This window comes from Caballeronia glebae, from assembly GCF_001545035.1.
Taxonomy (GTDB): Bacteria; Pseudomonadota; Gammaproteobacteria; order Burkholderiales; family Burkholderiaceae; genus Caballeronia; species Caballeronia glebae.
Genome location: NZ_FCOJ02000012.1, coordinates 1 through 55,896, shown reverse-complemented (window position 1 = coordinate 55,896; position 55,896 = coordinate 1). Strand labels below are relative to the sequence as shown.

The 55,896-nt window shown below is 65.0% G+C and carries 54 protein-coding genes (1 of these 54 only partly in view); 29 read left to right on the top strand and 25 right to left on the bottom strand.

Going from position 1 to position 55,896, the window contains the following annotated elements; genetic code table 11:
* The 3 genes from hpnK to AWB82_RS10790 form a co-directional block, all read right to left on the bottom strand.
* A protein-coding gene (gene hpnK / locus AWB82_RS10800) for a hopanoid biosynthesis-associated protein HpnK (RefSeq protein WP_086967128.1) crosses the window boundary here: on the bottom strand, window positions 1–507 show its 5' portion. It extends 327 nt beyond the left edge of the window; the window shows 507 of its 834 coding nt (coding positions 1–507); its start codon is at window positions 505–507; its stop codon lies off the left edge, out of view.
* Between the two features lie 85 nt (window positions 508–592).
* Window positions 593–1,795 carry a bacteriohopanetetrol glucosamine biosynthesis glycosyltransferase HpnI gene (hpnI, locus tag AWB82_RS10795; RefSeq protein WP_086967127.1) on the bottom strand — a complete coding sequence of 401 codons (1,203 nt, stop codon included), beginning with the start codon at window positions 1,793–1,795 and terminating at the stop codon, window positions 593–595.
* A 193-nt stretch (window positions 1,796–1,988) separates the two neighbouring features.
* Window positions 1,989–2,378 carry a hypothetical protein gene (locus AWB82_RS10790; protein ID WP_086967126.1) on the bottom strand — a complete coding sequence of 130 codons (390 nt, stop codon included), beginning with the start codon at window positions 2,376–2,378 and terminating at the stop codon, window positions 1,989–1,991.
* A 195-nt stretch (window positions 2,379–2,573) separates the two neighbouring features.
* On the opposite strand from AWB82_RS10790, the gene AWB82_RS10785 reads away from it, so the two are divergent.
* The 4 genes from AWB82_RS10785 (at window position 2,574) to AWB82_RS10770 (ending at window position 6,019) form a co-directional block, all read left to right on the top strand.
* Window positions 2,574–3,236 carry a response regulator gene (locus tag AWB82_RS10785; RefSeq protein ID WP_086967125.1) on the top strand — a complete coding sequence of 221 codons (663 nt, stop codon included), beginning with the start codon at window positions 2,574–2,576 and terminating at the stop codon, window positions 3,234–3,236.
* Window positions 3,233–4,612 (top strand): ATP-binding protein, encoded by a 1,380-nt coding sequence (locus AWB82_RS10780; protein WP_086967124.1) that lies wholly within the window; start codon window positions 3,233–3,235, stop codon window positions 4,610–4,612. Before AWB82_RS10785 ends, AWB82_RS10780 begins: the two co-directional genes overlap by 4 nt.
* An 80-nt stretch (window positions 4,613–4,692) precedes the next feature.
* Window positions 4,693–4,908, top strand: coding sequence for a hypothetical protein (locus tag AWB82_RS10775; RefSeq protein WP_086967123.1), 216 nt, complete (start codon window positions 4,693–4,695; stop codon window positions 4,906–4,908).
* Window positions 4,909–4,972: 64 nt separating this feature from the next.
* Window positions 4,973–6,019 carry a Gfo/Idh/MocA family protein gene (locus AWB82_RS10770; protein ID WP_086967122.1) on the top strand — a complete coding sequence of 349 codons (1,047 nt, stop codon included), beginning with the start codon at window positions 4,973–4,975 and terminating at the stop codon, window positions 6,017–6,019.
* Between the two features lie 42 nt (window positions 6,020–6,061).
* On the opposite strand, the gene AWB82_RS10765 is transcribed toward AWB82_RS10770, so the two are convergent.
* Entirely contained in the window at window positions 6,062–6,913 is an 852-nt protein-coding gene (locus AWB82_RS10765) for a class I SAM-dependent methyltransferase (RefSeq protein ID WP_086967121.1), read from the bottom strand.
* A 171-nt stretch (window positions 6,914–7,084) separates the two neighbouring features.
* On the opposite strand from AWB82_RS10765, the gene AWB82_RS10760 reads away from it, so the two are divergent.
* Window positions 7,085–8,113, top strand: coding sequence for an AraC family transcriptional regulator (locus AWB82_RS10760; protein ID WP_086967203.1), 1,029 nt, complete (start codon window positions 7,085–7,087; stop codon window positions 8,111–8,113).
* 32 nt (window positions 8,114–8,145) lie between these two features.
* Window positions 8,146–9,030: a bifunctional helix-turn-helix transcriptional regulator/GNAT family N-acetyltransferase gene (locus AWB82_RS10755; RefSeq protein ID WP_086967120.1), complete on the top strand. Its 885-nt coding sequence runs from the start codon at window positions 8,146–8,148 to the stop codon at window positions 9,028–9,030.
* A gap of 9 nt (window positions 9,031–9,039) precedes the next feature.
* On the opposite strand, the gene AWB82_RS10750 is transcribed toward AWB82_RS10755, so the two are convergent.
* Window positions 9,040–9,954 (bottom strand): LysR family transcriptional regulator, encoded by a 915-nt coding sequence (locus AWB82_RS10750; RefSeq protein ID WP_086967119.1) that lies wholly within the window; start codon window positions 9,952–9,954, stop codon window positions 9,040–9,042.
* Window positions 9,955–10,081: 127 nt separating this feature from the next.
* The gene (locus AWB82_RS10745; RefSeq protein WP_086967118.1) at window positions 10,082–11,491 is read right to left on the bottom strand and encodes an MFS transporter; all 1,410 of its coding nucleotides are present in this window, start codon (window positions 11,489–11,491) and stop codon (window positions 10,082–10,084) included.
* A 268-nt stretch (window positions 11,492–11,759) separates the two neighbouring features.
* On the opposite strand from AWB82_RS10745, the gene AWB82_RS10740 reads away from it, so the two are divergent.
* Together AWB82_RS10740 and AWB82_RS10735 are read left to right on the top strand one after the other, a co-directional pair.
* Window positions 11,760–12,527, top strand: coding sequence for an IclR family transcriptional regulator domain-containing protein (locus tag AWB82_RS10740; RefSeq protein WP_086967117.1), 768 nt, complete (start codon window positions 11,760–11,762; stop codon window positions 12,525–12,527).
* 246 nt (window positions 12,528–12,773) lie between these two features.
* Window positions 12,774–13,319: a Spy/CpxP family protein refolding chaperone gene (locus AWB82_RS10735; RefSeq protein ID WP_086967116.1), complete on the top strand. Its 546-nt coding sequence runs from the start codon at window positions 12,774–12,776 to the stop codon at window positions 13,317–13,319.
* Between the two features lie 43 nt (window positions 13,320–13,362).
* On the opposite strand, the gene AWB82_RS10730 is transcribed toward AWB82_RS10735, so the two are convergent.
* Together AWB82_RS10730 and AWB82_RS10725 are read right to left on the bottom strand one after the other, a co-directional pair.
* Window positions 13,363–14,052 (bottom strand): hypothetical protein, encoded by a 690-nt coding sequence (locus tag AWB82_RS10730; RefSeq protein ID WP_086967115.1) that lies wholly within the window; start codon window positions 14,050–14,052, stop codon window positions 13,363–13,365.
* Window positions 14,052–14,534 carry a glycoside hydrolase family 108 protein gene (locus AWB82_RS10725; RefSeq protein ID WP_086967202.1) on the bottom strand — a complete coding sequence of 161 codons (483 nt, stop codon included), beginning with the start codon at window positions 14,532–14,534 and terminating at the stop codon, window positions 14,052–14,054. Before AWB82_RS10725 ends, AWB82_RS10730 begins: the two co-directional genes overlap by 1 nt.
* A 401-nt stretch (window positions 14,535–14,935) precedes the next feature.
* On the opposite strand from AWB82_RS10725, the gene AWB82_RS10720 reads away from it, so the two are divergent.
* Genes AWB82_RS10720 through AWB82_RS10710 form a run of 3 tightly spaced genes read left to right on the top strand, consistent with a single transcriptional unit; the run spans window position 14,936 to window position 17,517 of the window.
* Window positions 14,936–15,322 (top strand): tellurite resistance TerB family protein, encoded by a 387-nt coding sequence (locus tag AWB82_RS10720; protein ID WP_086967114.1) that lies wholly within the window; start codon window positions 14,936–14,938, stop codon window positions 15,320–15,322.
* Between the two features lie 30 nt (window positions 15,323–15,352).
* Window positions 15,353–15,943, top strand: coding sequence for a universal stress protein (locus tag AWB82_RS10715; RefSeq protein ID WP_086967113.1), 591 nt, complete (start codon window positions 15,353–15,355; stop codon window positions 15,941–15,943).
* Window positions 15,901–17,517 carry an alkaline phosphatase D family protein gene (locus AWB82_RS10710; protein WP_086967112.1) on the top strand — a complete coding sequence of 539 codons (1,617 nt, stop codon included), beginning with the start codon at window positions 15,901–15,903 and terminating at the stop codon, window positions 17,515–17,517. Before AWB82_RS10715 ends, AWB82_RS10710 begins: the two co-directional genes overlap by 43 nt.
* 31 nt (window positions 17,518–17,548) lie before the next feature.
* Here the strand turns inward: AWB82_RS10710 and wrbA are convergent, their stop codons facing one another.
* A complete protein-coding gene (gene wrbA / locus AWB82_RS10705) occupies window positions 17,549–18,151 on the bottom strand; it encodes an NAD(P)H:quinone oxidoreductase (protein ID WP_086967111.1) in 603 nt (200 codons plus the stop codon).
* A gap of 181 nt (window positions 18,152–18,332) precedes the next feature.
* Between wrbA and AWB82_RS10700 the strand changes: the two genes are divergently transcribed.
* On the top strand, window positions 18,333–18,971 hold the full coding sequence (locus tag AWB82_RS10700) for a LysE family translocator (protein ID WP_086967110.1): 639 nt from the start codon (window positions 18,333–18,335) through the stop codon (window positions 18,969–18,971).
* An 88-nt stretch (window positions 18,972–19,059) separates the two neighbouring features.
* The gene (locus AWB82_RS10695; protein ID WP_086967109.1) at window positions 19,060–20,340 is read left to right on the top strand and encodes an FUSC family protein; all 1,281 of its coding nucleotides are present in this window, start codon (window positions 19,060–19,062) and stop codon (window positions 20,338–20,340) included.
* 39 nt (window positions 20,341–20,379) lie between these two features.
* On the opposite strand, the gene zwf is transcribed toward AWB82_RS10695, so the two are convergent.
* From zwf to AWB82_RS10670, 5 genes are all read right to left on the bottom strand, one after another.
* Entirely contained in the window at window positions 20,380–21,855 is a 1,476-nt protein-coding gene (gene zwf / locus AWB82_RS10690; RefSeq protein WP_086967108.1) for a glucose-6-phosphate dehydrogenase, read from the bottom strand.
* A gap of 165 nt (window positions 21,856–22,020) precedes the next feature.
* Window positions 22,021–22,929 carry a LysR family transcriptional regulator gene (locus tag AWB82_RS10685; RefSeq protein ID WP_086967107.1) on the bottom strand — a complete coding sequence of 303 codons (909 nt, stop codon included), beginning with the start codon at window positions 22,927–22,929 and terminating at the stop codon, window positions 22,021–22,023.
* Between the two features lie 71 nt (window positions 22,930–23,000).
* Entirely contained in the window at window positions 23,001–25,088 is a 2,088-nt protein-coding gene (locus tag AWB82_RS10680; protein ID WP_086967106.1) for a 2Fe-2S iron-sulfur cluster-binding protein, read from the bottom strand.
* A 54-nt stretch (window positions 25,089–25,142) separates the two neighbouring features.
* The gene (locus tag AWB82_RS10675) at window positions 25,143–25,763 is read right to left on the bottom strand and encodes a glutathione S-transferase family protein (RefSeq protein WP_086967105.1); all 621 of its coding nucleotides are present in this window, start codon (window positions 25,761–25,763) and stop codon (window positions 25,143–25,145) included.
* Window positions 25,764–25,921: 158 nt separating this feature from the next.
* A complete protein-coding gene (locus AWB82_RS10670; RefSeq protein ID WP_086967104.1) occupies window positions 25,922–26,224 on the bottom strand; it encodes a hypothetical protein in 303 nt (100 codons plus the stop codon).
* Between the two features lie 308 nt (window positions 26,225–26,532).
* Here AWB82_RS10670 and AWB82_RS10665 point away from each other — a divergent pair, with 308 nt between their 5' ends.
* Window positions 26,533–28,533: an AI-2E family transporter gene (locus tag AWB82_RS10665; RefSeq protein ID WP_086967103.1), complete on the top strand. Its 2,001-nt coding sequence runs from the start codon at window positions 26,533–26,535 to the stop codon at window positions 28,531–28,533.
* A 24-nt stretch (window positions 28,534–28,557) separates the two neighbouring features.
* Here AWB82_RS10665 and AWB82_RS10660 read toward each other — a convergent pair whose 3' ends face one another.
* The 4 genes from AWB82_RS10660 to AWB82_RS10645 form a co-directional block, all read right to left on the bottom strand.
* A complete protein-coding gene (locus AWB82_RS10660; RefSeq protein WP_086967102.1) occupies window positions 28,558–28,791 on the bottom strand; it encodes a hypothetical protein in 234 nt (77 codons plus the stop codon).
* Window positions 28,792–28,858: 67 nt separating this feature from the next.
* Window positions 28,859–30,418, bottom strand: coding sequence for a methyl-accepting chemotaxis protein (locus AWB82_RS10655; RefSeq protein ID WP_086967101.1), 1,560 nt, complete (start codon window positions 30,416–30,418; stop codon window positions 28,859–28,861).
* Between the two features lie 156 nt (window positions 30,419–30,574).
* A complete protein-coding gene (locus AWB82_RS10650; protein ID WP_086967100.1) occupies window positions 30,575–31,369 on the bottom strand; it encodes a 3-hydroxybutyrate dehydrogenase in 795 nt (264 codons plus the stop codon).
* 105 nt (window positions 31,370–31,474) lie between these two features.
* Entirely contained in the window at window positions 31,475–32,875 is a 1,401-nt protein-coding gene (locus tag AWB82_RS10645) for a GntP family permease (protein WP_086967099.1), read from the bottom strand.
* A 308-nt stretch (window positions 32,876–33,183) separates the two neighbouring features.
* Between AWB82_RS10645 and AWB82_RS10640 the strand changes: the two genes are divergently transcribed.
* Window positions 33,184–34,638: a sigma-54 interaction domain-containing protein gene (locus AWB82_RS10640; RefSeq protein WP_086967201.1), complete on the top strand. Its 1,455-nt coding sequence runs from the start codon at window positions 33,184–33,186 to the stop codon at window positions 34,636–34,638.
* 91 nt (window positions 34,639–34,729) lie between these two features.
* On the top strand, window positions 34,730–35,008 hold the full coding sequence (locus AWB82_RS10635; protein ID WP_235023256.1) for a hypothetical protein: 279 nt from the start codon (window positions 34,730–34,732) through the stop codon (window positions 35,006–35,008).
* A 4-nt stretch (window positions 35,009–35,012) separates the two neighbouring features.
* Here AWB82_RS10635 and AWB82_RS10630 read toward each other — a convergent pair whose 3' ends face one another.
* Window positions 35,013–35,582, bottom strand: coding sequence for a lipocalin family protein (locus AWB82_RS10630; RefSeq protein WP_086967098.1), 570 nt, complete (start codon window positions 35,580–35,582; stop codon window positions 35,013–35,015).
* Window positions 35,583–36,094: 512 nt separating this feature from the next.
* Between AWB82_RS10630 and AWB82_RS10625 the strand changes: the two genes are divergently transcribed.
* A complete protein-coding gene (locus tag AWB82_RS10625; RefSeq protein ID WP_235023255.1) occupies window positions 36,095–37,075 on the top strand; it encodes an AEC family transporter in 981 nt (326 codons plus the stop codon).
* A 110-nt stretch (window positions 37,076–37,185) separates the two neighbouring features.
* On the opposite strand, the gene AWB82_RS10620 is transcribed toward AWB82_RS10625, so the two are convergent.
* Complete coding sequence (locus AWB82_RS10620; RefSeq protein ID WP_086967097.1) at window positions 37,186–37,425, bottom strand: DUF4148 domain-containing protein; 240 nt, start codon at window positions 37,423–37,425, stop codon at window positions 37,186–37,188.
* A gap of 525 nt (window positions 37,426–37,950) precedes the next feature.
* Here AWB82_RS10620 and AWB82_RS10615 point away from each other — a divergent pair.
* Window positions 37,951–38,502 (top strand): NADPH-dependent FMN reductase, encoded by a 552-nt coding sequence (locus tag AWB82_RS10615; RefSeq protein WP_086967096.1) that lies wholly within the window; start codon window positions 37,951–37,953, stop codon window positions 38,500–38,502.
* 66 nt (window positions 38,503–38,568) lie between these two features.
* On the opposite strand, the gene AWB82_RS10610 is transcribed toward AWB82_RS10615, so the two are convergent.
* Entirely contained in the window at window positions 38,569–39,945 is a 1,377-nt protein-coding gene (locus AWB82_RS10610; RefSeq protein ID WP_086967198.1) for a hypothetical protein, read from the bottom strand.
* A 177-nt stretch (window positions 39,946–40,122) separates the two neighbouring features.
* Window positions 40,123–42,384, bottom strand: a complete 2,262-nt coding sequence (locus AWB82_RS10605) for a hybrid sensor histidine kinase/response regulator (RefSeq protein WP_086967095.1) — start codon at window positions 42,382–42,384, stop codon at window positions 40,123–40,125.
* Between the two features lie 517 nt (window positions 42,385–42,901).
* Here AWB82_RS10605 and AWB82_RS10600 point away from each other — a divergent pair.
* The 9 genes from AWB82_RS10600 to AWB82_RS10560 all read left to right on the top strand — a co-directional run bounded on the left by AWB82_RS10600 (window position 42,902) and on the right by AWB82_RS10560 (window position 50,767).
* Window positions 42,902–43,084, top strand: a complete 183-nt coding sequence (locus tag AWB82_RS10600) for a hypothetical protein (RefSeq protein WP_086967094.1) — start codon at window positions 42,902–42,904, stop codon at window positions 43,082–43,084.
* Window positions 43,085–43,193: 109 nt separating this feature from the next.
* Window positions 43,194–43,562 (top strand): response regulator, encoded by a 369-nt coding sequence (locus tag AWB82_RS10595; protein ID WP_086967093.1) that lies wholly within the window; start codon window positions 43,194–43,196, stop codon window positions 43,560–43,562.
* Complete coding sequence (locus AWB82_RS10590) at window positions 43,555–44,178, top strand: chemotaxis protein CheC (RefSeq protein WP_086967092.1); 624 nt, start codon at window positions 43,555–43,557, stop codon at window positions 44,176–44,178. Before AWB82_RS10595 ends, AWB82_RS10590 begins: the two co-directional genes overlap by 8 nt.
* A 26-nt stretch (window positions 44,179–44,204) precedes the next feature.
* Window positions 44,205–45,146, top strand: a complete 942-nt coding sequence (locus AWB82_RS10585; RefSeq protein WP_086967091.1) for a sensor domain-containing diguanylate cyclase — start codon at window positions 44,205–44,207, stop codon at window positions 45,144–45,146.
* Between the two features lie 236 nt (window positions 45,147–45,382).
* Complete coding sequence (gene hpnD / locus AWB82_RS10580) at window positions 45,383–46,231, top strand: presqualene diphosphate synthase HpnD (RefSeq protein ID WP_086967090.1); 849 nt, start codon at window positions 45,383–45,385, stop codon at window positions 46,229–46,231.
* Complete coding sequence (hpnE, locus tag AWB82_RS10575) at window positions 46,231–47,505, top strand: hydroxysqualene dehydroxylase HpnE (RefSeq protein ID WP_086967089.1); 1,275 nt, start codon at window positions 46,231–46,233, stop codon at window positions 47,503–47,505. Before hpnD ends, hpnE begins: the two co-directional genes overlap by 1 nt.
* On the top strand, window positions 47,505–49,484 hold the full coding sequence (gene shc, locus AWB82_RS10570; RefSeq protein ID WP_086967088.1) for a squalene--hopene cyclase: 1,980 nt from the start codon (window positions 47,505–47,507) through the stop codon (window positions 49,482–49,484). Before hpnE ends, shc begins: the two co-directional genes overlap by 1 nt.
* Window positions 49,481–50,167, top strand: a complete 687-nt coding sequence (locus tag AWB82_RS10565) for a phosphorylase (protein WP_086967087.1) — start codon at window positions 49,481–49,483, stop codon at window positions 50,165–50,167. Before shc ends, AWB82_RS10565 begins: the two co-directional genes overlap by 4 nt.
* Window positions 50,168–50,293: 126 nt before the next feature.
* Complete coding sequence (locus tag AWB82_RS10560) at window positions 50,294–50,767, top strand: acyl-CoA thioesterase (protein WP_086967086.1); 474 nt, start codon at window positions 50,294–50,296, stop codon at window positions 50,765–50,767.
* 53 nt (window positions 50,768–50,820) lie between these two features.
* Here AWB82_RS10560 and AWB82_RS10555 read toward each other — a convergent pair whose 3' ends face one another.
* Both AWB82_RS10555 and hpnN read right to left on the bottom strand, forming a co-directional pair.
* Window positions 50,821–51,798: an MlaA family lipoprotein gene (locus AWB82_RS10555; protein WP_086967085.1), complete on the bottom strand. Its 978-nt coding sequence runs from the start codon at window positions 51,796–51,798 to the stop codon at window positions 50,821–50,823.
* Window positions 51,795–54,455, bottom strand: a complete 2,661-nt coding sequence (hpnN, locus tag AWB82_RS10550; RefSeq protein WP_086967084.1) for a hopanoid transporter HpnN — start codon at window positions 54,453–54,455, stop codon at window positions 51,795–51,797. Before hpnN ends, AWB82_RS10555 begins: the two co-directional genes overlap by 4 nt.
* Before the next feature lie 54 nt (window positions 54,456–54,509).
* Between hpnN and AWB82_RS37025 the strand changes: the two genes are divergently transcribed.
* Window positions 54,510–54,701: a hypothetical protein gene (locus tag AWB82_RS37025; RefSeq protein WP_143756700.1), complete on the top strand. Its 192-nt coding sequence runs from the start codon at window positions 54,510–54,512 to the stop codon at window positions 54,699–54,701.
* A 12-nt stretch (window positions 54,702–54,713) separates the two neighbouring features.
* Window positions 54,714–55,331: an MlaC/ttg2D family ABC transporter substrate-binding protein gene (locus tag AWB82_RS10545; protein ID WP_086967083.1), complete on the top strand. Its 618-nt coding sequence runs from the start codon at window positions 54,714–54,716 to the stop codon at window positions 55,329–55,331.
* Between the two features lie 34 nt (window positions 55,332–55,365).
* Here AWB82_RS10545 and AWB82_RS10540 read toward each other — a convergent pair.
* On the bottom strand, window positions 55,366–55,896 hold a 531-nt coding region (locus tag AWB82_RS10540; protein WP_086967082.1), incomplete at its 5' end, for a response regulator.

Genomic DNA, 55,896 nt, shown 5'->3' with positions numbered 1-55,896 from the left:
CGGCATGAGAAAGAGCGAGCCGCGCACCTCGCGCGGCAGGCGCATCGCGCGCATGTCGAATTGCGCGCCGATTTCGAGAATCAGCGCAAGCACCGTCGGATGCAGATGAAAATGCTTGTGCACGTTGACGTGATCGAGCGCGAGGCCGGTCGCCGCGAATGCCTCGAATTGCGCACGGATCTCCATTGCGAGTTGCCGCCGCACGCTCGGCAGGAAGTAGAAGCGCACGCCGTTCTCGAACATCGAACCTTCGAAGTTGCCGCGCGCATCGACGAGATCGGGTATCGACCAATGCGGTAGCGAGGCGACGCCATCGGTCAGCACGAGATGCAGGCCGACGCGCAACGCAGGCAGATTGCGCGCGATTTTAACGGCGTCGTGAGCGGCGTTTGCGCCGACCATCAGGCTCGCGCACGTCAGCACGCCTTCGCGATGCGCGCACGCGACCGCCTCGTTCACGCGCTCGTGCAGGCCGAAGTCATCGGCGGTGACGATCAGGCCGCGCACGGCGTTATGTCTCGTGCGAGTGTTGTTTCAGCATGTCCCGACGCAAGCCGGCGTGCTTCACGATGCGAGAGCATGGCTGGATGCGTCATTGACTGTCGCGGGCGTTGGCGTCGTAGTGCTCGCGCGCGTCGTCGAGCGGGATGCGCACGCCGCGCCACACGACGCTCGATCCGAACGATGCGGCGAGCCATTGCAGGCACATCAGCACGTCGCGTAGCGGAATGAGCGGCAGGTCGCGGCAGAACGAGCGCCACGAGCGTGCGCTTCGTTTATGCAGCAGGAGCCGCGCCGAGAGGCCGAGCGACGTGCTCAGATCGACGATCATATCCGCGACGCCTTGCGCGGCGTCCGTTCCGTGCTCGAAGCCGAGTCCGAGCAACGCGCTCATCAGAAGCCACGGCGTGGTGAACGTGAGGCACAGCCACGCGAAGCCGAGCGGGTTGATCGAGCGGATCGTGCGCAGCCAGCGCGTTTCGCGGCTCCAGAGCGACGCGAGATCGTGCTCGATCACATCGGTGGCGACGACCACGTCGGAGAGCACCGTGCGCAGGCCGAGCGCGCGAACGTGTTCCGCGAGCCAGTAATCGTCCGCGAGACAATCGCGCACCGCTTCGAAACCGCCCGACTTCACGAGCGTGTCGCGCCTGAGCGCGAGCGTCGCGCCGAAGCCGAAGCGCCGCTGGCCGATGGCATTGCTCACGTGTACCGAAGGCGCAAACCATTCGTCGATGAACAGCGCGCCGATGCGCGACCAGAAGCCGCCCACGCGCCGCGCGCGATACAGACACGTGACGACGCCCACGTTCGCATCGGCGAGCGGCTCGGTCACGCGCACGAGATAGTCCGGCTCGACGGCGATATCGCTGTCCGCGATCACGATGAGATCGTGCTTCGCGCGCGCGGCGAGGTTGATCAGGTTGCCGACCTTGCGATTGCTGCCGTGCGCGGCGCCGTCGATCACGAGTTCGATGTCGCGCTTCGGATACGCGTGCGCGAGCCGCTCGACGACGCGCGCCGCGGGGTCCGACGCGCTCGCCACGCCGAACAACAATTGATATGACGGATGCGTCTGCCTACAGAAGGTTTCGAGATTCGAGTAAAGGCGCGGCTCGATGCCGCAAAGCGGCTTCAGCACGCTAATAGGTCCGGACACGTTGCCGCCGCGCCGCGCATGCGCCGTCCCGCGAAGGCCGGGAAAGAGCAGCGCCGCGAGCGTCGCGTGACAGGTCGCGGCGCAACACAGCGCAATGACGAGCCACATGAACAACGGCACCGAGTGTTCGGTCATGAGCGCTTCGTCCGCATGCGTGTCGAGAATTCGAAGCCTGCCTTCACAAGCCTTAAGACACGCTTAGGTAAGCGAACGAATGCACAATGAAATGCGCATGAAAGGGATGTGTATTGCCAGGCTAAGCGCGTGCTGAAGGCAAAAAAAACCCGGCTGATAGGCCGGGCGAATGAGATCGGGCGCGATTCCGAGGTCACGCCCGACCGCGTGGCACTCTGCAGGACGCCGTTGCGGGCACACACGCATGCGCGGCGCTCGACCGCGACCCGGCGGGATGAAGCTCGACATGAAGTTGCACGAGCCAGTCGCCCGGACAGGTTCCGTCGATCACGAACTTGTCCGCGGCCCAGGCGATGCGCCTTGCCGCCCTGGCCGCATCGAATTCGGCCTTCGCGACGCGCCGCACGACGAACACGATGCCCGCCGCGCTCGCGAGCGCCGCGACACGCGCCGTGGTGCTTTCGAACGCGTTCACGTGGCCCGTGAACGCGCAGACGGCGAGCCCCGCCGCATCCGACGCGGCGACGCACAATGCGATCAGCACTGCGTTCGCACGCAGGGAAACGAGAGTGGACGCTCGCATCGGCATCTCCGGGCCGCACGGCCGCGAATCGGCGCGCTGGACGGTATAGTGCGTGGGCGAAGCTTATGCCACGCTTAAGCCCCTCGCGCGCGAGCCGATAACAGGGACATAATGCGCGCCGCGCGAAGCTTAAGTAACGCTTAAGCATGCGGGCAGGAGAATCGGCGGCGACGTTTTCAAGCCTGGAGAAAGTGCATGCGCCTGTTATTGGTGGAGGACGACGAGATGATCGCGGAGACCGTGCTCGCCGCGTTGCGCCGCGCAGGTTACACCGTGGATTGGGCGCAGGACGGACGCGCCGCGGAGCTTTCGCTCGGCAACGGCGTGTACGACCTCGTGCTGCTGGACCTGAACCTGCCCAAACGCGACGGCTTCGACGTGCTCGCCACCTATCGCAAGAACGGCGGAAACGCGCCCGTGATGATCCTGACCGCGCGCGACGCCGTCGACGACCGCATTCGCGGGCTCGACGCCGGCGCGGACGATTACCTCATGAAGCCCTTCGATCTCGACGAACTCGCGGCCCGTGTACGCGCATTGCTGAGACGCCGCACGGGGCACAAGCATCCCGTCTATTCGCACGGCGAGCTGTCGCTCGATCCCGCCGCGCACGAGGCGACCAAGGGCGGTGTCGCGCTCAATCTCGTGCCGCGCGAATTCGCGCTGCTGCAGGCGCTGATCGAAGAGCCGTCGCGCGTGTTTCGCCGCCCGGAACTCGAAGAGAAACTGTACGGCTGGGGTGAGGAAGTCGGCAGCAACGCGATCGAAGTCCACGTGCACAGCTTGCGGCGCAAGATCGGCGCGGAAGAAATCGTGACCGTGCGCGGCGTCGGCTATCGATTGAAGAGGATCGGATGACATCGATTCGCCGATGGCTGCTCGGATGGCTCATCTGCGGCCTCGGCATCGCGTGCCTGGCCGCGGGCATCGGCATATTCAACGCGGCGCGCATCGAAGCGGGCGAGCTGTTCGATTACGAGCTGCGCACCGTCGCGCTCTCGCTGCCGCATAACATCACGGCGGACGACGTCGCGCAGGGCCGCAGTCCCGAACTGCACGGCATCGCGGACGACAGGCTCGTCATCGACATCTGGGATTTGACGGGACGTCTCATTTATCACTCGCCGCACGAGCCCGCGTTGCCGCGCTTTGGCGAAGGTTTCAAATCGGCGGAACGGGAAGGTTTTCGTTGGCGCGCGTTCGGCATCGCGCAGCCGGACCGCTTCGTGCAGGTCGCGCAGCCTTATTTCATTCGCGACGATCTCGCCATGTCGCTCGCCCTGCGCACGATCTGGCCGCTCGCCTTGCTGATTCCGGCGATCGTCGTGATCGTGCTTCTGGTCGTCGCGCGTGGGCTTTCGCCGGTGCGCTGGTTGTCGAAATCGCTCGTCGAGCGCTCGCCGGAATCGCTCGAATCCATTACCTTCGACAAGCCGATGCCCGTCGAACTACGTCCTCTCGTCGACGCGTTGAACGATCTGCTCGCGCGTCTGGGCGAAGCATCGCAGGCGCAGCGCACGTTCGTCGCGGATGCGGCGCACGAGTTGCGCACGCCGCTCACCGCGCTCAAGCTGCAAATCCAGGGTGCGATCGGCGATGGCTCGCTGCAAGTCGATGCCGCGACGATCGCCAGAATCGACGGCCGATTGAATCGCCTCATTCATCTCGCGCAGCAACTGCTCAGCATGGCGCGCGAAGACGCCGCGCGTGAAGCGGCCATCGCGCCGATGAGCCTGCGCATGCTCTGCGAAATCCGCGTGAGCGATTTCTCGCTGCTGGCCGAAGCACGATCGATCGACCTCGGTCTCGAACTCGAACACGCGCTGGACGATCACGATGCGTTCACGATCATGGGCGACACGCACGCGCTCGCCGTGCTCGTGAACAACCTGCTCGACAACGCGATTCGTCACACGCCGCACGGCGGCCGCGTCGACGTCACCTTGCGCCGCGAACCGGAAGGCATCGCGCTGACCGTGCTCGACTCCGGCACCGGTATTGCGCAAAGCGAGATCGAGCGGGTGTGCGACCGCTTCTATCGATGCGTCGGCACGACGGGACATGGCAGCGGGCTAGGGCTCGCGATTGCGCTGCGCGTCGCGCAAAGGCATCACGCGACGCTCGAAGTCGCGAATCGCGATGACGCGAGCGGGCTGATCGTGTCGGTGCGCGGCCTGCGCCCGGTTGCATCGGCGTCGCATGCGAACGATATCGTCAGCGGAATGCATGCCTGAATGAAAACGCAAGAAGCGGGGCGTCGTGCGGTTGCCGCGCGCCGAAGCTTGCTGATTCATCCTTTCATGGCGGGCCTATCATGAAGACGCTCGTTCTTGCATGTGCTTGTCTCGCGTGGACTTGCGCCGCGCTCGCGACAGAAGCGCCCGCTGCGGCATCATCCGCCGCATCCGAGCCGAAGACTTTGAAGGAACGCCTCGGCGACAAGGCGAGCGACGATCAACGCGTGAACAATTGCCACGTGCCGGTGGACCGGCGTGGCGCGAAGGTTCGTCCCGACAAGTGCATGCCCTGAAGCGTGCGCGATTGTGGTACCTTTTAGCGAGTGAACCATTTGGTACAAATTCAAGGAGCCCGCCTTGTCATCCACTCAAGTTTCGTCCGTCCTGCGCCTCGGCATTCTCGGTGGCGCGAACATCGCCAGACAATTCACGCGTGACGTGAGGCCGAGCGAGCGCGTGCGCGTCGTTGCGGTCGCGAGCCGCAGCGACGAGAACGCAAAGACCTTCGCAGAAGCGAACGGCATCGAAACGTGGTTCGGCAGCTATGACGCGCTGCTCGCGAGCCCGGACATCGACGCGGTCTACATTCCGCTGCCGAACAGCCTGCATGCCGAATGGGCGATCAAGGCCGCGGACCACGGCAAGCACATCCTGTGCGAGAAGCCGCTCGCGCTCGATCGCGACGAAGCCGCGCGCATGTTCGAGGCCGCCGATCGCAACGGCGTGCTGCTGCTCGAAGCGTTTCCGTACTACTTCCAGCCGCAGACCGCCGCGATGATGGCGTTGATCGGCGAAGGCGCGATCGGCGAGGTGCGCGCGATCCAGGCGAACTTTGGCTTCACGGTCGGCAATCCCGGCGCGAATATCCGCATGAAGCCCGAGCTGGGCGGTGGCGCGCTGCTCGATGCGGGCAGCTATCCGCTGAGTCTCATTCGTCTCGTGATGGGATGCGCGCCGCAACGCGTCGATGCGGTCGCGACGTGGGCGGGCAGCAATGTCGACATCAGCCTCATGGCGACGCTCATTTACGCCGATGGCCGCCGCGCGCAAGTCTCGTGCTCGATGGATGCGGCGAATCACCGGCACGCGACGATCATCGGCACGCAGGGCACCATCGACACCGAGTATCTCAATCACACGAGCGCACAGACGGCGGGCGACGAGTTCGGCTATTTGCCGAGCCAGATGCGCGTGCGTCGCGGCATTCCGAACTCGGTGCCGTTCGAGCCGATCGCGTCCGAAGCGGGCAGCGGCTTCTTTTTCGCGGCGGAAAGCTTCGCGCGCATGGTCGCCGCGCACGACGCCGCCGCCATCGAGTACTACGCGCAAGTGAGTCTCGACAATGCCGCGACGCTCGCGGCGATCATCGAAAGCGCGCGCGGCGAGAAGCCCGTCACGCTCTGATCGTCGAACGCGATTCACGCGCCGCGCTCGCGTGAATCGCGATCAACGCTTGACGATCACGACTTCCATGTACTCGCTCGGCACCACGAGCGAAGACGCTCCCGCTACGTTGCAGCGTTCGAGCAGGCCGGTGATCTCGCGTTCGAGATCCGGCTGCTTCGCGGGATCGAGCGCCGCGAACGCGCGATGCACGGGTCCGTAAAAATCGCGGAACACCTGTAGCCAGTGGGCGGACGATTCATAACGCATGTTGAAGTACTTGCGTATGCAACGAATGTCGGCCGCTTCGGCGCCGAAGAGCGCGACGAGATGCGGCTCGGTGCCCCACAATGCGGGCGATTGCAGCCCGGCGGGCGGCGGCACGTAAGCGCCGATGATCTTGAACAACTGGCCGATGAAACCCTCGGGCGTCCAGTTCGCCATGCCGATGCGTCCGCCGCGCTTCGCCACGCGCAGCATCTCGCTCGCGGGACGCGTGTGATCCGGCGTGAACATCGCGCCGTAGGTGGACAGCACGACATCGAAGCTGCCGTCGTCGAAGGGCAGGTTCTCCGCATCGGCGACCTTGAAGTCGACCGCGAGCCCTTCGGCTTGCGCGCGCGCACGGCCCTTTTCCAGCAGCGCGGGCACGTAATCGGTCGATGTCACGTGGGCGAAGCGGCGCGCGGCGGCGAGCGTCGCATTGCCGTTGCCGGCGGCGACATCGAGCACGCGCTCGCCGGCGCGCACATCGATCGCTTCGGCAAGCATCTCGCCGACGATCTGCAACGTCGTGCCGATTACCGCGAAGTCGCCGCTCGCCCAGGTGGCTTGCTGCCGGGCCTTGATCGCGGCGAAATCGGGTTGCGCTTCGGTCTGCTCGCCGCAGACCGCGGATGTATTCAACGCATGCATGGTTTCCTCTCCAGATTCGGATGACGTGTCGAGCATCGCCCTGATAGCGGGCAGGTGCAGTATCCCGTTACCATCGCTTCGACGCCTGCCCGCGAGTCGCCGCGAATTGTCCGTTCGTCCGCTTCGTCGTCGCGCTGCGTCGCGGCGATGCTTGCGATTTGCGGGAGCCACATGAGCCACGACATTCTTTCCGATGTGCTGCGCACCGTGCGTCTGCGCGGCGCGCTCTTCTTTCACGTGAGCGGCAATCGAAGCTGGGCGGCCGAAGCGCCGCCCGCGAGCGATATCGCGAGCATCGTCATGCCGGAGTGCGAACACGTGATGGAGTATCACGTCGTGACGCGCGGCAGTTGCTGGGGCGCGATCGTCGGCGAAGCGCCGGTGCGTCTCGCAAGCGGCGACATCATCGTGTTTCCGCACGGAGATGCGCATGTGATCTCCAGCGCGCCCGGCATTCGCGCGGAAATCGACGTAGCTGCCTGGTCGGCGAAGATCGATCAGTTGCCCTTCACGCTGACCTACGACGCGGTCGAGGCGCGCAACAATCCAAGCCCGGACGATGCCTACGAAACAATGTTGGTATGCGGTTTTCTCGGCTGCGATCTGCGTCCGTTCAATCCGCTCATCGCGACATTGCCGCGCCTGCTGCATCTCAAGGAGACGGGCGCGCAGGGCTGGATTAATCACTTCATGCAACAGGCCGTCGTCGAATCGCGTCACAAGAGGCCGGGCGGCGAGGCCATGCTCGAACGCATGAGCGAAATGATGTTCGTCGATGCCGTGCGCCGTTACGTCGACGTGCTGCCCGATGAAAGCCGCGGCTGGCTCGCGGGCCTGCGCGATCGTTTCGTCGGGCGCGCGCTCGCCGTCATGCACGATGCGCCCGCGCACGAATGGACCGTCGAAGAACTGGGCGAGCGCGTGGGCCTCTCGCGTTCGGCGCTGCACGAGCGTTTCGTCGAGATCGTCGGCTTGCCGCCGATGCAATATCTCGTCAACTGGCGCATGCAGGTCGCGGCCGGACTGCTACGCAATACGAACTCGACCATCGCAGGCGTCGCGCAGGACGTCGGCTACGCATCCGAAGCCGCGTTCATTCGCGCATTCAAGCGTCTCGTCGGCAAGCCGCCCGCAACGTGGCGTCGCGAGAAAAGCCGCGTGGAAGCCGCGACGCACACGCAGAAAGTCAATTCGGATTGACGTCGGCCGATTCTCTGACTAGAGTCAGAGAAATGAACCCGACCGACATCAACCAGATTCGCAGCTTCAATCGCACCGTTGCCGAGGGCATCGGCGCGCTCAACGATCGTTTTCTCGGGCGCGGCCGTCCAATGGGCGAATCGCGGCTCGTCTGGGAGATCGGCGCGCAGGGCGTCGATCTTCGCGTGCTGCGCGAGCGCCTCGGTCTCGACTCGGGCTACTTGAGCCGCACGCTCGCGGCGCTGGAGCGGCAGGGCCTCGTGGCGGTCGAGGCCCATCCCGACGACCGCCGTGTGCGCCGCGCTAGTCTGACCGAAGCGGGCCGCGCCGAACGCGCCGAACTCGAACGGTTGTCGGACGCCGTCGCGGGCGGCATGCTCGCACCGTTGAACGACGCGCAGCGCCAAAGGCTGATCGCGGCGATGGCCGAAGTCGAGCGCTTGCTGCAACCTTCGCTGATACGCTTCGCGATCGAAGATCCGACGAGCGCCGATGCGCAATGGTGCATCGATCAATACTTCGCGGAGCTGAACGCGCGCTTCGAAGCGGGCTTCGATCCGTCGGTCAGCCTGTCCGCCGATGCGCGCGAACTGACCGCGCCGCGCGGCGCGCTGATCGTGGCGAGACTGCGGGGCGCGGCGATAGGCTGCGTCGCGCTCAAGTTCCACGGCGCATTGCCGGCCGAGTTGAAAAGAATGTGGGTGAGCGCCGACGCTCGCGGACTGGGCGTCGGACGTCGGCTGCTCGAAGAGGCCGAAGCGCACGCATTGCAAAGCGGAGCGAAAGTCCTGCGTCTTGAGACGAACAAGGCGCTCGCGGAGGCGATCGGCCTGTATCGGCGATCGGGATATGTCGAAGTCGCCGCGTTCAGTGACGAGGCTTATGCGGATCACTGGTTCGAGAAAGCATTGCGTTGACGCGTGACTTCAGTGCGTTCCCGTCAACGCGATGACGAAATCGAGGAACGCGCGTGTCTTCGCCGGCGGATGATGCCGCGACGGATAAAACGCATACAGAGGAAAGCGCTCGTCGGGCCAGTCGGGGAAGAGGTCGATCAGCTTGCCATCGGCGAGAAGATGTTCGTGACCGAGCAGAAGAATCTGCCCGATGCCATGGCCCGAGAGCAGCGTGCCCAGCATCGTGCCGGGATCGTTGAGCGTGAGACGGCCGCGCGTCTCCACGGTGATGCGCTTCTTCTTGCGATGAAATTCCCATACGAACGGCCGCCCCGTTTCGGGATCGCGAAACTCGATGCACGTGTGCGCGTCTTGCGCGAGCGCCTGCGGCGTCGCGGGCTTGCCGCGTCGCCTGATATACGACGGCGCGGCGACGGTTCGCACCGGCGTGTCGAGCAGCTTGCGCGCGACGAGGCTCGAATCGCGCGGCTTGCCGAAACGCACGGCGAGATCGAAGCCGTCCGCGATCATGTCGCCGAGACGATCGCTCGTGATGAGTTCGAGTTGCAGATCGGGATGCGCCTTCAGGAACGCGTCGAGCTTCGGGCCGAGCAGGAGCCGCGAGAAGATCGGATCGAGGTTCACGCGCAGACGGCCGCGCACCGCCGTCGCGCCCTCGGATGCCGTGGCAGCCGCTTCCTCCAGACCCGCGAGATGCGGCATCACATGTTCGAAGAAACGCCGGCCGTCGTCGGTGAGCGAGACGCTGCGCGTCGTGCGATCGAAGAGACGGATTTTCAGGCGCGCTTCGAGACGCGCGATCGCACGGCTCACGCCGGGCTGCGACATGCCGAGCCGGTCGCCCGCCGCGGCGAACGTGCCCGCATCGACGATCGCCGCGAACACGCTGATGCCGTTGAGGATACGTTCGTTGAATCCGGCCATTCATGCCTCCGCGTCATGGATCAAGAGGCATTCATGTTATCGCGGCGCGGCGCTTATAACGCGCGAATGCAGCGCGCAAAAAAAACGGGCCCCGAAGGGCCCGGCGAATCACTCCAACACGGTCATCTTATGCGTGGTGCGCCTTGGCGACCTTGTCCACGGAGATCGAGTCGGCGCGCATGCGCTCGTACTCTTGCTCGCTCATCGGCACGGCGTCCTTCTTGCCCAGATCGTTCAGGCGGATTCGATACGTCTCACGCGCCGAGTAGGCCGCGATCGCCGCGATGACCGTCACGCCGAAGGCAATGGCGCCGACCGTCAGCGGAATGTTGTTCGATCCCGGAGGCGCGACCGCTGCGAAGAGCGCGGGCAGCAGCGCGGTGATCGTGGTGCCGATGTTCTGCGCAATCGCCATCGCCGAAACACGCGAGCGGGTCGGGAACAGTTCCGGATAGAAGCTCGGGAAGATCGCGTTGTAGCCCTGATACACGACGCCCCACATCAAGAGCGACATCAGGAATGCGAGCGGCACGCTGTGGATGCTGATCGCATAGAGGTACGCGAACGCCAGCACGCCGGAGATCAGCGAGCCGCCGATCATCATCGGGCGACGGCCGATCTTGTCCGACAGATTGCCGACGAACGGAATCACCAGCACCGCGACGATGTTGCCGACCACCGGAATCCACAGATACACGCTCTTGTGAAAGCCGATGCCATACGAAGACTGCACCGCATATGCCGCACCGAAGATCGTCGCGACGACGGGGATCACGTTCATCAGCGCCATGCAGACGACGCGGATCATGTCGGGCGTGCTGTTGGCGAACGCTTCCTTGATCGGCGACTTCGGCAGATCGCCGTGCGATTCCTCGGACGTGAACGCCGGCGTTTCGTGCACTTCCTTACGGATGATGTAGCCCGCGACCAGCACGAACGCCGACAGCAGGAACGGCACACGCCAGCCCCACGAGTTGAACATGTCTTCCGGCATGAACGTGGCGAGCGGCAGGAACACGGCGGCGGCGAGAATCTGGCCGGCCTGCACGCCCTGCAGCGTGAAGCTCGCGTAGTAACCGCGACGTCCGAACGGCGCGTGCTCCAGAATCATCGAGCTGGCGCCCGAGATTTCACCCGCCACCGCGAAGCCCTGAACCAGGCGCAGCACGACGAGCAATGCCGGTGCGAGCATGCCGACGCTGTGATACGTCGGCAGCAGGCCGACGGCCATCGTCGAGAAACCCATGAGGAACATGCAGATGAGCAGCACGTTCTTGCGGCCGTGCGTGTCGCCCAGATGGCCGAGCACGAACGCGCCGATCGGACGCGCCACGTAACCCACGCCATACGTCGCGAGCGACGCGATGATCGCCACCTTCGGATTGCCCGACGGGAAGAACAACTGCGGGAAAATGAGTGCGGCGGCTTGGGCGTAAATGAAGAAGTCGTAATACTCCAGCGCCGAGCCGATCCAGCCGCTCGCGGTCGCTTTCTTCGCCTGGCGGCCGCTGTGCGCGTCGTCCTTAGGGCTAGCCATAGAGGTGTCTCCGAACAATGGGTTTATGAAGTTGAGCCTGTGAAACTGGCCGAGCGGCGGAGCATTCGAAACGTCTGAATTGGCGTCGCTCTGAAAGTGATTGGAGAATAAAAGCGCAACCCCTTTCGATCAACGACTTGTGATAAATTTTGCGCGATTATCGCACGCGTGTGTTCGCTGATCGATCACTTTGGGGGTTAGCACTAGCAATTGGCTTTTGTGGATCGCCGAAACAGCCTGCAATCTATAACTAAACAGACATACAAGCATGACTAAACCGGAACTCGACAAGCGCGACTGGATTGCCGGACTCGAAAAGGGGCTGGCGATCCTCGAAGCCTTCGACGATCAGCACGCGCGCATGACGCCGACGCAGGCCGCGGCGCGCACGGGACTCACGCGCACGGCCGCGCGGCGTTATCTGCTGACGCTCGCGCATCTCGGCTACGTGCAGACCGACGGCAAGCTCTTCAATCTCACGCCGCGCGTGCTGCGCATGGGCTGGTCGTATTTCGAATCGGCGCGGCTGCCGCGCATCGTGCAGCCTTATTTGCAGCAGTTGAGCGCGCTAATTCACGAGTCGGTGTACGTGAGCGTGCTCGACGACTGGGACCTCGTGATCATCGCGCGCAACGGTTCGACCCGCGTGATGACCACGGGCTTCGTGCTCGGCGCGCGCGTGCCGGCCGCGCTCATGTCGGGCGGCATCGCGATGCTTGCGTACATGGACGAGGAATCGGTGCGCGGCTGGCTCGACGCGACCGAGTTCAAGCCCTTCACGCCGCTCACGATCACCGACAAGGAAAAGCTCTACGAGAAGATCCGGCAGGCGCGCGTGGACGGCTACGTATCGATCGAGCAGCAATTGCAGATGGGCGTGCGCGGTATCGCCGTGCCGATGAAGAACCGGCACGGCAAAGTGGTCGCGGCGTTGTCGGCGAACATGCCGATCGGCAAGGAGACGGCCGAGGCGGCGCTGGCCCGCGTGCTGCAGCCGTTGCAGGAGACGGCGTTGTCGATGTTGAACGTGATCTAGCCGGGCCGGAATCGCAGCAAAGGTGAGGGTTTCCGGGATCGTGTGTCGAACGCTACTTTTAGCCCTTGTTTTAAGGCATTTTCTCGATCGCCGACGGTTTAAAGGTGAAGGTTTTCGGGAGCGCTGCGCATCCGGCGATCCACCTCACTTTTCCCTAATTCCCCATCCTTAGACTCCGTTCAATGGTTGCAGCGACAAAACGCACACAACCGCATACGGACATCGACAAAAGGAAGGGGAATCGACATGAGCCAGCTCAACGCATCGGCGAACGCACGCACCGCACGCAAGGCACAACGCAGCGGCCTGTTGCTCAAGCTCTCGGCGGCGACCGTCGTCACCGCGCTTTCACTCGGGCTCGGCTCCGCGCCGGTCTATGCGCAAGCGTCGCCGATGAACGAGGACATCGCCATCCACGTGCCGCCGGTCAACATGCGCGTCTTGCACGACCAGCTCAATCTCACGCCCGATCAGGAAGTGCAATGGCAAAGCGCCCTGCAAGCGATGCAGCAGAGTCACGCCAGCGAACGCATGGACGCGGATCAGATGCAGGCGCGCATGCAGACGATGCTCCAGCAACCGGTCCTCGATCTCTCCGCATTGCACGCGATACACAAGCAGGCCGAGCAGCAGGACGCGCCGCTGGCGGATCAATCGGCGAAGGCGTGGCTCAGGCTCTATAGCGGCCTCACCGATCAGCAGAAGAAGACCTTCAGCGATGCGATGCGGCCGCAGTTCGAGAACATCGCGCATCATCCGGTGCGTCCGTACGACCCGAGAACCGGACTCTGACGCGATCAAGCGATGACGCGATGACGCGATGACGCGATGACGCTCAGGACGCGCCCGTGAAGATCGGCCCTTGTCCGCCGGGCACGAACGCGCGAGGCGCATGGTCGTCGTGCGCGCCGGACGGTACGCGCGCCGACGACGCCGGCGCCGGATCGCGCAACGTGACAGCGGTCTCGGGCGTGATCGGCACGCTCGGTTGCGCGAGCAGTTCGGTTTTGCGCATCGAGCCCGCCGACGTCCCGAAGTAATACCCGATGATGCTGATCCAAGCGGTGCCGAGCGCGCCGACCACGACGTTCACGAGATCGCGGTTCGCCTCGGGCAGCGCGCGCAACGCCATCAACAGCAGAATGCCGAAGAAGCCGGCCGTCACCGACATCGCGAGGACCTTGGGCACCCAGTCCTTGTTCGCGATGCCCATTGCGCGCGCATCGGCGCGGTCGCCCGCCGCGATGCGCGCCATGTCCGCTTCGAACGACAGGCGCGCCTGCGCCGCCGCCACCACGAGTTGTTGCAGCTGCAACGAGTTCGCGCTTTCGGCCTGACCGATCTTGTCGATCGCCGCGGGATCGTTGAGCGCGGTCTCGACGACATCCGGATCGCTCGGCGTACCGAGTGCATGCGAGATGATCGCCGCTGCCGTGCTCACGCCGAGCCCGACCGGTCCGCCGATGAGACCCGCGAGAAGAGGCGCCTTCGCGCCGATGGTTGCCGCCACTTTCGACCAGTCCATCATGCTGCTCCCAGGAGAAGATTCGTCGCCATGCGCTCGGTCCAGCCGCGGCTGAACGTCGGCCATGCATGCAAGCCCTTCAGATAACGCAATCGATACGCGATGAAGCGCAGAACGAAACGCATCGGATCGGCGGCCTTCACGGCATCGACGGTATCGGGGCCGAACTTGCCGTCTTCCTTCGCGCCCGATGCCTTCTGCATCCACAGCACGACGAGACCGCCGTTGTAATTCGCATCGAAGATCTGGAACGCGACGCGCGGATCGAATTCGTCGAGATGCAGCGGGTCCCAGTACTTCTGCTTGGCGATGCGCCTGGCGAGATCGAGCGGCAGGTCCTTCATCGCGCCCGCATAGCCGTAGCCGCGTGCGACGCGCGCCGTCACGCCCCACATCGTTTCGCCGCCCGGGTCCGCCGGGTTGAATGAGTAGCCGCCTTCGCTGCCGATCAGCGCGGTAAAGGCGTCTTCGAAGTTGTTCATGGTGATCTCCTTGGCGCCTGCGCGTGCCGCCGGAACCATCGTCGCGGCGCCGGAAGAAACGGGCCGGTGCACGAGGCGCCGACCCGGTCGCGTCAAACAGTGGCAGGCAGTCATGACGCGACGGCCAAGCCTTATGCATCGGCTATGCCAGGCAGCGCATGGAATGCGTGGAAGCCTTGTGTGGCAAGGCGCACGAAGGGCAAGGGGCAAGCGCGGAAAAAGCGAACTGTCGTGCGCAAGCCAACGCTTTTTCGGCGTGCCTGTTCGATGCGAGCCGACACGACGCCCCTCATTCGAAGCTAATTGTCCGGGCCTACGATGCAAGGCATCCGGGCGGCGCGTTCCTGATCGAAACCATCGCACTGCCTTTCATTGACGACGTTTCATCAAGGAGAAATGTCATGCGCCACTATCCATCGGACAGTCCCCGCGCCGCCGCGCGCATCGTCGTGATGTCGCTGATCGCGGACGGGCATATCGGCAGTGCGGAAATGGAAGAGCTCGAACGGCGCGGATTCTATGCGCGGCTCGGGCTTCATGCGGGCGAGTTGCATGAAGTCGTGCGCGAGGTCTGCGAGGATCTCACGCGATGTTCGTATCTCACGTGGGACGACGTGTGTCGCGTCGATCCGCATGTCGTGCAGCAACTCGCAGAAGAGATATGCGACGAGCGCGTGAGACGCGACGTGCTCACGCTCTGCGAATCGGCGGTTGTCGCGGATGGCGTCATCACCTGCACCGAAGCCGCCGTGATCGATGCGGTGAAGCGCGCGTGGCGCATGCATTGAATCGCGCGAACCTCAACCGGAGACGACATCATGCAACAACACATTCTTGTCGCAGTGGGACCGGATGGCAGCCATGCCGCGCTCGCGCTCGGCATCGCGCGGGCCCGCGAATTCAATGCGCGCCTCACGGCGCTTCACGTGGTGGACCGCGCGCCGTTCTGGGCGATATCGTCCGCGCAGTACGACTTCGGCGCGGCGCTCGCGCATGTCGACGAACTCGCGCGCGAAGTCGAAAAGCGCACGCTACAGGCGATACGCGCGTCGAGCATCAATGGCGCGTGCGTGACGATCGACCTGCCGGGCGGCACGACGCTCGCGCGCGTGATCGCGCAGGCGGCGCGCGAGTTCGATGCGGATCTCATCCTGACGGGCCGCACGAAGGCGACGCACTGGCGCTTCTGGGAAGAGCGCGTTGCCGATGCGGTGAGCCGTTACAGCAATCGCCGCGTGCTCATCGCATCGAACCGCGCGGGCCATGAAGCGCCCGTTGAAACAAAAGCGACACCGTTACGTTTTACCATCGTCGATTCGACGCAGCGCACTACTACTCCATTGCACAGTTCGAGAGGAAGCTCGCCATGCCGGATCGCATCGTCAAACCGTCCCGACGCACCTTGCTGAAGAGTCTCGTTTCCGGCACGGGGCTCGCGCTCACGGGCGCGGGTCTCGCCGATGCGCTCGCGCAAGGCGTCGCGCCCGCCGTCGTCACCGCCGACAAGTTGCGTCCGCAACTACCCGGCGGCGTGATGAGCGGCGACGTCACCGCGACGAGCGGCATCGTCTGGAGCCGCACGGACCGGCCGGCGCGCATGATCGTCGAGTACTCGACGAGCGAGAACTTCAGGACGTTTCAGCGGCGCATCGGACCGGCCGCGCTCGATGGCGGCGGCTTCACGGCGCGCGTCGATCTGACCGGTCTGCCGCCCGGCGCCGATGTGTTTTATCGCGTGCGTTTCGCCGATCTCGTCGATGGCAAGGCATACAGCGAGCCGGTGACGGGACGCTTGCGCACCGCATCGATCGATGCGAACAAGCCGGTCTGTTTCGTGTTCTCCGGCGACGAGGCGGGGCAGGGCTGGGGCATCAACGAGCGCTTCGGCGGTTATCGCATCTATGAAGCGATGCGCCGCGAAGCGCCGGACTTTTTCGTCCATCAGGGCGATCAGATCTACGCGGACAGCGTGATCGAAGCGGAAGTGAAACTGCCCGACGGCACGATGTGGACGAACATTGTCACCGAAGGCAAGTCGCATGTCGCGCAGACCCTCGACGATTATCGCGCGGCCTTCGCCTACAACCAGCTCGACAAAAACAAGCGCCGTTTCGCGGCCGAAGTGCCGTTCCTCGTGCAATGGGACGATCACGAAGTGCGCAACAACTGGTATCCGGGGCAAGTTATCGGCGAAGCGGAGAAGCGCTATCAGACGCGCGCGATCAACCTGCTCGAAGCGCGCGCGAAGCAGGCGATGTTCGAATACAACCCGTATCGCATCGATCAGCTCGATCCGGAACAGGTCTATCGCGGCTTTCAGTTCGGTCCGCTGCTCGATGTGTTCATGCTCGACGAGCGTTCGTATCGCGGCGCGAATTCTCCGAACAGGCAAACGCGTCTCGATGCGGATTCGGCGTTCCTCGGCTCGCAGCAAAGCGCGTGGCTGAAGGCTTCCTTGAAGGCGTCGCGCGCAACGTGGAAGGTGATCGCGAGCGATATGCCGATCTCGCTCGTCGTGCCCGATCTGAACCCCGACGTACCGAAGGGCACGTTCGAGGCATGGGCCAATGCGGAGAATGGCGCGCCGCTCGGCCGCGAGCTGGAACTGGCGGACATCCTGCGCTTCATCAAGCAGGAGGACATAAAAAACGTCGTGTGGATCACGGCGGACGTGCACTACGCGCAGGCGACGCACTATGATCCGTCGCGCGCGAAGTTCACGGAGTTCAAGCCGTTCTGGGAATTCGTCGGCGGTCCGATCAACGCGGGCACGTTCGGTCCGAACGATCTCGACATGACGTTCGGTCCGGAAGTGCGCTATGTGAGCGTGCCGAAGGACAATCCGCAGAACCGTTCGCCCGCGGCGCTGCAGCAGTTCTATGGCCGCGCGAAGATCGATCCCGCCAGCCGCGCGCTGACGGTCTCGCTGCACGATCTGAACGGCAAGCCGCTCTACGAAGTGAAGCTCGACAGCGAAGCCTGAGCGTCGCTTCGATCTTCACGCGCGATAGCGCTTATCCGGCGAGCTTCGCCGCCAGTTCGGCGACGTGCTTACCCTGATAGCGCGCGATATCGAGCTCGTTTTGCGACGGCTGGCGGCTGCCGTCGGGCGAGGCGAGCGTGGTCGCGCCGTAGGGCGTGCCGCCCGAAATTTCGCTCATGTTCGTGAGTCCGGCGCACGCATACGGCACGCCGACGATCACCATTCCATGATGCAGCAGCGTGTTATGGAACGATGTGATCGTGGTTTCCTGCCCGCCGTGTTGCGATGCGGTCGACGAAAACACGCTGCCGATCTTGCCGACGAGCGCGCCTTTCACCCACAGCCCGCCCGTCTGGTCGAGGAAGGTGCGCATCTGACCTGTCATGTTGCCGAAGCGCGTCGGCGTGCCGAAAATGATCGCGTCGTAATCGGCGAGTTCATCGACGGTGGCGACCGGCGCCTGTTGATCGAGCTTCACGCCGATCTTCGCGGCCTGATCGGCGGGAATCGTTTCGGGCACGCGTTTTAGCGTGACCTCCGCGCCCGCGACGCCGCGCGCGCCTTCCGCAATCGCCTGCGCCATTGTTTCTACGTGGCCGTACATCGAATAGTAGAGAACCAGAACTTTCGCCATGACGTGTCCTTGTGTGAGGTGCATCCGATTGAGATGCGCGGTTCCTTGCGCGCATTCAAAGATAGCATCGGCGAACGCTTACGCAAGGAACTGGCCTGCCCGCGCAAATCCGAAGCGTTCATGGACGCGCGCGCCTTGCTTCGGCGACACTCTCGAAAACCGAACCGGAGACCCGACCGCCATGAACGGCCACGCCTGGCTCAGCGCGAATCTGCTGATCGCTTATTCGGCCTATTTCGTCGGCACGGCGAGTCCCGGGCCGAGCAATCTCGCGATCATGTCGATTGCGAGCACGTCGGGGCGGCGCGCGGCCTTCGCGTTCGCGGCGGGCGTGATGTCCGGCTCGTTTTTCTGGGCGATGCTCGCCGCGCTCGGCCTCTCCGCCGCGCTCACGGCGTACTCGGGCTTTCTCGTCGGCGTGAAGATCTGCGGCGGGCTGTATCTGCTGTGGCTCGCGCTCAAGTCGGCTCGCGCGGCGTTGAAACCGCCGGTGCGGGCATCGTCGGCGCAGGCGCAGGATCAAAGTGGACGCCGACTCTACGCGCGCGGCGCGCTCCTGCATCTCACCAATCCGAAAGCGATTCTCGTGTGGATGTCGGTGGCGGCGCTCGGTTCGTCCGCAGGGGAAGGGCCGGGACATATGCTCGTGGTCGTCGCGGGTTGCCTGTGCATCGGCGCGTGCGTGTTCGGCGGATATGCCGCGCTCTTCTCGATGGCGTCCGCGCGACGCATCTACAAGCGCATTCAGCGCGGCCTCGATGCGTGCCTCGCGCTCGCGTTCGGCGCGGCGGGCCTGCGCTTGCTCACCTCGCGCGTGTAGCGGATTTGCCGCATCTTTCGCGGTTCGGCTTTGCATCCGGGCGATGGGCGGCTACGCTCAAACCAGACGCCCGATCAATGCCAGAACGATGCCGACCGACGATCCTCCCCGAAGCGCCCGCCCCATCCCGAACGATGTGGACGCGTTCGTCCACATCGTCCGCGACGCTTTCGCCGCGCTTGGGCGCGAACTCATCGCGATCAGGCCGACACCGGCCCGCGCGCTCTTCGCCACGCAGGCGATGCTTTCCGTCGGTCTCGCCGTCGCGCTTGCCTATGCGTTCCACCTGAGCAACATCTGGTGGGCCGCGATCAGCGGCTTCGCGGTGATGCAGTCGAAATTCTCGGCGTGCGCGCAACGGGGCGTGCATCGCGTGGTCGGCACGATCGCGGGCGCGCTGATCGGCGCCGTGGCCGGGCCCGTGATCGGCGACGTGCCGTGGCTCTTCGTGCCGCTGCTCGGCGCGATCGTCGGCATGTCGGTGTATCGCGCGCTCGTCTCCGATGCGGGTTACGCGTGGGTGCTGGGCGGCGTGACGTCGCTGATGGTGACTTTCGAGGCGCATCGGCTCGTGTCCGCGGCGGCGACGGCGTCGTTCGCGCTCTTGCGCGTCGTCGAAGTGGCGGTCGGAACGGTCGCGTGCGTGGCCGTGTCGGCGCTTTTTCACGCGGGCGTGCAGCACTATCGCAAGTCGCGCGGGGCGCGGCCGGTACCGCGCGCGCAGGCCGCATCCACGGTGGATCGTGTCGATGGCGTCAACGCGCAAACCGTCACCGTATTGCCTTCCGATGCCGCGCAGGCCGTGCAGGCGCTCGATGCGACGCACGTCGCGCGCGCCGAGCAAACCGCGCTCGCGATGCGCAAGCGTCTCGCGTGGCAAGGCGCGTGGTCGGTGATGATTCTGGCGGCGCTCGCCTATGCGTGGAATTTGCCCGGCTTCGCGCAGGCGATGGTGACGGCGGTCGCCGTGCTGATCCTGCCTGCATCGGCGCTCGGCAAGCCGACGCGGAAGCCGATCGCCGAGCGCATGATTCAGCGTTTCATCGGCTGTCTGCTGGCGGGCGCGGCGAGCCTCGCGCTGCTGCCGTTATTGGGCGACAACCCGTTCGCCTGCATGATCGCGCTGTGCGCGGGCGTGTGGATCGGCTGTCACGTGCAGACCGGAACGCAGGGCGCGAGCTATGTCGGACGACAGTTCGGCATCGCGTTCATCATGGTCTTCGTGCAGGATCACCATTGGTCGTCGGACCCAATGCCCGCGCTGATGCGGCTCGAAGGGATTCTGGCCGGGATCGTGGTGTTGTCGGCGGTGATGGCGGTGGGCGCGCTGTGGGCGGCGCGCCGGGCCCCGCGCGCCGCGATGCGGTGACGTTACGTCAGCCGCATCGCGCCGGATCGCTTCAGAGGATCAGGCCTCTTCCGCCCAGGCCAGATTTTCACGCGCCATCAACGCACTCGAAGCCGCCGGCCCGAACGTTCCCGCCGTATAACCGCGCGGACGGTCGCCCAGTTCCTTCCAGCCGTTGAGAATCGGCTCGACCCATGTCCATGCCGCTTCCAGCTCGTCGCGACGCATGAAGTGCGTGAGCCGGCCGCGAATCACGTCGATCAGCAGACGCTCGTACGCTTCCGCGCGCCGCTGCGTCATGGCCTGCTGCAGATCGAGATTGAGCGTGACCGGCTGCATGTGCATGCCGCTGCCCGGTTCCTTCGCCATCATCTGCAATTGGATGGACTCTTCCGGCTGCAGCGTGATCGTCAGGCGGTTGCCGTAATGACGCGGACCCTCGGGAATGATCGAGAACGGCAGGTCCGCGAAGTCGATGACGATCTCCGAGCGGCGATTCTGCATGCGCTTGCCGGTGCGCAGGAAAAACGGCACGTTGGCCCAGCGCCAGTTGTTGAGATGCGCGCGCAACGCCACGAACGTTTCCGCGCGGCTGTCCGCCGGCACGTTCTGCTCTTGCAGATAACCCTTCACCGCCTCGCCGCCCACCGCGCCCGCCGTGTACTGGCCGCGCACGGTGTCGCGCGCGATATCCGCGACGGTCATGGGCCGCAGCGACTTCAGCACCTTCAGCTTTTCGTCGCGCACGGCGTCCGGATCGAGCGATACCGGCGGTTCCATCGCGACGATGCACAGCAGTTGCAGCAAGTGGTTCTGCACCATGTCGCGCAACGCGCCGGTGTGATCGTAGAAGCCCGCGCGGCTGCCGACGCCCACCGTCTCCGACACTGTGATCTGCACGCTCTTGATATACGGCGCCTGCCACAGCGGGCCGAAGATCGCATTGCCGAAGCGCAGCACCATCAGGTTCTGCACGGTTTCCTTGCCGAGATAATGGTCGATACGGTAGATCTGCTCTTCCTTGAAGTGCTTGCCGACCGCGTCGTTGATAGCGCGCGCGGAAGCGAGATCGTGGCCGAGCGGCTTTTCCAGCACGACGCGCGCGTGCTCGTCGAGGATGCCCGCGCCGTCCAGGTTCTCGCAGATGGTCACGAACAGCTCGGGCGACGTCGACAGGTAAAGCACGCGTTGCGAGCCCGGACGCGCGGCTTGCGCGAGACGCTGGAAATCGCCCGGATTCTCGACATCGACGCGTACGTAGTCGAACAGCGCGAGAAATTTGTCCCACGACTGGGCATCGAACACTTTCGAGTCGATGAACGGACGCGCCTGCTCCTCCATGAAGTTCCTGAGGTAATCCTCGCGCGTCCAGTCCTTGCGGCCGATGGCGAGAATGCGCGTGTCGGCGGGCAGATTGCAGTGCGTGTGCGCCATGTAGAGCGCCGGCAGCAGCTTGCGCGCCGCCAGGTCTCCGCCGCCGCCGAAAATGATCATGTCGAGCGGGCGTTCGTTCAAGGGAGAAGTTGGATTCGTCATGGTGCTTGAGCCGATAAAGGTTCAGAAAAGCCGAAAGCGCGGCGATCGGTGCGATCGTTCGAGACAGCTATGTTGCATGTTTTGCCGGCATTTTGCACGGCAGTCGTGCTAACGGCCGTTCGATTCGACCGGCGATGGACGAAAAGTCACCGAAGGCGCGTATGTTTAGCGCGCCTCGCGCAACGATTCATTTGCGCGCAGTGTCGTCACGGCGAGGTCGAGGAACGCGCGCACCTTCTGCGTGACGTGACGTCCTTCGCGATGCACGAGATGGATAGGCAAGGGCGGCGGCTCGAAGTCGGGCAGCACGACCGCGAGACGCCCGTCGTTCAGATGCTGCGCGACCTGATACGACAAGAGCCGCGCGATGCCGAAATCGGCAAGCGCGGCGTCGATGGCCGAATCGTTGGTGGTCGTCGTCAGGCGCGGATGCGAGCGCACGAGAAACTGCCGCTCGCCATCGTGCAGACGCCATTCCTGCGGCGTCGATGCGCCCGTCGACGCAATGATGACATGCTCCGCGAGATCGTCCGGATGGCGCGGCGTGCCGTGCTTCGCGAGATAAGCGGGCGATGCGCACAGCACGCGCCGCACGCGCCCGACGTTGATCGCCTGCAACGATGAGTCCGGCAGTTGCGCAATGCGCACCGCCACGTCGATGCCTTCATCGACGAGATTCACGACGCGGTCGACGAACCAGCAACTCGCATCGGCTTCGGGGTAACGGCCAAGATAATCGAGGACGATCGGCGTGACGTGCAGGCGGCCGAACATCACGGGCGCAGTGATCGTGAGCAGGCCGCGCGGCGACGAATGCGTGCCGGTCGCGGAAAGCTCGGCGTTATCGATTTCACCGAGAATGCGGCGGCAATCCTCGAAATAACCGCTGCCGGCGTCGGTGAGACGCACGACGCGCGTCGTGCGCGTCAGAAGGCGCACGCCGAGGTGCTCTTCGAGTTCTGTCACGACGCGGCTCACGACCGACGGCGACACGTCGAGCTTGCGCGCCGCCGATGCGAAGCCACCGGTTTCGACCACCGTGACGAAGGTCGTCATTGCCTGTACTCGGTCCATAAGGAAGCACGACGCATGCAAGCGTGAAGGATGCCGTGCATTCTCGGGGATATGGGCGCGAGGCACAATAATCAGAGATCGAGCGCGAGCGTGTCTCCTTCGCCGGCGGCGGGCATCGCGCAGCAAATCAGCGCTTCATCGTCGCCGACATGGAACGCCGGCTCGCTTTCATACGACACCGCGCCCCGCACGACGCGCGTCCGGCATGTGCCGCACGTGCCGCCGCGACAGTTGAACTCGGGCGACAGACCGCTTGCTTCCGCGAGTTCCAGCAACGTGCCGCCGCCCGGCTTCCATTGCGCGCTCGCGCCCGACTTCAGGAATTCGATCTGCACCGGTTCGGTCGCTGCAGGACGCATCGGCTTCACGTCCGCGCCGCGATCGGCCGTGCGTTTCAGCGCCGATGGACCGAACGCCTCCGCATGCACGCGCGCATCGGAAACATTGAGCGCGCGCAGGCCGTCGTAGATCGACTGCATGAACGCGCCCGGCCCGCACAGATAAAAGTCGTAGTCGTTGAAGGGCAGACGGCTCGTCAACAGGTCGATGTCGATGCGCCCCGAGACGTCGTAATCGCGCTCCAGTTGCGCGCCGTTCGTGTCGCTCAGCACGCGGATCACCGTCACCGCGCCGCCCGCGCTTTGGGCGAGCGCGTCGATTTCCTGCGCGAACGCGCGGCTTGCGAGCGAATGCGCCGACACGATCATCCACACCGGCCGCACGCGGCGCTTCCTCAAGCCTTCGTAGACGATGTGCCGCAACATCGCGAGCATCGGCGTGATGCCGACGCCCGCCGCCATCAGCACGACGGGACGATGCTCGAACGGATCGATGGGGAAGTCTCCGGCGGGCGCGCGCGCCTCGATAATCCCGCCCGCTTTCAACGTGTCGTGCAGATACGCCGACACCCGCCCGTCGCGCTTCACGCTGATGCGATACACGCCGTCCGATGGCGCGACCGACAGCGTGTACGTGCGAATCCGCGGCTTCGCGTCGCCCGGCAGCGTCACGCGGATCGGCAGATGCTGGCCGGCCTTGTGCGCGACGATGCCCGCGCCATCGGCGGGTTCGAGATGAAACGAGCGGATCGCATCGCTTTCGTCGACGACCTTGCTCACGCGGAAGGCGCGCCACGCGTTTGCGAGCGCGGCGGCCTTGAGGCGCTCGGCCACTTGCGTCCAGTCGCCCGTCATCAGCGAATTGGGCGATGCGCCGTCGCCGCGCGCCTTCCACCGCAACGGCAACGCCTGCGCGCGATACAGCACGCGCCGCGGCGTGAAGCGCCACAGCCGCTCCGCGCCCTGGAACGCGGCGGCTTCGGGCGAATCGAGCAGCACTTCGGCGTCGCCCGTGAGTTGCAGCAGATCGCCCGTTTCGAAGTCCGCGAACACGAGTCCCGCGCGCCCGTTCACGAGAATGTTGCCGAGCGTGTTGAAGAAGAGATTGCCCGCGAAATCGGGAATCGTGAGCGCGCCGTCGTCCGACAGCCGCACGAAGCCCGGCTTGCCGCCGCGATGCGACACGTCCACTAGCCGATGCCCGTCCTCGCGATCGAAATACGACGCGACGAAGAACGTGTCCGCGCCTGCGATCATCGCCCGGGCACGCGGCGAAAGGGCGTCGAGCACGAGCGGCTCGACCGGCGAGGGCACGGCCGGATCGCGCACGAATTCGAAATCGCGCAACTGGATGTACTGCGGGCAATTGCCGAAGCTCTGCTCGACGGCCACATCGAATCCGAGATTCGCGCCATCGCGGTGAATCACGCCGTTCAAGCGATTGCGGCGGCGCGTGTGCATTTCGATGCCGAGCAGACCGATCGATGCGCCATCGCTCATGCCGGCATCGGCGGGATCGTGCGGATCGCGCGCGCGGCTCATCGACAAGGTTTTTGAATCGCGCGTGTGCATGAAGCCGGGATGCCCGGCGAGCAGCGTCGCCCACGGATCGCCGTGCTCGTCGACCGCGCCCGCCACGATGAACGGCAACTGCGCGAAGAACTGGCGATGTTGATCCGGCATGTAGTCGCGCACGACGCGCCGCCCGACGCCGTCCATGCGCTCATCGACACCGAAGGCTTTCTGAATAGCGATTTCGCCGCGATGCCACGGGGAAGGCGTGGCGACTTGTTTGAGATTGGCGAGCGCGGAAGTGGACATGATCGTATGCCTCTTCGATACGGGCGCGGCGGCGAAACGCTGCCGCCGCTTACTTTACGCCGCGAGACCCGCGGCTGTCTTTTGAAACGGAACGAAGCCCTTCAGCGCCTCGACGCGCCTGAGCCACGCGTTCACGTTCGTGTAGGCGGCAAGGTCGACGTTGCCTTCGGGCGCGCTCGAAATGTAGCTGTAGAGCGCGACATCCGCGATGGTCGGATGCGCGGCGGCGGTCGCGGCGATCCAGTCGCGATTGGCCAGTTCCGCGTCGATCACCTTGAGGACGTTGTGCGCCCGCGCGATGACTTCGTTCGCGTCGAACTTCGCGCCGAACACGGTGACGAGACGCGCGGCGGCGGGACCGAACGCGATCTGCCCGGCCGCGACCGAGAGCCAGCGCTGTACGGCGGCGGCTTCGGCGGGCGTTTCGGGCAGCCATTTCGTGTCGCCGGCTTTTTTCGCGAGATAAACGAGGATCGCGTTGGAATCGGCGATGACCGTATGGCCATCGACGAGCACCGGAATCTGGCCGAAGCGATTCAGCCTCAGATATTCGGGCGTCTTGTGCGCGGCGGCGGCGAGATCGACGAACGCTTCGTCATGTTCGACGCCCAGCAGATTCAGAAACAGACGCGCGCGGTGTGCATGCCCGGACAGCGGATGATGATAGATCTTCACGGCAAGTTCCCCGATTCGGTCGATGGCCGGGCGATGTCCCGTCCTGTGAATCGAGTATCGGTTCTTGCCGCGAGAAGGAGAATAGCGTCGATTTTCAAATCACCATGCTCGAATCGAGAACGGTGAGCGCGAAGTGGTCGGGCCGGCTCACGCTGCTGTTATTCGCCGCGAGGCACGTTTGCCTTGTTGCCCGCGAGCGGCGAGCCATAGCCGCCGCTGTTGGCGTTGTTCGGCAGGCCGTTGACGAGTTGCGCGCGCGGATCGCTCGGATTGAGATTGAGCTCGCCGGCCTGCGCGTTGCCATGCGTCGGATATTGACTGCCGAGCGGCGCGTTCGGCATGAGCTTCGTGTTGTTCTGCGGCGCGTACATGTCGGTTTCGACGCTCGGATGAAGCTGCGCGAAAGCCGATGTAGCGGCGAGGGCCGATGCGAGAACCAATGCGACGCGTGTCATGTTCATGGGGGACTCCTTGCAAGGCGTGATTCAGTGTAGTCCCGCGCGCGGGGTGACTCCGGTCATCTCCCTTCTGCCGACCAGTCCAGCATTTGTTCCTGAGCGCGCCGCGCTAGCTCCCGTATTTCCTCACCGGTGAAGCCGATTCCAGTAAAATTCGGCTCCCGAACAACCTCACCTCAAGAACGACGGACCCCGCGTCGACGGCACGCGCCTTGCTTAGGCTCCCTTGCTACCCGCACACGAGCTGGCCGCGCCACGGCGCACGACGCCCCGCGCGCCGCCGACTTCACACTAAAAGCGAATCGTTTCCCATGCCTCAAGCACCCGCGCCGCGCCGGCCACCCGCGAAAATCCTGCCGCCCGAAGCGCCCGGCGTGCGCGCGCTGGCGTCGCTGGTGACGGGCGTCGTCGTCATTTGCGCGCTGTACTTCGGCCGCGCGGTGATGATCCCGATCATCCTCGCGATTCTGTTGAGCTTTCTGCTTGCGCCGTTCGTCGAATTTTTGCGGCGGCTGCGTTTCGGACAAGTGCCTTCCGTGATTGTCGCCGTGGTGATCGCGCTCTCGGTGCTGACGGCGGTCGGCGCGCTGATCGGCGCTCAGGTCGCGCAACTCGCGGGCGATCTGCCGAAGTATCAGGTCGCCGTCGAGCGCAAGCTCGAAAACGTGCAGAAAATGACCGTCGGCCGCGCCGATGCGTTTCTCGGCCGTGCGTCGCGCGCGTTGAAGCGGATTTCGCCCACGCGCGAGCAGGAGCCGAAGAACGAGGACAACCCGGCCGCCTCGCCGATCGACCAGCCGATGCCCGTTGAAGTGCACGAGCCCACGCCGACGCCGCTGGAACTGGCGCAGCGCTTCCTGTCGCCGGTCATCAGTCCGCTGGAAACCACCGGCATCGTGCTCGTGGTCGCGGTGTTCATCCTGCTTCAGCGCGAAGATCTGCGCGACCGGCTGATCCGGCTTTTCGGCTCGCGCGACCTGCATCGCGCGACCACCGCGATGGACGAAGCCGCGCGGCGTCTGTCGCGCTACTTCCTCGCTCAGCTCGGCATCAACGTGAGCGTGGGCATCGTCATTTCGATCGGGCTCGCGATCATCGGCGTGCCGGGCGCGCTGCTCTTCGGCGTGATGGCCGCGTTGCTGCGCTTCGTGCCCTACGTCGGGACGTGGATCGCGGCGCTCGTCGCGGTCGTGTTCGCGGCGGCCGTCGGTCCCGGCTGGGCGATGCTCGTGTGGACCATCGTGCTCTTCGGCGTGACGGACATTCTCGCGGGCCACGTCGTCGAGCCGCTGCTGTACGGGCACAGCACGGGGCTTTCGCCGTTCGCGGTGATTGTCGCGGCGATTTTCTGGAGCTGGATCTGGGGGCCGGTCGGCCTCGTGCTCTCGACGCCGCTCACGCTTTGCCTCGTGATTCTCGGCCGCCATGTCGATCGCCTCGAATTTCTCGACGTGCTGTTCGGCGACCGGCCCGCGCTCACACCCGCCGAGAACTTCTATCAGCGCCTGCTCGCGAACGATCCCGACGAGGCGCTCGTGCAGGCCGAGTCGCTGCTCAAGGAACGCTCGTTGATCGCGTATTACGACGAGGTCGCGCTCGAAGGCCTGCGTTACGCCCACAACGACGTGCTGCGCGGCGTCGTCACGGCGGACCAGTTGCGGCGCATCAACGAATCGGCGCTAGACATCATCGAAGGGCTGGAGGATGCGGAAGACGTGGCGGTGAGCGTCGCGCCGAGAGAGGAGTTGCCCGCGAGCTTCGAATCGCCCGACGACGGGCCGCGGATCGCGCCCGAGTCGCCGCCCGCGCGTTTCGATCCGCACACGGAAGGCCACACGGCGTCGGTGCTGTGCATCGCGGGGAGAAGCGAGCTCGACGATCTCGCGGCGACCATCGCCGTGCAGCTTTTCCGCAAGCACGGCCTGTACGCGGACCTGGCGGGCTACGAACGCTTCTCGCGCGGACGCTTCGGCGAGGTCGATCTCGCCGGCGTGTCGATCATCTGCGTCGTGTCGTTCGATGCGGCCGAGTCGCCGCCGTATCTGCGCAATCTGCTGCGGCGTCTGCATCAGCGGGCGCCTTCGGCCGAACTGATCGTCGGATTGATATTCCCCGAGAGTTCGCTGCAAGGCGAAGTGCTCGTGCGCACGAGTTCGGCGGCGGTGTCCTTCGGAGAGCTGGTCGAGGCCTGCGTGGCCGCCGCGCGCCGTCAGTCCACCGACGGCGTGCCGTGGGCGGGCCTCGACGATCCGGGCGGCGAAACCGCGCTGAGCGGTCCGCGCGAGGACGCGCCCGAATTGCGCGACGCGTGATGCGTAGCTACGGCGCGACGCGGTTCAGCGGTTGCCGTCGAACAGATCGTTGAGCATGGTGTCGAAGGCGGCTTGCGCGTCTTCGAGTTCCTGAAGCGCGGCGTCGAAGGTCTGCAGCGCGATTTGCGACGGCCGGCTGTCGCCTTCGGGCGGGAAATGTTTCTGCAGCGCCAGGAAGGCGGACTGAACCTGGCGCGTCGCGTTGACGATCCGTTCCATGGCTCGCGCTTCTTCCGTGCGATTGTTCTCAGCGGTCATCGGAAAGACTCCTCGTTGGCAATGCTCCGATAGTACCAAGCGATGCGCGTTTCGACCCGGCCCGATCTCAAGCCTCGGCCACCGTGAAGAGGCGCACGGCTTCGTCGAGAACGACCGCGCGTTGCGCGAGGCGCTGCGCCGTGGCCGCGGCCTGCTCGACGAGCGCGGCGTTCTGCTGGGTCGAATCGTCGAGATGGGCGACCGCCTGATTCACCTGCGCGATGCCGTCGGCCTGCTCGCCGCTCGCCTTCGCCACTTCCATGATGATCGCCGACACGCGGTTCACCGCTTCGTCGATGGCGCGCATCTGGCTCGTCGTGCGCGTGACGAGGTTCGTGCCTTCCGCGATCTGCGCGACGCTCGTCGCCACGACGCCTTCGATTTCCTTCGCCGATGCCGCGCAGCGCTGCGCGAGATTGCGCACTTCGGTCGCGACGACCGCGAACGAGCGGCCCGCTTCGCCCGCCCGCGCCGCCTCGACGGCCGCGTTCAACGCGAGGATGTTGGTCTGGAACGCGATGCCGTCGATGACATCGGTGATGTCCGCGATGCGCCGCGACGCCGCCGTGATGCCCGCCATCGTCTGCTCGACCTGGCTCGCGATGCGCCCGCCGTCGTCCGCCGCCGCCTGCGCTTCCTTCACGAGTTCCAGCGCGCGCACGGTGGCGTCGGCGTTGCCTTGCACGGTCGTGGTGAGCTGATCCATCGTCGCGGCCGTCTGTTCGAGCGACGCCGCCTGCATCTCCGTGCGGCGCGACAGGTCCGTGTTGCCGCTCGAAATCTCGTTGGCGGCGTCGAGCATGCCGCCGATCTGGCCGCGCACGTCGAACACGATCGCCGCGAGATTGGCCTTCAACTGGCCGAGCGCGCGCTGCACGTCGCCGAGATCGTCGTGGCGCGCATCGGGCATGTCCGCGGTCAGGTCGCCCGCCGCCATGCGCGCGGCGAAGCTGGACATCGTGCGTACCGGGGCATCGACCTGACGCGAAAGCGCGAGCCAGCCCGCGAAGCTCACGGCCGAACTCGCGCCGAACGCGATCCAGAAAGGCAGCGGCGGCGCACCGCGCCAGCCGGCCAGCGCCGCGATCAGCATGCTGGCGGGCACGGCCGCGAAAGCCACGGCGAGACGCGCGCTTACCGGCATGTTCGCGAGCGACGCGATCTTGCCCGCGATGCCGTGCTTCACGAGCGCGCCGCGCACGAGCCGGTGCGACGCGTTGCCCGCCTTGATCTGCGCATAGAGCGTGGTCGCCTCGCGTACTTCGTCGCGCGTCGGCTTCACTCGCACCGAGAGGAAGCCTACGACTTTGCCGTGCTCCATCACCGGCGTGACGTTCGCGCGCACCCAGTAGTGATCGCCGTTTTTGCGGCGATTCTTCACGAGCGCGGTCCATGAGCGGCCGGCGCGCACGGTCGACCAGAGATCGGCGAACGCTTCGCGCGGCATGTCCGGATGACGGATGATGTTGTGCGGCTGGCCGATCAATTCGTCGCGCGAGAAGCCCGACACCGACACGAAGGCCGGATTGCAGTATTGAATGTTGCCGGAAAGATCGGTGGCGGAGACGAGCATCTCCGAGGCGGGGAATTCGAACTCTTGCTGGGTGACGGGCTGGTTATTGCGCATGATGTCCTTGCTTCTTCCAATTCACGCGCCGCCTTTTTCGAAAGACGGCGCGCGCCTGATTACAAGGACATAACGGCCGAAACCCCCACGATCTTTAAGGGTTTCCGAATAAAACGCTCACGTGCGGCGGAATGTCGCCGATAACGCGCGCGTCGCTTACTGCGCGCTCCATCCGCCGTCGATCTGCAGCGCCGAGCCGCGCATTTCGCTCGCCGCGTCGGAGCAGAGAAACACCGTCATCTCGCCGATCTGCTGCGCCGTCACGAACTGCGCCGACGGCTGCTTGTCGCCGAGCAGCTTCGCGCGCGCGGCATCGGGCGTGAGCGAGTCGCGCGCGGCGAGGTCGTCGATCTGCTTCTGCACGAGCGGCGTGAGCACGAAGCCCGGGCAGATCGCGTTGACGGTCACGCCGGTGCGCGCGTTTTCGAGCGCGGCGACCTTCGTCAGGCCGAGAATGCCGTGCTTCGCGGCGACATAAGCCGACTTGCCCGCCGAGCCGACGAGCCCGTGCACCGACGCGATATTGATCACGCGGCCCCAGTTGCGCGCACGCATCTGCGGTAGCGCGACGCGCATCGTGTGGAACGCCGAGCTCAGATTGATCGCGATGATCGCGTCCCAGCGATCGACCGGAAATTCGTCGATGGTCGCGACATGCTGAATGCCCGCGTTGTTCACGAGCACATCGACGGCGCCGAATTGCTCGCTCGCGAAGGCGATCATCGCTTCGATTTCTTCCGGCTTCGTCATGTCGGCCGGATGATGCACGGCTTTGACGCCGGTCGCTTCGATCTGCTTCAGCGCGCCTTGCACGTCGCCGAAACCGTTGAGCACGAGATTCGCGCCGGCTTGCGCGAGCGCCGTGGCGATGCCGAGGCCGATGCCGCTCGTCGAGCCGGTAACGAGCGCGGTCTTGCCGGCGAGCGATCTGTTCGATGCGGTTTGTGTCATACGCGGTCTGTTCCTTCGGGTTCGATTGGGTTCTTGCGAAGTTTGGTGCGTCGGGCCGGGGCGCGTAAATCGGGGTTTTCGGCTCGTCACGCGCCCAGAAAAACATCAAACGATGCCGGTCATGTAATACACCGCGATCACGAAGAACACGGCCAGCGTCTTGATGACCGTCACCGCGAAAATATCGCGATACGACTCGCGGTGCGTGAGCCCCGTCACCGCGAGCAGCGTGATGACCGCGCCGTTGTGCGGCAGCGTGTCCATGCCGCCGGACGCCATCGCCACGACGCGATGCAGCACTTCGAGCGGAATGTGCGCGGCCTGCGCGCCGGCGATGAACGTATCGGACATCGCGGCGAGCGCGATGCTCATGCCGCCCGACGCCGAGCCGGTGATGCCCGCGAGCGAGCTCACGGAAATGGCCGCGTTGACAAGCGGATTCGGGATGCTCTTCAACGCATCGCTGACCACGAGAAAGCCCGGCAAAGCCGCGATCACGCCGCCGAAACCGTATTCGGAAGCCGTGTTCATCGCCGCGAGCAGCGCGCCCGCGACCGCCGCGCGCGTGCCCACCGCGAAGCGTTCCTTCACGCGCGAGAACGCGCTCAGCAGCACGAGCACGATGCCGAGCAGCAACGCGCCTTCGACCGCCCAGATCGCGACGACGGTCTTGACGGCCGTCGTGACCGGCGCATGCACGCCCGGCAGCACTTCCGGCGGCACCGTGTAGCTCGCGCCGTACCACGTCGGAATCCACTTCGTCAGCGCGAAGTTGGCGACGCCGACGAGGATCAGCGGCGCGACCGCGAGCAGCGGATTCGGCAGCGAGGTCGATTCCACGCGCTCCGGCTCGTTCACGAGCGACGTGCCGTAGCCTTCGCCCTTGGCCATCGCCGAACGGCGGCGCCATTCTAGAAACGTCAGACCCACGACGATGATGAACACCGAGCCGATCACGCCGAGCCACGGCGCGGCCCAGCCGGTCGTCTTGAAGAACGTCGTCGGGATAATGTTCTGAATCTGCGGCGTGCCCGGCAGCGAATCCATCGTGAACGAGAACGCGCCCAGCGCGATCGCGCCCGGCATCAGGCGCTTGGGAATATTGCTCTGCCGATACATTTCCGCCGCGAACGGATACACGGCGAACACGACGACGAACAACGACACGCCGCCATAGGTGAGCAGCGCGCAGACCGCGACGATCACCGCATTCACGCGCGACTTGCCGATGTATCGAATGGCGGCGGCGACGATCGACTCCGAGAATCCCGACAGTTCGATGACCTTGCCGAATACCGCGCCGAGCAGGAAGACCGGGAAGTAGAGCTTGACGAAGCCGACCATCTTCTCCATGAAGATGCCGGAGAAAACCGGCGCGACGGCGGCGGGATCGGTGAGAAGGACGGCCGCGAGCGCGGCGATCGGCGCAAAAAGAATGACGCTGTAGCCGCGATAGGCGGCGAGCATCAGGAACGCCAGGGCGGCGAGCACGATGATGAACGACATTGAGTCTCCGGATTGGTCTGTTTTTTGAAACTGTCCGCGCGCTTCTTCTGGAAGCGCTGCTAGCGCATCGATAACGCACCGCGCGGGCAGAATGCAGTTTTCGTGCCAATGCGCTGAGACGCTGGCGCGACGGGCACCGGGCAAGGATGACACCGCAAAGTTTCAGACAAATGTCTCCGAATCGAGACGCCTGCGCGTGTCAAAATCGCGGCGCTTCCTGTCAAAGACTAGTACAGATGCCGATTGCCGACACGTCTCGAAGTTGAGATATTTGTCTCGATATGGAGAAAATTGAGAATATGGGCATCATGCGCAACGACTGGATCAACGTGCCCGCAGACTATAGCGACGTGATGCGCCGCGCGATGGAATCGCTTTTCAAGACCTTCGAGAATCTGAGCGAAGGCACCTTCATCGTCGATGCGGACGCGCGCGTCGTGTGGATCAACAAGCGCTACGCGGCGCGCTTCGGCTTCGACGATCCGCTCGACGCGATCGGCCTCGACTGCGAAGCGGTGATTCCGAACAGCCTGATGCGCGAGGTCGTCGCGACCGGCAAGCCGATCCTGCTCGACGTGCTGGAAACGGATCGCGAGCCACTCGTCGTCACGCGTCTGCCGCTCAAGGACGACTCGGGCGCAACCGTCGGCGCAATCGGCTTCGCGCTCTTCGACGAGATGAAAGCGCTCACGCCGCTTTTCGCGCATTACTCGCGCGTGCAGCAGGAACTGATCGCGACGCGCCAGTCGCTCGCGCAGGCGCGGCGCGCGAAGTACACGTTTTCGAGCTTCGTCGGCACGAGCCCGGTCAGTCTCGAAGTGAAGCGTCAGGCGCGGCGCGCCGCGCTCGTCGATTCGCCGGTGCTCCTGCTCGGCGAAACCGGAACCGGCAAGGAACTGCTCGCGCATTCGATCCACGGGGCATCGACGCGCGCGGGCAAGCCGCTCGTGACCGTCAACGTCGCCGCGATTCCGGACACGCTGCTCGAAGTCGAGTTCTTCGGCGCGGCGGCGGGCGCGTACACGGGCGCGGAACGGAAAGGGCGCGTGGGCAAGTTCGAACTGGCCGACGGCGGCACGCTCTTTCTCGACGAAATCGGCGACATGCCGCTGCCGCTTCAGGGCAAGCTGCTGCGCGTGTTGCAGGACAAGGAGTTCGAGCCGCTCGGCTCGAATCGCATCGTGCGCGCGGACGTGCGCATTATCGCGGCGACGTCCGCCGATCTGCCCGCGCTCGTCGCGGCGGGACGTTTTCGCGCGGACCTGTTCTATCGGCTGAACGTACTGACGATTCAGGCGCCGCCGTTGCGCGACCGGCTCGGCGATATCGAAGCGCTCGCCTACGCGATCCTCGAAGATCTGTCGGCCGATACGAGACCGGGGCACGTTGGCCATTTCGTGCTGCATAAAGACGGTTTGCAGATGCTCGAAGCCTATTCGTGGCCCGGCAATGTCCGCGAACTGCGCAACACGCTCGAACGCGCGTTGATGCTTTCCGAGACCGAGCATATCGACGCCCGCGCGCTCTCCGCGTTCATCGATGCCGGGCGCGTCGCGATCGCGGCGCAGGCCGAACCGGCTGCACAGAACGACGGCGATCCGCCGAACGTGTCCTATGCCGACGCGATGGCCGATTTCGAGCGGCGCTTTCTCTCCGATGCATTGCGCGCGAGCGGCGGGCGCGTCTCGGACGCGGCGGAGCAAATCGGCATCGGGCGGGCTACGTTGTACAAGAAGATCGCGGCGCTCGGAATCGCCGTCTGACGGACTTTCGCGCACGGGCGAATCGGCCCGAAAGCTCCCCGTGGCATACTCCCGAAATCGAAAATAACGACCAAAAATCAAAGGGGTAACGATGAAATTCGGGATTAAAAACGGGATCGGGTTTGGCAGATCGATCGGCCTTTCGGTCATGCTCGCGGGCGGCGCGTGGGCGCTCGCCGGATGCAGCAGCGCGCCGCCGCTTTTTTCCGCCGACGGACGTCCCACGCAGCAGATTCAATGCCCCGCTTACGGCGGCTGGAAGAATTGCGCGGACAACGCGAAGGTGCTCTGTCCGGCCGGCTACGACGTCCTCGATCAATCGACTGAGAACAATCAGAACTCGCTACTCGTCGCCTGCAAGGGAAGCTAAGAAGTCAGCCCTGCTGCGTCTCGCGCAGCATCGTAACGTCGTAGCCCAGCGCGCGCGTGCGCTCGATCAGCGTGCGGCGCAACTCCGCTGAAGGCTTCGCTTCACGCGTCAATATCCACAAATAGCGCCCGCTCGGTTCGCCGACGATGGACCACGTGTAATCGTCGGCGTGATCGAGAATCCAATAGTCGCCAACGTAGAACGGGCCGAAGAATGACACTTTCAGCTTCGTCCCGTTCGAACCGGGGACGATCTTCGCGCGTCCTTCCGCTGTCCGGTACGGACCGGTCGGTCCGCCTTGCCTGCATGCGTTGATGACGGATACGAGCCCGTCCTCGCGTCGCGCGTAGTTCGCGGTGACGACTTCGCAATTGCGCTCGAAGCGATTTTCGTAGCGCGCGAACTCGTGCCATTGTCCGAGATAGCGATCGAGGTCCACCGCCTTCGACGGTTCGGGCACATTGTCATTGCCGCTTTTGCGCGCGCCGTTCGAAGCGCATGCGGCCAGCGTGGCGACGCCGCCGATCAAAACCAGCGCCGCGGCACCGTATGTCCAAGCTCTTCTGATAGTCATGTTTCCTGGTTGCGTGAGAAGTACGAAGGCAGACGGAGCAGCAAACTTTATTCCGCCCGCGCGCGGCTCCCGAATTTCCTCACCGCAAGCAGCGTCCGGCGACGCGTGCCAAATACCGCGCGAAGCGCAAGTGGCTGTCCTGATTGGCTTTTATTTCGCACACGCGGCTCGGCGAGACCGCGTTTTCCCGTCTCCCGAATCACCTCACCTTAATCGACGCGCGTGGATTTACCGTCGGCGGGAGATTGCGAATCACCGGTCGAACGGATTCGCGGGGATGACGCGTCGCAAGAGAAGGAGAAACATCGAATGCGTTAAGGAACAATGGCTTGCGCCGTCTATTTAACAATGCGAGTGAGATTCTGCATTGTTTCGAAATCCCGATGATCTGTCGATGAGTGAGCCGCGCGCGCAACCTCAGGCTCACCGTCGCGAGGCTCCCGAATCGTCTCACCTTTTAAACTCGGAGTATTCTTTCGCTCTCTTCCTCTCACGCTCAGCGCAGTTGTCTCATGCCTTCGCCGGTTTCCCTGCCTCAAGCATTCGCCTCGCTGCCTTCGCTTCTTAAGCCGCTCTTCACGATCATCCTGCCGGTCTTCGGTCTCATCTTCGCGGGCTACGCGTGCCGCAAGCTGAACAAGCTCGGGCCGACCGCCGCATCCGAACTCAATCGTTTCGTCGTTTATCTCGCGCTGCCCGCGCTGCTCTTCGACATCATGGCGAAGACGCCGTGGTCCATGCTCGATCAGCCCGCGTTCATCGCCGCGTTCGGCATCGGCTCGGCGGCGATCTTCCTGCTGACGCTCATCGTGCGCCTAATGCAGTCGCGTCATCTCGCCGATGCGAGCATCGACGGCTTGAACGCCGCGTATCCGAACACCGGTTTCGTCGGCTTGCCGCTTTGCCTGCTCGCGTTCGGCAAGGAAAGTCTCGCGCCCGCCGTGATCGCGACGATCATCACCGTGTGCGTGCTGTTCGCGGTGGCGATCGTGTTGATCGAACTCGGACTGCAAACCGAGAAGCACATCGGCGCAACGCTCGGGCATGTGGCGAAGTCGCTCGTGAAGAATCCGCTGCTGATCGCGCCGCTCGCGGGCGCGTTGCTGAGCGGCTCGGGCGCGCGCGTGCCCGAAGGCGCGGAGGCGTTGCTCAAGCTCCTCGGCGGCGCGGCGAGCCCGTGTGCGCTCGTCGCGCTGGGCCTCTTTCTCGGCGCGAAAGGCGAGGCGCGCGACATCAGGACGACGAGCGCGCTCGTCGCGCTCAAGCTGATCGCCCAGCCGCTTTTGACCTGGTGGCTCGCGTTTCATCTTTTCGCTTTGCCGCCGCTTTGGGCGAAGACCGCGGTGATTCTGAGCGCGCTGCCGACCGGCACCGGCCCGTTCATGCTCGCGGAGTTTTATCGGCGCGAGGGCGGCGTGACGTCGAGTTCGATTCTCTTCTCGACGATCGTTTCGCTCATCACGGTCACGCTTTGTCTGACTGTGATGCTCTGAGCGCGAAAAAAACGCCCGGCGCGGGCGCGCCGGGCGTAACCACCTTCTGTTCGACGGTGGAGGAGGACCAGTTCAGACTGCTTTCTCTGATTCTTCGAACACGCCGCTGCTCAATGCGAACTTGCGCCGTCGCGCCCGTCGACTTGAAGTTGCGCATGCCGCTCCTGATAGGGACGCAACTGCGGATAGCTCAGTGAATTCACGGCATCCAGATCGCCCGCGCGACGCGCGCTCGCGAGTTCCGCCTTCACTTCGGCGCGAGTCTTGGCCGCCGACGCCGATTGTGCGAAAGCCGGCGCGCTGGCGAGAAGCGCGGACAAAACGAGACCGCCGATCAAAGTGCTTTTCATTTGCAACCTCCTGAATGCCGATGCGCCGAGGCCGACGCTTGAGAGGCAGTTTAGGAGTGTTCCTATTAGACAAAAATACCGATTGAACCAACACATTGTTGTCGGGAATGGATGAATACCGGCCCGCAATCGCAGGTAAATACTGACTACACACCGCAATTGTTGCGATATTGGTAAAAGCGCGCGTTCCGACGATGCGCCCGTTTCTGTGCCGGAAACGCGCCGATTTGACGCGCTTTGTTTCGTTTATGAATCAGAAACTAAACGGAATGGAAGTTACTCTCGACTTATCCACAGTTTCTGTGGATAAACATGGGGATAGCTGACCGCGAACCGCGTTGTGGCGCGGCGCAAGGTAGATTGCTTGATTCGTCGCAAAAATAGTCCGCGCTGGTCCGCGAACACTCAAGACGATTGCCTCGCGATGCGCCTATCATGTGCACGCGCGTCGTCTGAGGACGGCGTTTCCGGAGCGGTTCGTCGTCCGCCTTATCCACCTTTTCATCCTTTCACGGGGAAGATGTCATGGCCTTAAAAATCGCGGTGGTCGTTGGTAGCCTGCGGCGCGGTTCGTTCAACAAGCAGCTCGCGCACGCGCTCGTTTCGCTTGCGCCGGACGATTTCTCGTTCGAGTTTCTCGACATCGGCAGCCTGCCGCTTTACAGCCAGGATTACGACAGCGATTTTCCCGAAGCCGCGCGCGCGTTCAAGCAGAAGATCGCCGATGCAAACGGCCTGCTCATCGTCACGCCGGAATACAACCGCTCGATTCCCGGCGTGCTCAAAAACGCGCTCGACTGGGGCTCGCGTCCGTGGGGGCAAAGCGCGTGGGGCGGCAAGCCTGGCGCGATCATCGGGACGTCGGTGGGGGCGATCGGCACGGCGATCGCTCAGTCGCATCTGCGCGGCGTGTGCGCGTATCTCGACATCGTGCTGATGAATCAGCCGGAGATGTACATCAAGCACGACGAAAAGCGCATCGACGAGAACGGCAATATCGTGAGCGAAGACACGCGCAAGTATTTGCAGACGTTCATGGAAAAATATGTCGCATGGGTGCGTGATCGGGCGGCATAAGCGCTCACCGTCCACACGCAAAAACGGCCCGCGCGAGCGGGCCGTCTTCATTAGCGGACTCGGAACTCAGACGTGATGATGTCCCGTCACGCGATCCCAGCCGTGACGGATCGCGGCCTTAAAGCGCTCCCACGTATCGCCTTCCGGATGGCTGCTTTCCCAGTCGCGGCGCATCTCGTATTCCATCTGATCGTCCCACGCGCGGCTGCGATAACGGTCGTCGTTGCCGAGCGTCGCGCCGTAACGGTACGCGCCCTGATAGTCCTCGTAGGGCTCGCCCGTCGCCGAATACTTCGTCACGTAATCGGCGCGGAAGTCCTCTTCATACTCCATGTACTCGTTGGGCACGTTTTGCGGATTCGCCGTGGGAGCCGGGCCGACCGGACCGCCCGCCTGCGTCCCCGCCGAAGCGATGACCGGATCGGGCGACGACCCCGCCGCGCGCGTCGAGCCCGGTTGGTACGGCGTCGCCGGTTCGTCGAGCGGACTGAGCGGTTCGACCGATCGCCATTCGGAACCCGTGTCGGTGCGCACACCGGGCAGCGGATCGCGGTCCGTCGGCGCGGCGCCTGTCGTGCGCAGCGGATCGCGGCCCGCAATGGCGCCGCGCTCGGACAGCGAGTCACCCGCCAATTCCGTGCGCGCCGCGAGCGGATCGGCAAGCGGATCGATGCCGGTCGTCGCGAACGGATCGCGGCCCGTGACCGGATCGCGTCCGGCAAGCGGATCGCGCGCGGCGCGTTCGGCATCGCTCATCATCGATTGGGATTGCGACTGGGATTGCGACTGGGATTGCGAAGACTGCGATTGCATGCCGCCGCGCGGCATTAGCAAATCGTCGGCGGGATCGCTCACGTAATCGCGCGGCGTGACCGCGGCCGGATCGCCGAGATCGGCACGCGGATAAGCCCGCGCGCGTGACGGCGTCATCTCCGGATCGTTCACCGGCTCACGTCCCGGCACCGCGCTGCCGCGTCCGAGTCCCAGTTCGTCGAGTACCGAATGATCGCGGTCGTCGGCGGCCGCGGCGGGCACTTCCGGCGCGCCGCGTTCGAGCGTCGTCCAGCTTGCCGCGCGTTCATCGATATCGATCGCGCCCTGGCTGCTCAGCGTCGCGCGCGCGACGTCGGCCTGCTCGACGCTCGGCGTATCGACGGCGACGAGGATCGCGCCGCGTCGCACGGCTTCGGAATAGTGCGCGACTTCCGGCGGTTGATCGCGTCCGCCGAAGAGCATGCTGAAAAAGCGCTCGATGTTGGCGAGCACGCCCGGCTCCTGATGCGTGACGGCATCGGGCATGTCGGACTGCGCGGCTGCGTCGTCGCGCTTGGGATTGGCCTCAAGTTCGATATCCGAGCGCGAGAAGCCGGCGACGATCAGCGCCGCGCGCGCGTCCTCGGCTTGCGCAAAGGTGTCGAAAACTCCGATGACGGTGTGTCGCATGTACGCCTCCTGCGGATGGGCGAATTCCGAAAATCGGCGACGACCGTCGCCGTACATGCCGACATCCATGCAACTCGCGTGCCGGATGCGCATGGACCGGCGCGCGCGGGATAGCGCGGGAAAGATGGCGGCGCTTTTACAAACGCGCGTGCAAAAACCGATTGCGGCGCGCCCGATTCAACGATCGACGGGGCGTGCCGCGCGCAGGTCGGACGGCGTCGCGCCGTCGCGAATCGCGCGCAGGAGCGAGTCGAGCAGCGCGATGTCGAATGGCTTCGACAAGACGCGCGCGCCAACCTGTCTTGCGCGGTCGAGTTCCTCGGCGTGGCCCGTGACGAGAATCACCGGAATGCGCGGCTCGAAGCGCTGCAACATCTCGGCGAGATCGATGCCGTTCATCTGTCCCGGCATGTGGATGTCGGAGAGCACGACGTCGAACGGGAAACCGGTCGAAGCACCGGCGCGGGCCGCTTCGAGAACCGTGGCGGCGGCGTCGGCGTTGAAGACGTAGGTGACGTGGTGGCCCATCATCGTGAGCAGCGCCTCGGTGCCGGCGGCGACCTCCTCGTTGTCCTCGACGAGCAGCACGCGCAGGCCGTCCGCTTCCTGCGCCGCCGCCTGTTCGTCCTTCGCGGCCGCGCCCGTCGCGCTCGCCGCCGCGCGCGGCAGATACAGGCGCACCGCCGTTCCCGCGCCGATCGCGCTGTCGATGGTCGCAAGCCCGCCCGCCCGCTCGCAGAACGCGAACACCTGTGGCAGGCCGAGGCCCGTGCCCATGCCTTTCGGCTTGGTCGTGAAAAGCGGCTCGAACGCGCGCCCGAGCACTTCGGCGTTCATGCCGAAGCCGTTGTCTTCCAGCGCGATCTGCACGAATTCGCCGGTGATCGGAAAGCCGTCCTCGTGACGAAAGCGCACGTTGTCGGCGCGCACGGTGAACGTGCCGCCGTTGGGCATCGCGTCGCGCGCGTTCACCGCCACGTTGATGAGCGCGAGTTCCAGTTCCGCCGGATCGACGCGGATCGCCCACACGTCCGGCGCGACCTCGACATTGAGCGCGACCTTCGCGCCGAGCGACGCGCGCAGCAACTCGCGGCCCGCCGGCACCCATTTGCCGATGACGATGATCTCGCTTCGCAACGGCTGCTTGCGCGCGACGCCCAGCAGTTGCCGCGTGAGCGACTGGCCGCTTTTCAACGCGCGTTCCATCGCCGTGAGTTCGCGGTCGAGGCCGGGCGCGCCGCGCCGCCGCGCGATCTGCACGTTAGTGGAGACGATCATCAGCAGATTGTTGAAGTCGTGCGCCACGCTGCCGACGAGATTGCCGAGCGCTTCCATCTTGCGCGCCTGCCGATACGCGGATTCGATCGAGCGGCGCATCGACGCTTCGGCCTGCCAGCGCTCCCACGCTTCCTCTTCGGTCGCGAGACGCCGCAGCGATTGCGCGATCACGCCCCACAGCACGACGCACGGCGCGAAGATCGAGAGCGCGAGCACGCTCAGATGCTTCCACCACGCGGACCAGATCGTCGCGATCGGATAGCCGCTCGACACGTAGAGCGGATATGTGCCGACGCGCCGGAACGCGACGATCTTCAACTGGTCGTCCAGCCCGGAGATCATTTTCACGACGCCGCTTCGGCGTCCGGCGCGGTACGCCTCGCGCAGCGGCGAACTGGCCGCGAGCGCCATGCGATCCGGCGGGCGCGGTGGATACCACGCGAGCACTTCGCCGTCCGCGCGCGACAGGCCGAGCGAGACGCTCGGATTGTCGCCAATCAGTTCGCGATAGAACGCGCTGAAATACGCCGGCCGCAGCGCGATCGACACCATGCCGTCGAACGCGCCCTTCGGCGTGCGCCGCGCGATCGCCGTGTTGAACACCTGCTCGCCCGCGACGCGGCCGATCATCACGCGGGAAATCTGCTGGTTCTGCTTACTGGCGCGCAGGTCGGCGAAGTCGTCGCGCTCCGCAACCGAGATATCGGGCGTCGGCCAGACGCGGCTCGTCGCGAGCAGCTTGCCGTCGGCGCCGAATACGGATGCCGCCGCGACCTGCTGATAACTATCGCTGATCGACTTGAGGCGCTGGTGAATCGTGGCGCTCTCGTGGCGGATCGCTTCGGCGTCGAGATCATCGAGCAAATCGACGATGCGTTCGTTGAGCGTCACGTTCAGATCGAAGACCTTGAGCGCGTGCTCTTCCGCGAGGCGGGCATTGCGCGCGACGAGATCGGAGGCGTCGGCGACGCGCGCGTGGTAATCGCTATACGCGGTGACGGCGACATACACGCAAGGCAGCACGATCGCCGCGACGAGCAGCGCGTAGAGCGTGAGGCGTTGCGCCGCGAAATTGCGCTCGGGCACCACCGGGAAAGGCGGTTCCTCCTGCCGTGACTGCGCGGCAGGACCGGCATCGGACTCCTCACGTTGCGGCGTCATTTTTGGCAGCGAATTGGAAAACTTACTCGTAGTCCATGCCTTCCGGACGCGCGGGCGGACGTGCGCGCGCGGCTGGACGGGCGTTAGCGGTGTAACCGCGACTAGGACGCACAAAACATGCCGGAAGACGGGCCGTGCGGCGCTTTGCGAGTCGAGGAAAGCCTCGGTTGTGCCGAGCAGTTAGCGAGATTATTGGAAGCGCAAACGTACACAAAAGCATGGAACGTATGGGACCGGAAAGCGTTGAGTGAAATTCGCCCGATTTAAACCTTATTTCATCATATTAATTCTCGCTTGACGCCCCAACGAGTTGCTTTGACATTCTGATCGTCCGACAATGCAATCCTTCGACCTCACACGCCGTTCAGAGCGTCGGCCGGAGAATACAAGAGAGCCTCCCGGCGCGCGTCGGGGAGAAGTACAGCCCGCACGGCCAGACGCCAGCGGGCGGCGCGACCGAGCGAGGAAAAAGAAGGCCACGGTCCGGCACCGCCGGATCACGCACGGGGCAGGCAACATGACGCCGATCGAGAGCCAATATGCATCGCGCGAGGGGCGCACGCTGATCACCCAGCGCCCGCCCGCCGCGTGGCGCGCCTACGTCCACAGCCGCCGCGCCTGGCTCATCGCCGCCGAACTGCATCTCCGACAGCGTCCGCATTCCCGCCGGGCGAGAGGGCTCACGCCGGTTCTGCCGTGAAGATTGCCTAAAGATCTCCGCGCGGATGCCGTAATCAATACGAGGGCCTGTCGTGCGTATCGACGCGACCGTCCTCAGCCCGAAAACCGCCTAAAAGATCCTGCCGACCATGCCGTTGCCGATTGTCATTGCCGATGATTCACTGCTCGCGCGCCGGGTGCTGACGCGCGCGCTGCCCCCGGACTGGGACGTCGAGATCTCCTACGCGACCAACGGCCGCGAGGCCCTTGAGCACTATCGGGCGGGCCGCGCCTCGGTGATGTTCCTCGATCTCACGATGCCCGACATGACGGGCTATCAGGTCCTCGACGCCTTGCAGCACGAGGACCTGAACACGTTTGTCATCGTCGTGTCCGCCGATGTTCAGCCGATGGCCCAGGAACGCGTGCGAGCGCTCGGCGCGATCGCGTTCCTGCCGAAGCCGGTGACGCCCGAAGCGCTGCGCCCCGTTTTGAAGGAGTACGGTCTCCATGACTGAAGCCGCCCTCAACGAAGATCAGCGCGACGCGCTGCAGGAAGTCGCCAACATGGCGATGGGCCAGGCCGCGACGCGCCTCTCGAAGCTGCTCGGCACGTTCATCGAACTGTCGGTGCCGCGCGTGCGCGTCGTGAGCGTGGCCGAGGCGTCCGCCGCGCTCTCCGAAATGACCGGCATTACGGATACCGTCACGGCCGTGCGCCAGGGCTTCCGCTCGGACATCAAGGGCGAGGCGATCGTGCTGTGCAAGAGCGGCAGCGTCGATCAGTTGTGCGCGCTCGTCGACGACCCTTACACCAAATCCACCTACACGACGACGACGCGCACCGAGCTCGTCTTCGATATCGCGACGGTGCTGATGGGCGCGTGCGTGTCGTGCATTCTCGACCGCCTCGGCCGCTCGCCGATTTTTTCGCCGCCGGGCATGCTCGGCTCGGACATCGGGCTCGATGAAGTCTTCCAGCCCGCGATGCTCGCGTGGAAGACCGCGCTCCTGCTCGAAGTGAATTTCGCGCTGGAAGACCACAGTTTCCGCGCGCACCTCGTGATGCTCATGGCCGAAGACGCCATCGTGCATCTGAACGACGCGCTCGATGCGCTGTTGTCGAGCCTCTGAACTCTGAACGGGATGCCATCGTGAGCATGGACGAACTGCGGCACGCGCTCAGCGAACTCGTGATCGAGCGCGTGGGTTTCGGCATCTTCGTGCTCGATCGCGATCTCAACGTGCTGATGTGGAACCGGTTCATGCAGGACCACAGCGGCAGGACGGCCGAGCAGGTGATCGGCAAATCGATTTTCGCGAGCTTTCCGGAACTGCCGCGCGTGTGGTTCACGCGCAAGGTCGAAAGCGTGTTTCAACTCGGCAGCTTCACGTTCAGTTCGTGGGAGCAGCGGCCGTATCTCTTCAAATTCGATCACGACCGGCCGATCACCGGCGGCGTCGATTACATGCAGCAGGACTGCACCTTCATGCCGCTCACGCTGGAGCGCGAAGTGCGCGCCGTCTGCGTGACGATTTCCGACGTGACGCACGCGAGCATGATGCAGCGCGCCCGCGACGAAGCGGTCGCGAAATTGCAGGAATTCGCGGACCGCGACGGTCTGACCGGCATCGCGAACCGGCGCTATTTCGAGCTGCGCCTGCGCGACGAATTCCAGCGCTGGCATCGCTACGGCGGCGAGTTGTCGATGCTGCTCTTCGATCTCGACCACTTCAAGCGCATCAACGACGATCTCGGCCACCTCGTCGGCGACACGGTTTTGCGCGTGATGGCCGAGCGCGTCGCGAAAAGCGTGCGCGTGCAGGACATATTCGGGCGCTTCGGCGGCGAGGAATTCGCGCTGCTTCTGCCATGCACGAATTTTGAGGACGCGATGATCGTCGCGGAGAAACTGCGCCGCGAGATCGGCGAGACGCCCGTCGACGTGCAGGGCGCGCGCGTGCCCGTAACGGCGAGCGTCGGCGCGGCGCGTGCGCGCACCGGCGTGACGTCGTCATACGAAGCGCTCATCAACGAGGCCGATGCGGCGCTTTATACGGCCAAGCGCGAGGGGCGCAACCGCTCGGTGGGCTTCGCCTGAAACGACGCCCGATGCGTCGCCCGATGCGCCGCGCCTTGCCCGGCGCGGAGCCGGCGCAATAGGGCAAAGTATTGATATACTCTCTGCCGCTTCCGGCGCAGTCGCAGCCGGCTTGCGCCGGCTTTCCTCTTCGATCGTCCCGCTCAGCGCCAGGTGGTTCCGCGCGCGCCGGGTTGCACCGAGACCGGCGCCCGATCTCTTAATTTGCCCTTGGGGGCGCCACAGCGGAGTTCGTCTTGGCCGTTTCCAACACCATCGCCGACGATCCTGCTCCCGACGCCGCGAAAGCGTCGTCCGGAAGCTCGTTCTATCTCGCGATGCGCATCCTTCCCGCTGCGCAGCGCGACGCGATGTACCAGATTTACGCGTTCTGCCGCGCGGTCGACGACATCGCCGACGAAGGCGCGCTGCCGCGCCGCGAGCGCGCGCTCGCGCTCGACCGCTGGCGCGAGGACATCGACGCGTGCTACGCCGGCGCGCCGAAAAAATCGCTCGAAGCGCTCACCCGGCACATCCAGGCTTTCCAGCTTTCCCGCGACGACTTCCAGGCCGTGATCGACGGCATGGCGATGGACGCCGCCGGCGATATCGTCGCGCCCGACGAAGCCACGCTCGACCTGTACTGCGATCGCGTCGCGAGCGCGGTCGGGCGGCTGTCGGTGAGAATCTTCGGGATGCACGAGGACGCCGGCCGGCGGCTCGCGCACCATCTCGGGCGCGCGCTGCAACTGACCAACATCCTGCGCGATATCGACGAAGACGCCGAAATCGGCCGCGTCTATTTGCCGCGCGAACTGCTCGCGCGCGAAGGCATTTCGACGACCGATCCGGCGACCATCGTCGGCGATGCGCGTCTGCCGCGCGTGTGCGCGGTGCTCGCCGAGCGCGCGAAGAACCACTACGCGCAGTCCGACGCGATCATGGCGGCCTCGCCGCGCTCGCAAGTGCGCGCGCCGCGCATCATGTCGGCGGCGTATCGCACCGTGCTCGACGCCAATCTCAAACGCGGTTTCGACCTGCCGCGCACGCGTGTCCGCACGCCGCGCTCGCGCCTGCTGTGGATCGTGGCGCGCAACCTGATCTGATGTCCCGGCGGGTCTTCGTCGTCGGAGCGGGCATCGCCGGACTTGCCGCCGCGGTCGAGGCGCAACGTCGCGGCGCGCGCGTCGTGCTGCACGAGGCCGCGCCTCACGCGGGCGGACGCTGCCGCTCCTTCTTCGATGCGAAGCTCGGCGTCACGCTCGACTGCGGCAATCATTTGCTGCTGTCAGGCAATCAATCGACGATGGCCTATCTGCGCGCGATCGGCGCGACCGATACGCTGATCGGCCCGACGCAGCCCGACTATCCTTTCTTCGATGCGGCGAGCGGCGACGCGTGGACGATCCGCATGTCGCCCGGGCGCCTGCCGCGCTGGATCTTCGACGCCGACGCGCGCGTGCCCGGCACGCAGCCCGCCGATTACCTGCCGTTCCTGCCGCTCTTGTGGGCGAAGCCGGGCCGCACGATCGAGGAATCGGTGCGGCGCAAGGATCGCGTGTGGAACCTGCTCGCGCGACCGCTTCTGCGCGCGATGCTCAACGCCGATCCGTCCGAGGCCAGCGCGGAACTCGCGGCCGCCTTGCTGCGCGAGACGGTTGCGCAGGGCGGCCAGGCGTGCCGTCCGCTCGTCGCGCGAAGCGGACTGTCGCACGCGTTCGTCGAGCCCGCGCTCAGGCTTTTGCAGTACGGCGGCGCGGAGATCCGGCTGGGCTCGCGCGTCGCGGGCATCGGCATATCCGGCACGGATTCGGCGGAGCGTGTAAGCTCGCTGGCTTTCGACGGCGCAGAGCCGCTTGCGCTCGCGCCGGACGATGGCGTTGTGCTTGCCGTGCCGCCCGATGCGGCGCGCCGCCTCGTGCCGGACCTGAGCGCGCCGGATGCGTCGCGCGCGATCGTCACCGTGCATTTTGCCGCCGACGCACCCACGGGTTTTCAGCCGCTGACGTGCCTCGTCAACGGCATGTCGGACCGGCTTTTCGCGGCTGACGGGCGGCTCTCGGTCACGCTGTCGAGTGCCGACCGATGGCTCGCGACGCCACGCGAAGAACTCGCGCAGGCGGTATGGCGGGAAACGGCGAAGGCGGTGCGCACGCCCGCCGCGCCGATGCCGCCGTGGCAAATCGTCGCCGATGAACACGCGACCTTTGCCGCCGTGCCGGCGCAGGAAGGCTTGCGGGCCGCCACGCGCACGCGCTGGCGCAATTTCACCCTCGCGGGCGACTGGACGGCGACCGGTCTGCCCGCGACGATCGAAGGCGCGATCCGCTCAGGCCAGAAGGCCGCGGACGCGCTGTTGAACCCATCGTTGGAACGCTGATGAACGATTTATCCCTCTCCGCCGTGGGCGCGCAGGTTTCGAACGCCTCGCTCGACGCCGCCGTCAACCACGCGACCGATGCGCTGCTCGCGGCGCAACATCCGGAAGGCTACTGGCTTTACGAACTCGAAGCGGACGCAACCATCCCGGCCGAATACGTGCTGCTCGTCCACTATCTCGGCGAGACCGCCGACGAGAAGCTCGAAGCGAAGATCGGCCGCTATCTGCGCCGTATTCAACGCGAGGACGGCGGCTGGCCGCTTTTCAGCGGCGGCGCGATGGACGTCTCCGCGACCGTGAAAGCGTATTTCGCGCTCAAGATGATCGGCGATTCTCCCGACGCGGAGCACATGCAGCGCGCCCGCCGCGCGATTCTGGCCGCGGGCGGCGCGGAGAAGGTGAACGTGTTCACGCGCATCATGCTCGCGCTTTTCGGCGTCGTGTCGTGGCGCGCGGTGCCGATGATGCCCGTCGAGATCATGCGCCTGCCGATGTGGTTCCCATTCCATTTGTCGAAGGTGTCGTACTGGGCGCGCACGGTGATCGTGCCGATGCTCGTGCTCAACGCGAAGCGCCCGCGCGCCCGCAATCCGCGCGACGTGCGTATCGACGAAGTGTTCACGAATCCGCCAGTGAATACCGGCATGCCGTCGCGCTCGGGGCATCAGAGCCGCGGCTGGTTCGCATTCTTTCGCGTGGTCGATTCGATCCTGCGCGTCGCCGATCCGCTGTTGCCGAACGCCGGCCGCGAGCGCGCGATCGATGAAGCCGTGCGTTTCGTCGACGAGCGCCTGAACGGCGAGGACGGCCTCGGCGCGATTTTCCCGGCGATGGCCAACTCGGTGATGATGTACGACGCGCTCGGGCTTCCGCCGGAGCATCCGAACCGCGCGATCGCGCGCAAGTCGATCGACAAGCTGCTCGTCATCGACGAGGCCGAAGACGGCGAAGCGTATTGCCAGCCGTGTCTGTCGCCGGTCTGGGATACGTCGCTCGCGGCGCACGCGCTGCTCGAAACCGGCATGCCGAAGGCGCGCTCGGCGGTGGCGCGCGGCCTCAACTGGCTCGTTCCGCTACAAATTCTCGATGTGCGCGGCGACTGGGTCTCGCGACGTCCGGACGTGCGGCCGGGCGGCTGGGCTTTCCAGTTCGCGAACCCGCATTATCCCGATGTCGACGACACCGCCGTCGTCGCGATGGCGATGGAACGCGCCGATCGCGAAAACGGCACCGCGCTGTACGGCGAGTCGATCGCGCGGGCGCGCGAATGGGTCGTCGGCATGCAGAGCAGCGACGGCGGCTGGGGCGCTTTCGAGCCCGAGAACACGCAGTACTACCTGAACAACATCCCGTTCTCGGATCACGGCGCGCTGCTCGATCCGCCGACCGTCGACGTCTCCGCGCGCTGTCTCTCGATGCTCGCGCAACTCGGCGAGACGTCGTTCAATAGCGAGCCCGCGCGGCGCGCTTTCGATTACATCGTGCGGGATCAGGAACGCGACGGAAGCTGGTACGGACGCTGGGGCCTGAATTACATTTACGGCACCTGGTCGGCCATGTGCGCGCTGAACGCGGCCGGCGTCGCGCCGACGGACCCGCGCATGAAGCGCGCGGCGGACTGGCTCATCGGCATTCAGAACGACGACGGCGGCTGGGGCGAAGACGGCGAGAGCTACAAACTCGACTATCGCGGATATGAACAGGCGCAGAGCACCGCGTCGCAGACGGCGTGGGCGCTGCTCGGACTCATGTCGGCGGGTCTGGTCGAGCATCCGGCGGTCGCGCGCGGCGTCGGCTATCTAGTGAAGACTCAACAGGCGCACGGCCTGTGGGACGAAACGCGCTTCACCGCCACGGGTTTCCCGCGCGTGTTCTATCTGCGGTATCACGGGTATCGCAAATTCTTCCCGCTGTGGGCGCTCGCGCGCTATCGCAATCTGACGCGCGACGGGCTCACGCGCGTGACGGCGGCGATGTGAACGCGCCCGTCGTCGCCGTGACCGGCATGGCGTTCGAGGCGAAGATCGTGCGCGGACGCGGCGTCGATGTCGTGTTCGCAGCCCGCGCCGACTGGCTCGAACGCGCGCTGTCCGATGCGCTCGCGCGCGGCTGCTCGGGCATCATCAGCTTCGGCACGGCGGGCGGACTCGCGCCGGATCTCGAACCGGGCGCGCTGATCGTCGCCGAAAGCGTGTGCGGGCCTTTCGGCGAGTTGCGCACCGATGCGGCGTGGTCCGCGCGCATCGTCGATGCGTTCGCGGGCACGCCCGTCGAGCGCGTCACGCGGCGCGGCAAGATGGCGGGCGTCGCCGCGCCCGTCAAGACCGAGGCGGAAAAGCGCTCGCTGCATTCGTCGACGGGCGCGCTGGCCGTCGATATGGAATCGCACATCGCGGGCGCTATCGCCACGGCGCGTGGCTTGCCGTTCGCGGTCTGCCGCGCGGTGGTCGATCCGGCCTGGCGCACCTTGCCGCCCGCCGCGACCGCCGGTTTGCGCGACGACGGTACGACGGCCATCGGACCGATTTTGCGCGAATTGCTACGCGATCCGACCCAACTGGGCGCGTTTCTGCGGCTCGCATCCGACGCCCGCGACGCCCGCGCAACGCTCGTGCAGGCGCGGCACGCGCTGGAATCGGCGCGGGCGCTCGTGCTGGCCTGAGTTTTCTGCATCGCCCTTGCTTTCTGTGGGTTAACCCTTATCTCGATATAATCAGGGAAAACCCTAATCAGATGCGTGTCCGCTTTGTTTGCGCGACGCGCGTAGTCAGAAAGTGAGGTAAAGAAAATGAATTTCCACACCCGCAAATGGGTCAAGCCCGAAGACCTGAACCCGAACGGCACGCTGTTCGGCGGCAGCCTGCTGCGCTGGATCGACGAGGAAGCCGCGATCTACGCCATCTCGCAATTGGGCAACCAGCGCGTCGTCACCAAGTTCATGTCGGAGATCAACTTCGTGAGTTCGGCGCGTCAGGGCGACATCATCGAACTGGGCATCACCGCGACGCATTTCGGCCGCAGCTCGATCACGCTGCGTGCGGAAGTCCGCAACAAGATCACGCGAAAGAGCATTCTGACCGTCGAGAAGATGGTGTTCGTGAATTTGAACGAGCAAGGCGAATCCGCGCCGCACGGCCGCACGCAGATCCGTTACGCCGATGAGCTTTTCGAGGCGTATCGTCGCGATGGCGGCGCGGTGGAAGCGCCGAAGGTCTCCGGCGACGATTTGCTTGAGGAAGCGGCGGAAGAAGCCGCACACTAAAAGAAAAACGGGCGTTCGCCCGTTTTTTCTTCACACGAAGCCAAAAGCCCCGCTCATTTCCCCGCAGGCTGCGCGCCCGGATCGTCATATTGCGGCAATCCCTGCTCCTTGCTGGAACTCGGCGACGCCTGATCCTTCGGCGTATTCTCTTGCGGTGCGGGCGATTTGCCGTCGACGCCACCCGCGGGCGAGGCCTCCGCGCCCGGATCGTCATACGTCGGCAAGCCGTGCTCCGTGCTGCCGCCGCCAGTTTCGCCCGGCGCGCTCGCGCCTTCCGGCGCAGACGTGCCTTCGTCGCCATAGTCGGGCAGCGTACTCGCGCCGCCGCCCGTCAGCAGATACTGACGCCGCTGCGTGTACGCATCGCGCACGAACGCGTACTTGTCGAGCGCGGCCGCCGAAAGCAGATCGGTCGCGCCGATCAAATCCGCCCGCGCGCTCACGAAATTCACGCCATAGAGCGGCCAGCGAATGTCCGCATTGGCGTAGCTGACGGGATTCACGCGCCAGTCGACGAGCCAGGTCGTCGAATCGCGGACCGAACTCGGGCCGAGCAGCGGCAGCACCAAGTACGGTCCCGCCGGCATGCCGTAATGCCCGAGCGTCAGGCCGAAGTCCTGATGATGCTTGGGCAGACCCGCCGGCGATGCGATATCGATCAGGCCGCCGATGCCGAACAGCGAGTTCATCGCGATGCGCATCAGATCCTGCGTCGCATCGGTGATCTTCAACTGCAGCAGGTTGTTCGCGAAGTTGGAGAAATCGCCGAGATTCGAGAAGAAATTGCTGACCGCCGTGCGGAACGGGCTCGGCGTGTAATCGACATAAAACTGCGCGACGGGCTTGGCGACGTAGGTATCGAGCGTGTCGTTGAACACAAAGACCTTGCGGTTCAACGGTTCGAGCGGGTCCTTCGGATTGCGATCCGGGCCGGTCGCGCAGCCCGCCGTCGCGAGCGCCGCCGCCATCGTCAGACTCAATCCCAGATTACGCACAGCACGAGCGGTCAAAGCCGTCGATCCCGACTTCATTCTTCAATTCCTCTTAGGTTGTCATGTCGCTGCGCCGCCCTGAGCTTCGCGCGCGCCGCCGCGCGTACCTTGCGCGGCTTGCCCATCAGCACCGGCTGGAAAACCACCGCGCCGATCAGCGTGCAAAAGAGCGACAGCGCCAGCAGCCGCCCCATGCTGGACGTGCCCGGATGATGGGAAAACCACAGGCTGCCGAACGCCGTCGCGGTCGTGGCCGCACTGAACATAACGGCATGCGTGAGGCTGGACTGTAGCAGGCGCGTCTGCCCCGAACGCCACGCCATCACAAAATAGATCTTGAACGCGACGCCGACGCCCAGCATCAGCGGCAGCGCGATGATGTTCGCGAAGTTGAGCGGCATGCGGAAGACGACGCACAGCTCCAGCGTGACGATCGCGGAGACGAGCAACGGTACCAAAGTTCTCAGGACGTCGCCAAAACGACGCAGCGCGATCCACAGCAGCACCGCGATCGCGATCAGCGAGTAGAGCGCCGCATGCTCGAACGCCTTGATGATCGTTTCCGCCGAATGGCGCACGGAGATCGGCCCGCCGATCGCGTCCGGCTCGGCCTTCTGCACGGCGTCGGCGAAGCGGGCGAGCAACCCGTCGTCGTTGGGATCGACGCCGGGCGGAATCTTCGGCGCGACGTCGACGAGCGCCTGGCCCTGCGGCGTCACGAACGACGCGGCCATTTGCGGCGGCAGGGTTTCGCGCGTGATCTCCTCCGGCGTGAGCAGCGCGCGCAATTGCGCGAGCGCGATACGCAGCGGCTCGGCCATCGCGTGCTCGGCGCGGTCGCGCGTCGCGGCGTCGGCTTGCGCCAGCTTCGCGAGCGTTTCCGACAGATGCTTCGCTTCCTTGTCGCCGGGGCCGGGATGCTCGTCGGCGGCGAGCGAAAGCTGGCTCGACACGCGCTTGAGCGCCGCGACGCGCACGGCGTCCGTGACGGGCGCGGCCGTCTTCTGATCGAGCGCGGGCAGCAGTTGATCGGCGGCGGCCTTGATGATCGCCAGCTTCTTCGGCTGATCGTCGGGGATGAGCGAGGAGAGCGTCGTCGCGCTCCCGACTTCCGGCAGCGTGCGCAGTTTCGCGGCGATACGGTCGGCATCGGCGAGCGAGGGCGCAAGCACGGCGACGTCGTTCACCGCGCCTTGCGGCGAATCCCTGAGCGAGGTAAGCGTCGCCATCGACTCGGTGTGCGGGTCTTTCAGATGCAGCGGATTGAAGTCGAAACGCAGATCGAAAAGCAGCGGCAGCGCGCCGATCACGACGACGAGCGTGCCGATCAGCACCGGCTTGCGATGTTTGTCGAGGAATTCATCGACGGGCGCGAGCACCGGAAAGCCCGGCGAATGCGCTTCGCCCGGCGGCGCGAACACCTTGATGAGCGCGGGCAGGAGCGTCATGTTGGTGGCATACGCGACGAACATGCCGACGCCCGCGATCAGCCCCAGTTCCGACACACCACGGTACGCGGTCGGCAGAAACGAGAAGAAGCTCGCCGCGGTCGCGGCGGCGGCGAGCGTGAGCGGCACCGCGACGTGGCGCGCGGTTTCCGCGAGCGCCACATCCAGCCGCTTGTGCTTGTAGCGCTCCTCGCGGTACTTCACGCCGAACTGGATGCCGAAGTCCACGCCGAGCCCGACGAACAGCACCATGAACGCGACCGAGATCATGTTGAGCGCGTGGACCATCATGAGCCCGAGCGCGGCGGTGATCGCGAGTCCGACGAAGAGCGTGACGAACACGGCGAAGATCATGCGCTTCGAGCGCAGCGCGAGCCAGAGGATGGTCAGTACGACGAGGAAAGTCAGCGCGCCATTGAGCGCGGCGCCGTCCTGCACGGACGCGAATTCCTCGTCGGCGAGCGGCTGCGCGCCGGTCAGATGCAGCGTCGCGCCGTACTTTTTGTCGAGGCCGAGTTCCGCGGCCTTCGCGCGAATTTCGTCCGATGTGCCCGCCGCCGCCTTCAGCGCGTTGAAATCCAGTTCCGGCAGCACCGTGACGAACGCGCGCCCGGGCGCATCGCTCGCCGAGGAATCCGCGAGGCCGCGCCACGAGAACGCCGCCGGCTGATTCGCCAGCACGCGGTCGAGCACGGTCGCGCTCTTGCCGAGCAAACCCGCCATCTGGCCGAGATTGACCTGTCCGAGCGTCAACGGCAGGTTGAGCGTAGTGTTGAGCGTCTGCGCGAGGCCGGTGAGTGTCGGGTCGTGCGCGAGCGTATTGATGAGCGGACGCCCTTGCACGAGCTGCTTCGTGATCTCTCCGACCTTGTCCGTCGGCAGATAGAGCAGGCCGTTGTGCTCGAAAAACGCGCCGCCCGCGGGCTGCGAGACCGACTTGAAGCGCTCCGGCTCTTTCGCGAGCGCGGCGGCGAGTTCGTCCGCGGCGGCATTAGCGAATTCCTGGGCCGGCGCCTGAACCACGATCAGCAAAGTTGCGCCACGCTGCGGAAACGCCTCGTCGATGGCCTTGCTGCGCGCCGCCCACTCGGGCTCCGTCTCGATCAACTGGGCGACGTCGGTGCTGATTTTGAAGTGATGGACGACATAAATCGTGGAGAGCACGCCGAGCAGAAGCGAAACGGCGATAATCCACGCCGGCCGGCGGATGGCGAGAGTAACGAAGCGAGTGATGTTGGACGTCAGCATGAAGACGCTACCTGGTGTGCCTGTTATTTTTGCGCGTGCGAACGCGCGAATTGCATGATGCCGACCGCCGGAAACCAGATCATTTCCACGAAACGACGCGAGGTGACGCGCAAGTATACCGGGCGCACCGCAACGGTCGTCCTTGAACTGTTGCGCCGCCGCGGTGTCGGTATACTGACGCGCAGCCGTCCGGCCGCTCCTGCAACGTCCGAAGGCCGCACAACCCGCGCCACCAAACCTGATTAAAGAACGGGTGCCATGAAACGCTATCTGTCTATTTGCTTCGCTTTCCTCCTCGCCTCGATGTCTTTCGCAGGCGAGGCGCTTGCACAAACGAGTCCCGACGCCGTCGTGAAGAATGCCGTCGAAGGCACGGTCAAGGCGATGAAAGCCGATCCGCAAGCGCGCGGCGGCGACATGGCGAAGATCACGCAGCTCGTCGAAACGCGCTTCCTGCCCGCGACCGACTTCCAGCGCACGACGCGCATCGCGGTCGGCAAGGCCTGGGCGAGCGCCACGCCCGAGCAACAAAAGCAGCTCTACGAGCAATTCCAGACGTTGCTGGTTCGCACGTATGCGGCGTCGCTTGCGCAACTGCGCGATCAGGACGTGACCTTCAAGTTCGACGCGCCCAACGTCGACGCCAACGCGAAGGACACCGTCGTCGAATCGCACGTCGTTTCCACGGGCGGCGACAATCCGGTGCGCTATCGCCTGGAGAAGACCTCGCAGGGCTGGAAAATCTACGACATCGACATGATGGGCGCGTGGCTCATCCAGGTCTATCAGCAACAATTCGCCGGCCAGTTGCAAAAGGGCGGCGTCGACGCTCTCATCAAGTTCCTGTCAGACCACAACGCCCGTTCGGCGGGCTGAGCTGCGTGCTCGCTTTTTCCGGCCGGGCCGGGCTTCATGTGCGGCGGTGTTCCACCGCGAACTTGATCAGCTCGGCCTGTCCGTCGATATCCAGTTTGCGCTTCATATTCAGCCGATGCGTTTCCACCGTGCGCACCGACAACCCGTGCTGCTGCGCGATCTGCTTGCTCGATAGCCCTTCGGCGAGCGCATCCAGAATGTCGAGTTCGCGCGGCGTCAGGCGTTCGAGCGGCGTCTGCATCGACTGTGCCTGAATCATGCGCGCCGCCAGCCCCGCGCTGAAGAAGGTCTTGCCGGCGAGCACCGCGCCGATCGCCTGAATGATTTCGGCGGCGGGCGAATCCTTCAGCACGTAGCCGCTCGCGCCCGCGCGCACCGCCTGCTTTACGTACTCCACGTTGTCGTGCATCGACAACATCAGCACGCGGATTGCCGGATGCCGCTCGTGAAAAAGCGCGGCCAGCTCGATGCCGCTCATGCCGGCCATGCCGACATCCATTAGCGCGAGATCGGGCGGGTTCGAGTCGTCGGCGGCGAGCGCGAGCGCTTCCTTTGCGCTGCCGGC

What these genes read in the sequence shown, in the direction of transcription:
- AWB82_RS10790 (WP_086967126.1), bottom strand. Translation starts at nt 2,378, where the DNA reads ATGCGAGCGTCCACTCTCGTTTCCCTGCGTGCGAACGCAGTGCTGATC.
- AWB82_RS10730 (WP_086967115.1), bottom strand. Translation starts at nt 14,052, where the DNA reads ATGGACTGGTCGAAAGTGGCGGCAACCATCGGCGCGAAGGCGCCTCTT.
- AWB82_RS10590 (WP_086967092.1), top strand. Translation starts at nt 43,555, where the DNA reads ATGACTGAAGCCGCCCTCAACGAAGATCAGCGCGACGCGCTGCAGGAA.
- AWB82_RS10725 (WP_086967202.1), bottom strand. Translation starts at nt 14,534, where the DNA reads ATGAACAACTTCGAAGACGCCTTTACCGCGCTGATCGGCAGCGAAGGC.
- AWB82_RS10680 (WP_086967106.1), bottom strand. Translation starts at nt 25,088, where the DNA reads ATGTCCACTTCCGCGCTCGCCAATCTCAAACAAGTCGCCACGCCTTCC.
- AWB82_RS10735 (WP_086967116.1), top strand. Translation starts at nt 12,774, where the DNA reads ATGAGCCAGCTCAACGCATCGGCGAACGCACGCACCGCACGCAAGGCA.
- AWB82_RS10615 (WP_086967096.1), top strand. Translation starts at nt 37,951, where the DNA reads ATGGCCTTAAAAATCGCGGTGGTCGTTGGTAGCCTGCGGCGCGGTTCG.
- AWB82_RS10710 (WP_086967112.1), top strand. Translation starts at nt 15,901, where the DNA reads ATGCCGGATCGCATCGTCAAACCGTCCCGACGCACCTTGCTGAAGAGT.
- AWB82_RS10665 (WP_086967103.1), top strand. Translation starts at nt 26,533, where the DNA reads ATGCCTCAAGCACCCGCGCCGCGCCGGCCACCCGCGAAAATCCTGCCG.
- AWB82_RS10765 (WP_086967121.1), bottom strand. Translation starts at nt 6,913, where the DNA reads ATGCATGCGTTGAATACATCCGCGGTCTGCGGCGAGCAGACCGAAGCG.
- wrbA (WP_086967111.1), bottom strand. Translation starts at nt 18,151, where the DNA reads ATGGCGAAAGTTCTGGTTCTCTACTATTCGATGTACGGCCACGTAGAA.
- AWB82_RS10555 (WP_086967085.1), bottom strand. Translation starts at nt 51,798, where the DNA reads ATGAAGTCGGGATCGACGGCTTTGACCGCTCGTGCTGTGCGTAATCTG.
- AWB82_RS10610 (WP_086967198.1), bottom strand. Translation starts at nt 39,945, where the DNA reads ATGCGACACACCGTCATCGGAGTTTTCGACACCTTTGCGCAAGCCGAG.
- AWB82_RS10780 (WP_086967124.1), top strand. Translation starts at nt 3,233, where the DNA reads ATGACATCGATTCGCCGATGGCTGCTCGGATGGCTCATCTGCGGCCTC.
- AWB82_RS10715 (WP_086967113.1), top strand. Translation starts at nt 15,353, where the DNA reads ATGCAACAACACATTCTTGTCGCAGTGGGACCGGATGGCAGCCATGCC.
- hpnN (WP_086967084.1), bottom strand. Translation starts at nt 54,455, where the DNA reads ATGCTGACGTCCAACATCACTCGCTTCGTTACTCTCGCCATCCGCCGG.
- zwf (WP_086967108.1), bottom strand. Translation starts at nt 21,855, where the DNA reads ATGACGAATCCAACTTCTCCCTTGAACGAACGCCCGCTCGACATGATC.
- AWB82_RS10585 (WP_086967091.1), top strand. Translation starts at nt 44,205, where the DNA reads ATGGACGAACTGCGGCACGCGCTCAGCGAACTCGTGATCGAGCGCGTG.
- shc (WP_086967088.1), top strand. Translation starts at nt 47,505, where the DNA reads ATGAACGATTTATCCCTCTCCGCCGTGGGCGCGCAGGTTTCGAACGCC.
- AWB82_RS10655 (WP_086967101.1), bottom strand. Translation starts at nt 30,418, where the DNA reads ATGCGCAATAACCAGCCCGTCACCCAGCAAGAGTTCGAATTCCCCGCC.
- AWB82_RS10630 (WP_086967098.1), bottom strand. Translation starts at nt 35,582, where the DNA reads ATGACTATCAGAAGAGCTTGGACATACGGTGCCGCGGCGCTGGTTTTG.
- AWB82_RS10700 (WP_086967110.1), top strand. Translation starts at nt 18,333, where the DNA reads ATGAACGGCCACGCCTGGCTCAGCGCGAATCTGCTGATCGCTTATTCG.
- AWB82_RS10685 (WP_086967107.1), bottom strand. Translation starts at nt 22,929, where the DNA reads ATGGACCGAGTACAGGCAATGACGACCTTCGTCACGGTGGTCGAAACC.
- AWB82_RS10760 (WP_086967203.1), top strand. Translation starts at nt 7,085, where the DNA reads ATGAGCCACGACATTCTTTCCGATGTGCTGCGCACCGTGCGTCTGCGC.
- AWB82_RS10635 (WP_235023256.1), top strand. Translation starts at nt 34,730, where the DNA reads ATGAAATTCGGGATTAAAAACGGGATCGGGTTTGGCAGATCGATCGGC.
- AWB82_RS10640 (WP_086967201.1), top strand. Translation starts at nt 33,184, where the DNA reads ATGCGCAACGACTGGATCAACGTGCCCGCAGACTATAGCGACGTGATG.
- AWB82_RS10620 (WP_086967097.1), bottom strand. Translation starts at nt 37,425, where the DNA reads ATGAAAAGCACTTTGATCGGCGGTCTCGTTTTGTCCGCGCTTCTCGCC.
- AWB82_RS10600 (WP_086967094.1), top strand. Translation starts at nt 42,902, where the DNA reads ATGACGCCGATCGAGAGCCAATATGCATCGCGCGAGGGGCGCACGCTG.
- AWB82_RS10720 (WP_086967114.1), top strand. Translation starts at nt 14,936, where the DNA reads ATGCGCCACTATCCATCGGACAGTCCCCGCGCCGCCGCGCGCATCGTC.
- AWB82_RS10775 (WP_086967123.1), top strand. Translation starts at nt 4,693, where the DNA reads ATGAAGACGCTCGTTCTTGCATGTGCTTGTCTCGCGTGGACTTGCGCC.
- AWB82_RS10660 (WP_086967102.1), bottom strand. Translation starts at nt 28,791, where the DNA reads ATGACCGCTGAGAACAATCGCACGGAAGAAGCGCGAGCCATGGAACGG.
- AWB82_RS10670 (WP_086967104.1), bottom strand. Translation starts at nt 26,224, where the DNA reads ATGAACATGACACGCGTCGCATTGGTTCTCGCATCGGCCCTCGCCGCT.
- AWB82_RS10785 (WP_086967125.1), top strand. Translation starts at nt 2,574, where the DNA reads ATGCGCCTGTTATTGGTGGAGGACGACGAGATGATCGCGGAGACCGTG.
- hpnI (WP_086967127.1), bottom strand. Translation starts at nt 1,795, where the DNA reads ATGACCGAACACTCGGTGCCGTTGTTCATGTGGCTCGTCATTGCGCTG.
- hpnE (WP_086967089.1), top strand. Translation starts at nt 46,231, where the DNA reads ATGTCCCGGCGGGTCTTCGTCGTCGGAGCGGGCATCGCCGGACTTGCC.
- AWB82_RS10745 (WP_086967118.1), bottom strand. Translation starts at nt 11,491, where the DNA reads ATGGCTAGCCCTAAGGACGACGCGCACAGCGGCCGCCAGGCGAAGAAA.
- AWB82_RS10645 (WP_086967099.1), bottom strand. Translation starts at nt 32,875, where the DNA reads ATGTCGTTCATCATCGTGCTCGCCGCCCTGGCGTTCCTGATGCTCGCC.
- AWB82_RS10755 (WP_086967120.1), top strand. Translation starts at nt 8,146, where the DNA reads ATGAACCCGACCGACATCAACCAGATTCGCAGCTTCAATCGCACCGTT.
- AWB82_RS10625 (WP_235023255.1), top strand. Translation starts at nt 36,095, where the DNA reads ATGCCTTCGCCGGTTTCCCTGCCTCAAGCATTCGCCTCGCTGCCTTCG.
- AWB82_RS10750 (WP_086967119.1), bottom strand. Translation starts at nt 9,954, where the DNA reads ATGGCCGGATTCAACGAACGTATCCTCAACGGCATCAGCGTGTTCGCG.
- AWB82_RS10740 (WP_086967117.1), top strand. Translation starts at nt 11,760, where the DNA reads ATGACTAAACCGGAACTCGACAAGCGCGACTGGATTGCCGGACTCGAA.
- AWB82_RS10595 (WP_086967093.1), top strand. Translation starts at nt 43,194, where the DNA reads ATGCCGTTGCCGATTGTCATTGCCGATGATTCACTGCTCGCGCGCCGG.
- AWB82_RS37025 (WP_143756700.1), top strand. Translation starts at nt 54,510, where the DNA reads ATGATGCCGACCGCCGGAAACCAGATCATTTCCACGAAACGACGCGAG.
- AWB82_RS10650 (WP_086967100.1), bottom strand. Translation starts at nt 31,369, where the DNA reads ATGACACAAACCGCATCGAACAGATCGCTCGCCGGCAAGACCGCGCTC.
- AWB82_RS10605 (WP_086967095.1), bottom strand. Translation starts at nt 42,384, where the DNA reads ATGACGCCGCAACGTGAGGAGTCCGATGCCGGTCCTGCCGCGCAGTCA.
- AWB82_RS10560 (WP_086967086.1), top strand. Translation starts at nt 50,294, where the DNA reads ATGAATTTCCACACCCGCAAATGGGTCAAGCCCGAAGACCTGAACCCG.
- AWB82_RS10695 (WP_086967109.1), top strand. Translation starts at nt 19,060, where the DNA reads ATGCCGACCGACGATCCTCCCCGAAGCGCCCGCCCCATCCCGAACGAT.
- AWB82_RS10545 (WP_086967083.1), top strand. Translation starts at nt 54,714, where the DNA reads ATGAAACGCTATCTGTCTATTTGCTTCGCTTTCCTCCTCGCCTCGATG.